The sequence below is a fragment of the Ohtaekwangia kribbensis genome, from assembly GCF_042676245.1.
In the GTDB taxonomy this organism is placed as follows: domain Bacteria; phylum Bacteroidota; class Bacteroidia; order Cytophagales; family Cyclobacteriaceae; genus Ohtaekwangia; species Ohtaekwangia kribbensis.
This window is the reverse complement of the sequence record NZ_JBHTKA010000008.1, coordinates 804,918-862,588: the sequence shown is the minus strand read 5'-3', so window position 1 is coordinate 862,588 and position 57,671 is coordinate 804,918. Positions and strand designations below refer to the sequence as shown.

Here is a 57,671-nt window from a genome sequence, read left to right as displayed (position 1 = left end):
CAGCGGGAAGCAAAACAGATACAGGAAAATATAACTGCATTCGAAACGTACCAGGTATATTTCGTTTCGTCTGCAACCGGTGAGGAATTGAAAAAATTTGCCAGCGAGTATAAATTGGACAGTTATAGCCACATACATTTTGGCAGCACTACCGTGGAAGAGATCATCAGCAGTTTAGGGCAGATCGATGCGCCTTCAGTATATATCTACGACAACGGGAAACTCAAACAGAAGTTTAACGGAGAAACGGATATCGCGGAGATAACGAAGCATCTGTAACCATGGCGCGTGTATTTTTAACTGCAGAGTGGCGCAAGCTGGCAATGGCAAACTATATTGTCGATCCTGCGCTTCTTCAACGTTATCTTCCCTATAAAACAGAACTCGACCAGTGGAACAATGCCTGTTATGTCAGTCTTGTTGGCTTCATGTTTATCAATACTCGTTTGCTCGGATTCCGCATCCCCTTTCATTCTACCTTTGAAGAAGTAAACCTGCGATTCTATGTGCGCTATAGAGACGCAGCAGGCTGGAAGCGCGGTGTTGTATTTATAAAAGAGATCGTTCCGAAACGCGCACTTACTTTTGTTGCCAACAGCATCTATAAAGAAAATTACGAGACCATGCCGATGATGCACCGCTGGGAAACCAACGATCATAATCTTACCGTTGAGTATCGCTGGAAACTAAAAGAATGGAACTCGCTTGAAGTACAGTGCGACAGGGAAGCTATAACGATAGCGGAAGGAAGCGAGGAAGAATTTATCACGGAGCACTATTGGGGCTATACCAGCGTGGGCGAGCAGCGAACATCCGAATATGGCGTGGAGCACCCGCGTTGGAAAGTATATCCCGTTCAGGACTATGCTATACATGTAGGCTTTGGAAATGTATACGGAAGCCAATTCGAATTTCTGAAGAATGAGACACCCGCTTCCGTTTTTCTGGCGGAAGGATCTGAAATTATTGTACGGCAAGGTTCTAAGATTTGATGCTGATTTTGCTTACGAGGTAAGCGAGAACCAGATTACAGTGGCGACTAAGGAGATGAGCCAGATAATGAGGAGTGTGCGCAGTCTTTTGAGTCTGCGGTGTGCGGTTTCTTTGTCGTGGTTCGACTGCATGGTATAGGTTGAGGAATAGATTTCCATTACGATCGTTACGGCAGCAGGGTTAGCTTAGTTTACCTTTTGATGGGTGATTTTTAAAAAAAGTTCAGACTATATATTAAAATGCCGCAAGACGGGTTACCGTTACTTAACCCTAACGAACGTATAGGAGATAACTTTTCCATTGCCTTCGATCGAAGCTTCATTTATATCCTCACCTCCTTGTTGTATAAATTTATAGCGTATGATCTTCGGGAAATCATGTGCAGGGTTTTCAGCTGTAAATGTAACGGCAGTATACTGGGTGATCTTGAACGGAACGGGGCCTTGCACTCCGGCAACATCCGGTATATAGTAAAATGAATTGTCCTGAAATTTCAGCGTTATCTCTTCGGTCACTACCGTATCTGCGGTGTTTTTAATTCGGTACGAGATACCATATAGCACATTCTCTTTTTCACGATATACCCAATGCTCAAAAGCGTTTTTGTCTTTTAGTTTCCAGGTGCCCACTAACCATCCGAATTCTTTCTGCTGTGCAAAGAGTTGATTTGCCGACAGCGCTATACCGATCGCGAGCGTAAGAATGATTTTCATAAGGTTGATGTTGTTCTACAAAATAACCAGAAAAGAAACCTGTATCACAGCACAAACCATCTTCTTTTCCACTGACCATTTATAGTCTGCCACATTTCGTTCAAAAAATACCTTTCAGCAAAAACAGAATCGGAATGTCGGAAGTGAGTCGAACCAAAATCCGAAACTTTTCGTACTTATCGTACATACAAGTTAAATCTGGCAGAAGGCGGGGGAAGTGAAGTATATATTAACTGACAAAATTTCTTGACGAAAGCATTCTGCCTGGTTTTTGATTAGTTAAAACCAGCTTAATAAAATTGTGATTTATGAAAAGATTTGCATCGCTTTTTCTGGCAGCAGTGCTCGGAAGTGCCAGCACGATTGCCACGTATCAATGGTTAGAAAAAGATAACAACGTTAAGTTAGATTACCTGGGTGGTGTGCCCACATCCAAAGTTGCCTACAAGGTAAATGAAAATGGAGAAGTAGTTCCGCTTGATTTCACCAAGACGGCAGAACTCGTTACACCCGCTGTTGTATTTATACGCTCTACCCAGGAGGGGAGTCCGCGCAACGAATCATCGCCAGAAACGTTTGATCCGTTCCGTGAATTCTTCGGACCTCGCATGATGCCGCAGGGACCAAGTCAAAGCTCGGGCTCCGGTGTTATTGTAAATGAAAACGGATATATAGTTACCAACAATCACGTAGTGCAGGATGCTGATGTGGTAGAAGTAACGCTATATGATAACCGCACTTACAAAGCTGAAGTGATCGGCACAGACCCCGACACAGATATAGCATTGATCAAAATAAATGAGAAAACTCTTCCACATCTTTCGTTTGTAGATTCTGATAAATCGAAAGTTGGGGAGTGGGTTCTGGCTGTAGGTAATCCGTTTAATCTTAACTCAACTGTAACAGCGGGTATCATCAGTGCGAAAGGAAGAAGTATTAATATTCTTCAACGCAATTCACAGGAAGGAAACACCGCTATCGAGTCTTTTATACAGACAGACGCAGCAATCAACCCCGGAAACAGCGGTGGCGCACTCGTAGATCTGAATGGCGGCCTGCTCGGTATAAATACAGCTATAGCAAGTCCTACCGGTTCATATTCCGGGTATGGTTTTGCAGTACCATCGAATATAGTAAGCAAGATTGTTGAAGACCTGATTCAGTTTGGTATCGTTCAGCGCGGATGGCTTGGCGTATCAATCGGCAGCGTTAACAGCGAGCTGGTAAGGCAGCATGAACTGCAGGTTAACGCGGGTGCTTATGTATCCGGGTTTGCTGCGAGCAGCTCTGCGAAAGAAGCAGGATTAAGAGAAGGTGATGTTGTTGTTAAGATTGATGAGACACCTATTCTTTCAAGTTCAGCACTTATAGAATATATAGGACGCCATCGTCCGGGAGACAGAGTAAATGTAACGGTTAACCGCAAGGGAAAAGAAGTTACGTTACCGGTTGTTCTGAAAAATCGTGACGGAAAAACCGGAACGATCAAGGCGGAAGACCGCAGTGGCTTTGCATCGCTCGGATTAGAAGTTGAAGAAGTAGATGGAAATGTTCTGAAAAAATTAGATATTAACAACGGGGTTCGGGTAACGGAACTCGGGAGCGGGAAGCTGGCCAAGTACACAGACATTCGTGAAGGCTTTATTATCACAAAGGTCAACGAGGTTACAGTGAAATCCGTTAAAGAGTTCAACGAACTATTGAAGAAAAAGAAATCTGGTGAATTGGTAATTCTCTCCGGCACATACGAAGACGTCCCAAGAGAATTCAATTATGCCTTTAGAATGTAAACTTTATTTCGACATATGAGGAGACTGTTTAAGAAAGGCGAACGTGTTCGCAGTAAGATTGATGGTAAAGTGATGGAAGTTCTCAAGTACATCAAAAATAATTTTGTAGAAGTAAAATGGTTTGATCTTGAGAGTAAAGAAATCCGCACCAACAAGATTAAGGAAGATAAACTCTCCAAGGCAGCATAAATCGTTACAACGTTATCCGCTACCAGCGAAACAGAAAAATTTTGAAACTGTTAGCGGATAACTATTAACGTTTAAGGCAACTTCCTCTACCTTTGCGAGTAGAGTAAACTTATAATTGCCATCAAAAAGTTTGATATTCCGGCCTATTACCGGTCGTCTGTTACCGGTATGATTAAAGAAGCGCGCAGAAAAAAAGATTTGCGCAAACAAGACTTCTCTCCTTCTGTACTGGACTTTGGGCCCGTTCAGTTCTATATAGCACGTCATTTTGGTTTTTGTTATGGCGTAGAAAATGCCATTGAGATCAGTTACCGCGCTCTTGAAGAGAATGCAGGTAAACGTGTGTTTCTGCTAAGCCAGATGATACACAACCAGGAAGTAAACAACGATCTGCAGAGTCGCGGTATTCAATTCATCATGGATACCGATGGCAAACAATTTATACCCTGGGATGCGCTGCAAAAAGATGATATAGTAATTATACCCGCATTCGGCACAACGGTAGAAATAGAGCATCTGCTGTTAGACAAAGGTATAGAAGTACAAAAGTATAACACCACCTGCCCGTTTGTTGAGAAGGTATGGAACCGCTCTGAGAAACTTGGCAGCGAAGAATACACCATCATCATTCATGGTAAGCCTAAGCACGAAGAGACCCGTGCTACATTTTCGCATAGTGCCCGGAGTGGCCACTCGATCATTGTTCGCGATATGGACGATGCCATTGCGTTGGGTAAATATATACTGGAAGAAAAATCGGTTGATGATTTTCGAAATGAGTTTGCTGGTAAACATTCTGAGGGATTCGATCCGCTGCGCGATTTAACAAGCGTTGGCGTAGTAAATCAAACTACCATGTTGGCTACGGAAACGCAAGCTATAGCAGACTACTTCCGGCAGTTAATGCTCCAGAAGTACGGAGCGGAAAATCTGAAAGAGCACTTTGCCGACACACGCGATACGCTGTGCTACGCTACAAACGATAACCAGGATGCAACGTACCAGCTATTGGAAACGGACGCTGATCTGGCTATAGTTGTAGGCGGCTACAATAGTTCAAACACATCTCATATTGTTGAGCTGTGTGAACGTAAATTTCCTACCTATTTCATTAATTCAGAGAGAGAGATAAAATCAGCTCAGGAGATTCATCACTTCAACTATCACCAAAAACAAAATGTTGTGACACACTCCTTCCTGCCTGATAAAAATATAGTCAAGATTATATTAACGAGCGGAGCCTCATGTCCTGATACGCTGGTGGACAGAGTTATGCTCCGGCTTCTTGAATTCTTTAAACCAGTTAAATCGGTAGACGAAATTCTGACAAAATTTACCTCGTAGTCGGCAGCAATAAACTTCCGGCTACGATTGCACTCTTATTCAGCCTCCGCAGTACTTTTTCTTTTGCGAGAGGATTCTTCTACTTTTTTGCCGTTACGATGCTCACCCAAGATGATCACATCTTTCGTGATTTCATATTGTCTGGCAGCTTGCATCATTGCCTCATACGTGTCGCGGATAAGAATTGTACCACCTGATTTTGCACCCTTATTGCGTATTTCAAGCCAAAACCCGTCTTTTTTCTTCTTCGGTAATACTGGAGGTCTTCCCATGATTTGATTGTTGTAGTTTGATATTATAACCCAATAAAGAACCTTTTGGTTCTAATTTCTTTGATGAGTGGAGTATTCTGTTATATTTCAGCCTTAGCTCTCATTTGCAATGATACGAGGTTTAATTCTTATTATCGGTATAGCATCTGCTTTTTCCGCTGTGGCTCAACAGGAAAGTCGGTTAGCAGACTCAACCAAAGTACTGTCTGAAGTTGTTATAGAAGCCTACCAATACGACCGCACACTGTCTGAAATACCAGCTTCAATTGGCCTGGTTAACGAAAAAGATATACAGCGATTCAATGCTACATCCATACTTCCTGCCATTAATACCGTACCTGGTGTGCGTATGGAAGAACGCTCGCCCGGAAGTTACCGGCTCGCTATACGCGGAAGTTCACTTCGTTCACCATTCGGTGTACGCAATGTAAAAGTATACTGGAATGGCCTACCCTTTACCGATGCAGGCGGCAATACCTATATTAACCTGTTTGATCAAACTTCATTTCAGCAAGCTGAAATAGTAAAGGGCCCGGGCACAAGCTTATATGGAGCCGGTACAGGAGGTGTATTGTTGCTAAAAAATACACCTGCGAAAAGTGGTGCATCTATAGGCGCAACAGTCGGCAGTTATGGCTTGCTGCAATACAATGCACAGGCAAACCTTCAAGACGAAAACACAAGCATACGGATAGGCTATGCGCACCAGGAATCAGACGGATATCGTCAGCAGACAAAGATGGCGCGTGATGTTATACAGGCGCAAGGCAACTTTGCTGTAAATGAAAAAGGTACGTTATCAACAAGCATACTATACTCTGATCTATACTACCAGACACCGGGTGCTCTTACACGTCAACTGTTTGATGCTGATCCCAAACAGGCAAGACCTTCTGGTGCAGCAGGCCCCGGAGCGGTAGAGCAACATGCCACTATCTATAACAAAACATTTTACTCAGGCCTGAGCTATAATTATCGTTGGAACAACAAGTGGTCTAACCGCACGGGAGTATATGGAACCGTAACCAAATTTGACAACCCAACCATCCGGAATTATGAACGCAGAGCAGAACAGGGATTCGGAGGGAGAACCAATACGCAATATGATTTTACAAAAGGTAAGGTAAATTTCGGTGGCGAATATCAACATAGCTTCTCACCTGTAAAAGTATATTTCAACGAGGCAGGGCAGATCGGTGCACTCCAAACAGATGATGAGATCTCAATCAGTACCTACTTTGCTTTTGCACAGGCGGAACTCTTTCTGCCGCATAATTTCTTTGTAACGCTTGGTGCTAGTCTCAACAAATTGAATGTAGATTTCATACGCCTCTCTGATACACCAGCCTTTGAAGCAGATCGAAACTTTGATCTCGTATTTTCTCCCCGCATCGCGTTGCTTAAAAAAGTAAACTCCGATCTATCTATACATGCAAGCTATAGCCAGGGATACTCGCCACCTACTGTACAGGAGCTATATCCTTCAGCGGGATACTTTGATCAAAGTCTCAAGCCTGAGCGCGGTAACAACATCGAGTTGGGTGTGCGCGGCACTGCATTAAATAAAACATTATCGTTTGATGTTGTGGTGTATAACTTCAACCTCGATGAGACAATCGTAGTGCGCAGGCTCGAAGATTCAGGAGAGTATTTTGTGAATAGCGGAGAGACCAATCAACGTGGCGCAGAGGTTCAACTCGGATGGTCGCCCACGCTAGCGCCTCAATCATTACTGGCTGATTTCAGAATCTGGACAAGCTATACTTTTAATGACTATACATTCGACAACTATGAGAAGGACGGTGTCAGCTTCGATGGAAATGATCTTACCGGGGTGGCCCGTAACATTGGTGTAGCCGGTATAGATGCTTTGATAGCGTTGGGACTTTATGTAAACGTTAATTATACCTATACCGATCGTATACCGCTGAACGATGCCAACACCGAGTATGCCGATAGCTATTCATTACTCACAGGCCGCGCTGGTTTCCGCAAAGCTTGGAAGAATTTATCACTCGATATATTTGGCGGTGTTGATAATGCCCTCGATGAAAAATATAGTCTCGGTAATGATCTCAATGCCATTGGCGGCCGCTACTACAATGCAGCTCCGGGCATCAACTACTTTGGCGGTGTGAAAACGGGCTGGACGTTAGAGTAAACTTACCATGCACATTCCGGAAGCTATACAACAAGGTGTAGTATCGCTGCTGAAACAGAAGGTTGGCGATACGCTCGTACTAAAAGACTTTTCCTTTACAGGAGGTGGTTGTATAAATAACGGAGGTAAACTCACTACATCACACGGCACCTACTTTCTGAAATGGAACGATGCTGTAAAATTTCCGGACATGTTTCAAACCGAAGCAAAAGGTTTAAAATTACTGGCTGAAAGTAAGAGCATGTATATACCGAAAGTGATTGATGCCGGTGAAGCCGGCTCGTTTCAGTTTCTCATACTTGAATTCGTTGCAGCATCGAATCGCACACAGCACTATTGGCGCGACTTTGGTGTTCAACTTGCTATGCTGCATCAGCATACATCAACTTCCTTCGGACTTGATTACAACAATTATATCGGCTCGCTTCCACAGCAAAACACATTGCATACTTCGTGGATCGATTTCTTCATTCACAATCGCCTGGATGCGCAGCTTCGCTTGGCAGAACGCTCGTCACTGGTTGACAAATCGCTTCGCCGGAATTTTGAGACACTATATGCCAAACTTCCTGATCTGCTAGTCATGGAAAAACCTGCATTGCTGCACGGTGATCTCTGGAGCGGTAACGTTATGGTAAATCAACACGGAGCACCAAGCCTTATCGACCCTGCGGTATATTTCGGCCATCGCGAAATGGACATTGCCATGACGCAATTATTTGGCGGGTTCAATCCGGAATTTCTACAGGTTTACCACGAGTCATTTCCGTTAGCGCCCGGTGTAGAAGAACGTCTTCAGCTTTATAACTTATATCCGCTGCTCGTGCACGTTAATCTTTTTGGTGGCGATTACCTCGCGCAGGTAAATTCTATTCTCAGAAGATTCATTTAGTGATTTCTGTATTGTATTTTCGCTATTCGGATATTGCTTATTTCTGTGAGAAAAGACCTGACCCACTGCATCATCTTGTTCCTGTTGCTTGCGCAGCAGGTGCATGCGCAGACTTCACCCTTTCGTTTTGATCATTATACTATCAAAGACGGCTTATCTCAATCACAAGCCTATAGCATTTTTCAGGACAGCTTCGGATATATCTGGATCGGCACACAGGATGGACTGAATCGTTTCGATGGAAATGAATTCAGAGTTTTCAAGAATGATCCGTTCGATAGCACTACACTAACCCACAACTGGGTGTGGACCGTGCAGGAAGACAACGAAGGAAACATCTGGGCCGGTACATTTCAAGGTCTTTGTAAATATATACGCAAAGAGAACCGGTTTATTCAATACTACCACAAGCTGCATGATTCCACTTCGATCAGCGGTAACCGGCCCAACTATATATTAAAAGATAAAAAGGGACGACTGTGGATATCATCGTGGGGCAGTGGTCTTAATTTATACCATCCCGAGACGAACACGTTTACCAGTTTCAAAAATGATCCCGACAATCTGCAATCGATCAGTGACAATGCAGTGCGCACGTTGTTCTGCGATAGTCGCGGCACCATTTGGATAGGTACCTGGAATGGCGGTCTCAACCGTGTTATTGAAGATGAAAAGGGTATACGTTTTCAACGCTTTAATGCTCAACGCGAGTATGGTTTTGAGGGCGGCAATCGCATTACATCTATAGCGGAAGACAAGCATGGCAATCTATGGATTGGCAGCTACGAAGCAGGCGTAGTTATATACGACCGAACGCAAAATCGATTCACCACCGTTCCGGATTTTGCCCAAAATGATGTAAACAAAATCATCTGCGATAACAAAGGGAACATGTGGATCGGCACCAACAGCGGTTTATATTTTTTCGATAGTCAATCCAAAAGATTTCAGCAATATCAGCACAACCCCGCCAACCCTTTCGGCATTAGCAGTAACGCTATATATGCCTTGATGGAAGACAGAACCGGCATTGTCTGGGCATCCGGAAGCGGACTTGATCTTTACGATCCACATAAAAACGTTTTTCAGCTTTTCCAAAATAAACAAGGCGACCCGAAAAGTCTTTCTCAAGATATGACCTGGTCGTTTTGTGAAGATGACGAAAAGAATATATGGATCGGCTCCGAGAGCGGTCCCATCAATGTGTATAATCCACAAACAAAAACTTTCCGACAGGTTACAGTTAGTGATAATAGTGGAAATATAGCTTCGAACATCTACAAGATGGTATACCACGATGGTATATTCTGGATTGCATCGTTCAACGCAGGTCTGGTTCGCTATGAAAAGTATACAGGCAAAAGCAAATTTTACCGTGGCGCACACAACTCGGCACTGGGTAAAATTACCATGATAAACGAGCTGATGCTGGACGATGATAAAACGTTGTGGATCGGTACAAATGAAAATGGACTTTTACACTACGATCCACAAACCGATAAAGTAATTCAATACCAGTCAGATCCTAATAATGAGCATAGTCTGGGCGCCAATTTTATCAACAGTATTTATAAAGACAACAAGGGCAATATATGGATCGGATTCTGGGGAGGCGGCATGGGGATGTTCGACAAACGCAGCCAGAAGTTTACCAACTATCGTTACGATCGCAAAAATGAAAACGGACTAAGCGACCAGGTGGTGATCAGCATCACGCAGCAAAATGATAGTATATATTGGATCTGTACGCACAGCGGTCTCAACAAACTCAACATCAACACCGGGAAATTCACACACTTCTTTGAGAAAGACGGACTTGCAAACAATGTGGTATACGAAATGCTTCCCGATGCTCAGGGAAACTACTGGATCAGTTCCAACGGTGGCATCAGCCGATTTAATCCTGAGACCTATATCTTTAAAAATTATACAGAAGAAGATGGCCTCCAGAGCAATGAGTTTAACTCCAACGCGGCACTGAAAAGTTCTTCCGGAGAATTATACTTTGGCGGTGTAAATGGATTTAATGCATTCAGACCCGACAACATACAAGAGAATACCGCACCACCGCCACTCATCTTGCAGGGATATACTATATTCGACAAATTCTATCAGCCGCAGCAAAGCATTGAGCTGGATCACTCGAATAACTACATCACATTTTCGTTTACTGCACTTGAGTTTTCGGCACCCGACAAAGTGAAGTACAGTTATATGCTTGAGGGGTTTGACGATGCATGGATTGAAGCGGGTAGTAAACGCGAAGCACACTATACCAACCTAGACCCGGGCCATTATACCTTTCGGGTGAAGGCCAGCAATGCCGATGGTTATTGGACGGACCCTGGTATTGCTACAACACTCACCATTCACCCTCCCTTCTGGAAAACGTGGTGGTTTACAGCGTTGGTTATTATCATTTCCGTTGCCATCATGTATGCTATACATCGCTATCGCCTGGAGCAGTCTTTGAAAGTGGAACGACTCCGAAACAAAATAGCCAGCGATCTTCACGATGAAGTTGGTTCAAGTCTCACGCGCATTTCTATATACTCAGACCTCGTGCGTAACGGAGCAGAAGAAACCGAAAACAAAAATTATCTGAAGGGCATCAGCGATCTGAGTCGCGAAGTGGTAACTACCATGAGTGATATAGTATGGTCTATCGACAATCGATACGATACGATGGATGCACTCATTTTACGAATGAAAGATTTTGCTACCGAATTACTGCAGGCTCGAAATATAGCGTTCGATTTTCAGGCCTCCGGAGTTGACAGCAAGAAAGTTCTTGACCCGGTGTGGAAGCAAAATCTGTATCTCATTTTCAAAGAAGCTATCAACAACATTGTGAAGCATGCACAGGCTACTGAAGTAAAAGTGGTTCTCTCATTTGACCGTGGCGTGTTCAGCTTGTCCATCAGCGACAACGGTAAAGGAATTCCGTTAAATGGCTCACCTAAAGGTCACGGCTTACGCAACATGAAACGGAGAGCAGAAGCACTTGAAGGAGAGTTTACGCTGGAGAATACGAGCGGAACTACCATTCTGATCATGGCTCCGAAACGATAGCCTCTATACTTTGGCGAGGTGAATGAAAGATGCTTATATTCAAATTTATAGTTATACATGCATCCGTTACTACTGAAACGATTTAACGCGCTGGAGGCCGATCGGCAAAAACTATTGCTCACGTTAACAGCACTTCCACAGGATATATTGTTTCATGCACCACCCGGTAAATGGTCTGTCAACCAGATACTCACACATCTGCTCACTTCCGAAAAGCTTTCCTTACTATACATGCGAAAGAAATCGTTAGGCATCCAGACTATCAGCAATTCAGGTACACGCGAAGCGCTCAAGCTGATTGTATTGAAAGTATCACAACGCCTTCCGCTGAAGTTTAAAGCTCCGGGTATATTGATAGAACATACTCCAGAGGCACTGCCCCTTCCACAGGCTATTGAACAATGGAATGCTGTACGAAGCGACCTGCGAAAATTCCTGGAAGGAATTACCGATCAGAACATCCGAAAGATGATCTATAAACATCCGGTTGTCGGTATGCTGGATGTTATGCAAGCGATGGCATTTTTTCATGAACATATACATCACCACTGGCCACAAGTGAAAAACCTTTTAAAAAAATAGCATCCTCCACCATGGATATTTGATATACCTTACCATCGAACTTAACCCAGCTGTATGAATAAGTATTTTCTACTCTTTATTGTCACCATTGTCTCTCTCAACCTGCAGGCGCAAAAACTGCTCAGTCCAAAGGAATTTTTAGGATATGAACTGGGCGATCGGTTTACCCGCCACCACCGCGTGGTGGAATATTATAAACACGTAGCCGATGCGTTGCCGAACGTTGAATTCTATCAATATGGAGAAACCTATGAACACCGTCCGTTGATATATGTTGTAATAACCTCTCCGGAAAATTTTCAGAACCTGGAGCAGATTCGTCTGAACAATCTTCGTAAAGCAGGTATGACAGAAGGTTCACCTTCTGCCGATAAAAAGGCAATTGTATGGTTAAGCTATAACGTGCATGGTAACGAAGCCAACAGCACTGAAGCATCGATGCAAACACTATACGAGTTGAGCAATCCGCAGAATAAAAAAACACAGGAGTGGCTGAAGAATACAGTCGTTATCCTGGATCCATGTCTCAACCCGGATGGTCGCGACCGGTATACCAACTTCTATAATCAATATGGAAATGTACCGCCTAACGGTGATGAAGATTCACACGAGCACAACGAGCCGTGGCCAAGAGGACGTTCAAACCACTATATGTTTGACCTGAACCGCGACTGGGCATGGGGCACGCAAACCGAAACACAGGCACGTCTTAAAGTATATAATCAATGGATGCCGCATGTACACGTAGACTTCCACGAGCAAGGGCATAACCATCCGTACTTCTTTGCTCCTGCAGCAGAACCTTTTCACGAGATCATATCAAAATGGCAGCGTGAGTTCCAGGTAATGATCGGAAAGAACAACGCTAAATATTTCGATGAGCAGGGCTGGCTATATTTCACCAAAGAGGTTTTTGATCTATACTATCCAAGCTACGGTGATACATACCCTACGTATAGCGGTGCTATTGGCATGACATACGAGCAAGGCGGTCAGACCGGCATTACAGTAACAACACGCGAAGGCGATCCGTTGACCCTGAAAGACCGACTGACACACCACCACACCACCGGTTTATCTACCGTTGAGATTACAGCACTGAATTATACCCGCGTGGTAGATGAGTTCGAAAAATATTTTCGTGATAACCTGAACAACCCTGTCGCTCCCTATAAAACATACGTGATCAAAGCATCCAATCATCCTGATAAACTTGAGCAGATCACCAAGTGGATGGACACACATTCTATCAAATACGGTCATCCGGCAGCGGGTAAAGCATCGCGTGGTTTCGATTACCAGACGCAAAGCACAGGCAATGTGTCTGTATCTACAGACGATATCATCTTCAATATATACCAGCCTAAATCACGTTTCATCACGGCTGTATTTGAACCTCAATCAAAATTACCGGATTCACTTACCTATGATATAACGGCATGGAACCTGATATACGCTAACAATCTGAAAGCGTATGCACTGCCCGAACGCATCAACATTGGTAAAGCATACGAACTCAAACCGGCAGATAATACTACCATCGCTTCAAAACCATATGCCTATATATTCAACTATCAGGGTGTAAAAGACGTAGCGTTCCTGTCGACATTGATTCAGCGTGGTATAAAAGTTCGTTCAGCGTTGTTACCATTCAAGTCTAACGGACAGAACTTCGATCGTGGTGCACTGATCATCACCCGCAGAAACAACGAAAAAATAAACGACTTCGATAACACCGTGCAGTCTCTTGCCAAAGAGATGGGTCGTAAAATATATACTTCACCAACCGGCTTTGTAGAAAGCGGTAAAGATTTTGGGTCGAGCTCTGTTAATTATGTAAAGGCACCTAACGTTGCATTGTTGTTCGGTGAAGAAACCTCTTCTTTATCAGTTGGTGAGATCTGGTATTTCTTCGAGCAGCAGTTACATTACCCGATCACTACGTTGGGTACAGACTATATCAAGTATGTTCCGCTAAGTAAATATGATGTACTCATTGTGCCAGAAGGATACTATTCATCGATCGATGAAAAATTCCTGGAGAAGATTTCAGGCTGGGTAGCGGCCGGAGGTAAATTGATTGTAGTAGGCAGCGGGTTAAATTCTTTCTCTGATAAAAAAGGATTCTCGCTGAAACCTTATACCAACGATGATGAAAAAGAGAAAGCTGAGAAAAAACAAAAAGAACTCAGTCAGCAACAGGCACTTGTTCGCTACGAAGATGCAGAGCGTAAAGAGATCTCCAACTTCATTGGTGGTGCTATTTACCGCGTAACGCTGGACAACTCACATCCATTGGCATTCGGATTATCAAGTACATACTACTCACTGAAAACAAATGAGCTTCGCTTTGGATACATCGATGGATGGAATGTAGGTGTATTAAAAGGCAACCAAAAACCAGTGCAGGGTTTTGCCGGTAAAAATGCCAATGAAAAACTTGCCAACAGTCTTGTGTTTGGTGTGGAAAGAAAAGGCCGGGGGAACATTGTTTACCTGGTTGACAACCCGATGTTCCGTTGTTTCTGGGAAGACGGAAAAATGCTTTTATCCAATGCGGTATTTCTTGTAGGACAGTAAATCTGTCTCGTTATTTTTGCTGCATGAATGAAATTTTTGATTCGATCGTAGATGGTCTGGCTGAAAAAGGATATGCTGTAGCAGATTCCTTTTTGAGTCAGGCCGAGGTCGATGCTATACTGGCGACAGCAGAATTTAAGCACGGGATTGATCAATTCAAAAAAGCAGGCATTGGCAAGAACCAAGGTCTGCAAATTAATGAGGCCATTCGCGGAGACTATATTCACTGGCTCGACAAAAATACAGCCTCGGCTCCGGCTAAAGTATACTTGGACAGACTTCAGGAGCTGATTCTGTATATAAATCGAACGCTCTTTCTGAGTCTCAAAGACTATGAAGTTCACATGACCATCTACCCGATCGGGTCATTCTATAAGCGTCATCTTGATCAGTTTAAAAAAGATGATCACCGTAAATTATCGGTGATCTGTTATCTGAACAACGACTGGACAGCGATCCATGGCGGTAATCTAAGGATGTATTTAACCGGTGAAACGCTGGACTTCCTTCCTATAGCGGGCAGACTTGTGTGCTTCCGAAGCGACCAGATTGAACACGAAGTATTACCGGCAACGCGCGAACGCCTGAGCCTCACCGGGTGGATCCTGGACCAGGTAGCTGACTTACGCCATTTATAGAATCTGTTGTCTCGTACAAAAAAATCAGTTCTACTTATAGTAAAATAGAACTATATTCATCTTTACATGTTCTGAGACTAATAATTACCTATACAAATCATGAGAAATATATACTTTTTTATGCTGCTGTTCTGCTCGGCTGCAGCATACGCACAAACTGACATCACTGTTTGTCACACTCCGGCAACGGAGAAATTCGCGATGTTCGCATCCAACAAAGATTTCAATGCCAAACATCCCGTGCCTGGTAACTATATACATGTTAGCGAAGAGGGCGGCAAGATGATCAAGATCAAATGCGCAGATGGAAAGGATGCCAACGGCTACCTGCTGAAAGCAAAAACACCTACCGATAACTGGATCCTTGTTTTCCAGGAGTGGTGGGGTTTGAATGACTATATCAAGCGTCAGTCTGAAAACCTGTATAAAGACCTTGGCAACGTAAATATACTTGCGCTTGATATGTATGATGGCAAGCTTGCCACGGATCGCGAAACTGCTTCACGCTATATGCAGGAATTCAAACAAGAGCGGGGTGATATCATTGTAAAAGGTGCGTTGGCCTATGCCGGTAAAAATGCAAAGATTGGCACCATCGGCTGGTGTTTCGGTGGCGGACAATCTCTCCAAGCCGCACTCACAGCAGGCGGCCAGGCACGCGCGTGTGTTATATACTATGGTATGCCGGTAGAAGATGTTGACAAGCTGAAAAAACTTAATACCGAAGTGCTTGGTATATTTGCCATAGAAGATAAATATATCACCCCGGAAGTCGTTGCCAAGTTTGAAGAAAACATGAAACTTGCCGGAAAAAAAGCAATTATAAAAAATTATAACGCTGACCACGGTTTTGCAAACCCGAGCAACGCGGCCGGCTATAAAGAAGAGGCAACGAAGGATGCCTACGAGAACACGCTGGACTTTCTCAAATCAAAAATCAAATAAAAGTATATATATAGCTTTATGAAATAACAAAAAAGGCCACAATGATTGTGGCCTTTTTCTATTCATGCCATATAATTGTTTCATCGTAAGTATACCAGGTGCGATAGCGTGAAGCGTACAGGGCCTCGATAGCGTGTCGTTTTACTTTTAGGGAAGGTGTTATCAGCCCGTTTTCAACAGTCCAGTGTTCGTTCAGAATCACAATCCTTGCAACACGTTCGTAGTCTTCCAGCGTTGTATTTACACGGGCGAGTGTTTCTTCCAAACCTGATATAATATCATTCCGCGATTTAGTCGCGGCCAGGTCTGACAGCACAACCAATGCTATAGGCTGTGGTATACCCATTCCGACAATGCATATCGTTTCAATATCTTTGTTGGATGCGAACTTCAATTCAATGGGTGCAGGAGCAATGAATTTTGCTTTATCGGTTTTGAATTGGTCTTTTACTCTTCCCGTTATCGTCAGGTATCCTTCATTATCCTTTACACCTTTATCGCCTGTTTTTAAATATCCGTCTGTTGTAAATGTTAAGCGCGTAGTCTCTTCATCTTTATAGTAACCCTTCATTAGTCCGGGATGTTTTATCAGTATCTCACCTTCGTCTGTAAATCGTATATCTATACCGGGCCACGGTTTGCCAACGGTACCTATATGAGCACGTTTACCATGATTGCCGTGCGAGTAACCACAATTTTCAGTCATCCCATATAGCTCGCGAATTTCAATACCCAGGTGCGCAAACCAGGCAAGCAACGGAACGGGTATGGGCGCAGCACCGCCCACAATTAAATGTGTATGTTTAAAACCAAGTCGCTTGCGAATTACTTTTTTTATGATTTGTGCTACCAGCGGTATAGACAACAATGTGTCCAGTTTTCGTTGCGGCATACGCGCGAGAATACCATCCTGAAATTTAGCAAAGATGCGCGGCACACCTCCGAAAAGTGTAGGTTGTACTTCACGAAGGTTATCGGAAAACTTATCGATTGATTCTGTAAAAGATATAGCGCTGCCGGAATATAGTACACCCATCTGTATATACGATCGCTCCGCTATATGGCTGAGCGGTAAATATGAAAAGAAGCGTTCGGGTTTGGTAATACCAAAATGCGTTGTCAGACTATTCCCCACAAAATCAAATGCACCAAACGTAAGCATTGCTCCTTTTGGAGTGCCTGTGGTACCGGAAGAATATATAATGGAAGTAACATGATCATGTGATGGGAACGTAAAATCAGTAAGCGGTTCACCTTTTAGCAAATCATCCCAGATTATACCTTCATTCGGACCGTAGAATGGAAAACTTATTTTGCGTACCAATGCCGGTATAGCAACGCGTTGTTTTTCATAATTGTCAAGTTTACCTATAAAAACAGCCTTTGTGTCACTATGTTCAAGTATATATTTAACGCCATCCGCTGAGAGTGTCGGGTAAATAGGAACTGAAATATAGCCTGCCATCCAGATAGCAATATCAGCCATGATCCAATGCGCACAATTCTTTGACAAAATGGCGATGTTGCTTTGCGGAGCTAAATTCAATGCTTTTAATGCGTTCGCAATTTTGCGAATCTCTATACCAGCCTGCTGGTAAGTATAAATTTTCCACTCTCCATTAAGTGGCTGGCGTAAAAAAGGTTGATGCGGTGAATTTTTTTCCCAGTAACAAAAACGCTCCAAAGGGCTGCTGGCAATCATTTCAGATAATTTATTCCTTTAATTTATCATTCATAATCGATTGCGCATCATTTCTCGCAAACTTTTTCAGCAAGCTTCCGTGCAGGGTTAGGTCAAATTGACTGAATCTAAAATGTGGTGGTACACGTTTTTAGTATATGTCTTAGGCTTTAAACTATTCTTATATGAAAATGTATTCTATACACAGTATAAGAACATTAGCACTCCTGTTAGTCGCAGTTTTTACATTGTCAGCCCGCGTTGATAACCATCCCGATGATGATGTAGAAGCACAATTGAAAAATTTTACAGGAACGTATAATGTTTCTGACAAGCGCCAGGTGGGTAGTGAATCCAGGAATTATTCAATCACCATCACAAAATCTGTAGCCGGCATTGCCGCTGTTGATGTGGCAAATTTTGGTAACGTTATGTATGCACCGGTGCGTGCAGTGATACGCGGTAATAACTTTTATATTGAACCGCAGCAATTTAAAGGAAAAAAAATGTCGATTACAGTTTCAGGTTCCGGTACGTTCAATACTACAGGACTTCATTTTGATTATGTAATTGATACGGGCAAATCGCACCTGATCTACCAGTGCGATGCCACAAAAAGATAGCTCTTATTACTAATTCAGTTTTTAAAGGCATGGCAATTCGTTGTCGTGCCTTTTGCTTTTTTATCCCCGGCTATACCTGTCTCCAAACTATTATTACTGCTTTTTATTTTGATTTGCCCGTGGATATTCGAGCATCTTTTACAATTTTGCGACTATGAGTAAACCTGATAAAAAACTTTTTCTGCTGGATGCTTACGCGCTTATTTACCGCGCACACTTTGCATTTACAAAAACTCCCCGCATCAACTCAAAAGGTATTAACACATCAGTACCGTTTGGTTTTACCAACACGCTGCTGGAAGTGCTGCAAAAACAAAAACCTACTCATATCGGTATAGCTTTCGATACGGCTACCAAAACATTTCGTGACGAAATTTTTGCCGAGTATAAAGCGAACCGCCAGGAAACACCGGAAGATATTCGTTACGGCATACCCAAGGTAAAAGAAATTATACAGGGCTTTAATATTCCTATTCTCGAAATGGATGGATATGAAGCCGATGATATTATCGGAACATTGTCACGACAGGCCTGCACGCAGGGCTTTGAAGTATATATGATGACACCTGATAAAGACTTCGGCCAACTTGTTAATGAATGTGTATTTCTATACAAGCCTGCCTACATGGGCAACGCAGTAGATGTGTGGGGTATAAAAGAAGTTTGTGAGAAGTGGGACATTGAAAATGTATCGCAGGTAATTGATATGCTCGGCTTGCAAGGTGATACTTCTGATAACATTCCGGGTATTCCCGGGTTCGGTCCGAAGACTGCCGCGACACTCATCAAACAGTATGGCTCTATCGAAAATATTATAGCGCATGCTGATGATTTGAAAGGCAAACAGAAAGAACTCGTAAAACAATTTGGCGAACAAGCACTGTTGTCTAAAAAGCTTGCTACTATAATTACCGATGTTCCGATCGAGTTCAGCGAAGAAACGCTCGCCTATAAAGGACCGGATGCTGAAAAGCTGAAACCAATTTTCAACGAGTTGGAATTCAAAACTATTTCTGCGCGTGTGTTCGGTGAAGGCGTTGCAGGTGCAATTGCTCCCGCAAAAGCCGCACAAAGTTCACAGCTCTCGATGTTCGGAGGTTCTACTGAAGAAGCAGGAGCCATTGCGCAAGATGAAGGCGGAGAGCGAAGAAGCTTTGATGGCAGCAAAGTACAATACCAGGTAATCGAAGAAACACAGTACAAATCCTTTGCTGAAAAACTTCGCGAGCAAACCAGCTTCGCTATAGACTCAGTAATTGATGACGCTGTTAATTTTGATTACGTCATTAAAGGTCTTTCATTCTGCTATCGCGAAAGTGAAGCATACTTCCTTCCCCTGGGTAATGCTGAGCTGGCTGGTAATGCGCTTCGCCATTTTGCAGATGTATTTGAAAATGAAAAGATCCTGAAGATTGGTCACAACATCAAAGGAACTATACTTGCGCTAAAGAAAGCCGGTGTCGAATTACGCGGAAAGTTTTTCGATACGATGCTGGCACATTACCTGATCGAACCGGAAGCAGCACATGATCTGCACACATTGTGCACGCAATATTTACAGTACGATTTACTTCCGGCCAGTCATGCAGACATACGCGAACAAGTATGCGAGCGTGCTGATCAATTGATACAACTTCATACAAAACTGAAGCGGGATCTCGAAACCAGAAAACAGGCGCTGTTGATGTATAACACTGAGATGCCACTAGTAGGTGTATTGGCTGCGATGGAATTTGAAGGTGTAAAAGTAGATACTACTGCGCTGTCAAAAATGTCTGATGAATTGCGGCAGGAGTTGGAGAAAGTACAACGGGAGGTCTATGGCCTGGCTGGTTCTGAATTCAACATTGGATCGCCAAAACAATTGGGCGAAGTGCTCTTCGAAAAAATGAAACTCATCGACAAGCCGAAGAAAACAAAATCAGGACAGTACGCCACGGGTGAAGATATACTTTTGAGCCTCGCGCCCAAACATGATATAGCCCGTAAAATTCTCGATTATCGTGAATACGACAAACTGCGCTCTACCTATGTAGATGCGTTACCGAAAATGATCAGCAAGTTTGATAATCGCATCCATACCGATTATCGGCAGGCGGTAGCTGCTACGGGACGATTGAGTTCAAACAATCCTAACCTGCAAAATATACCGATACGCACTGCGAAGGGAAAACAGATTCGCAGAGCATTTGTATCGAGAGGCGATGAGTATCTTTTTATGTCGGCCGACTACTCGCAGATTGAATTGCGTATAGCCGCATCGTTTGCCAAAGACGAAGTGATGATCGAAGCTTTCCGTAACAAGCGCGACATTCACACCACTACCGCAGCCAAAGTTTTTAAAGTACCACAGGAGCAGGTAACGGCCGACATGAGGCGCAAAGCCAAAGAAGTTAACTTCGGAATTCTCTATGGCAGTACAGCTTTTGGATTGGCACAGAACCTCGGCATATCACGCACGGAAGCATCGGAGATTATAGACTCTTACTTCACCGAATTCCCTGCCATTAAGCGCTATATGGATGACTCCATCAACATGGCGCGTGAGAAAGAGTATGTAGAAACTATCCTCGGCAGAAGACGCTATCTGCGCGATATCAATTCACGCAACATCACTACACGCGGCTTTGCTGAACGCAACGCCATCAACGCTCCTATACAGGGAAGTGCTGCTGATATTATCAAAATCGCGATGGTAAATATTCATCAGTGGCTTGAAAAGAAAAAACTCAAAACAAAAATGATCATGCAGGTTCACGATGAACTTGTTTTCGATCTTCACAAAGATGAAGCAGACATTGTAAAAGAAAATGTTACTGCGCTAATGAAACACGCTGTGCATCTTGCCGTGCCAATGGAAGTTGAAGTTGGTATTGCTACCAATTGGCTCGAAGCACATTAATGTTTGCATCAACATCTGCAAAGCGTAACACTATCAAAGTGTTGCGTATCATTTATAAATCATGGATATAATTACATGAAAGTATAGATGTACATGCTGCATAAAAAGCAACGCAGTATGTCATCATACTTTTATTTGTAAAGAGTTTGATGAACACAAAAAGCCTTTATATTTGTGCCCTTCAAAAAATTCATTTATTAATTACTATGACAAAAGCTGAATTAATTGCCAAGATCGCAGAAGACACAGGTATTACAAAAGTAGCTGCTAACACTGCATTGGAATCATTCATTGGAGCAGTTGAAAAAACATTGAAGAAAGGTGACAAGCTTACGCTTACTGGCTTTGGTACATTCTCTGTAGCAAAGAGAGCTGCGCGTAAAGGCCGCAACCCTTTCACTGGTGAAACCATCAAGATCAAAGCAAAGAAGGTTGCCAAATTCAAAGCTAGCAAAGAGCTTTCTGGCAAACTGTAATCAACATTGATTCACAAAAAGAAAAACCCTGGTTATTAACAGCCAGGGTTTCTTTTTATAGGAAACTTTCAAAAACTATTGAAAGTTTAGAAACAATTGTTACTTTTATATCGTATGAAGTATGTAGAGGCAAAAGAAGAACTGATACAGGCGTGGGGAAACCTGGGCTATAGCTGGGGACTGAATAAAACCATGGCACAGATACATGCCCTTCTGATGATATCTCCCAAACCTCTTTCTACAGAAGAGATTATGCTGGAGCTCTCCATATCAAGAGGAAATGCGAACATGAACATTCGCGCACTGCTTGACTGGGGAATTATATCGAGAATACTGATACCGGGAGAGCGCAAAGAGTTTTTCAAATCAGAGAAAGACATCTGGGCGCTGGCCAGGCAAGTAGCAAAGGAAAGAAGAAAGCGCGAGCTCGAACCTATACTAAAAGTATTGCGCGAAGTGAACGATGTGCAGAGTGATGGATCAGAAGACACCAAGGAACTGAAACGTGTGGTGAAAGATCTGAAGAACTTTGCCGAGAAATCAGACGGCCTCCTCGAGACTTTTATTAAGTCGGAAGAGAGTTGGTTCTGGAACGTTCTCTTAAAAATCATGAAGTGAAAACTTCATTTTTTTTAAACCTATCTTTCAATATTTTCTGAAAATACTAAATATATGAAATATATAGATTTTACAATTCAGTCGCTAATCATGCTGGGAGGATTGATTTTCGTGACAGGAGCCATTTTTAGCAAGTCTGACGTGTTTATCGCTATACTCATGATACAATTGTACCTCGGTCCCTGGCAATTTACGAGCTCCCTTATTTCTGTAATTGCACGCACTCCTCATTTTCCGGCAAAGCTCACACACCTGATGGTGTCTGTATTTTATCTGCTGAGCCTCTTAGCCACACTTAACATTGGCAACGGTGGTGCTCCACATCTTGCATTGAAACTCTATTGGACTATTCCGGCATGGATACTGGGTATATACTACTATATAACAACCTGGCAGTGGACGCTTGCGAAAAAGACCGGTGGTGGTAAGTTTCTAACGCACATCAACTTTTAATTCTCTTTACTAAACTATATATTTTATGAACTACACCGTAATAACCTACAGCATCTATCTGCCCATTACAATTTTTCTAACCATGTGGGTAGCCCGAACACTCTTTAAAAACGGTCGCGTGTTTCTGGTTGAAATATTTCACCAGGACAATACACTGGCGGATAGCGTTAATAAATTATTGTTGGTTGGATTCTACCTGGTAAACATTGGCTACGCAGTATATACACTTAAGATATGGGACAGCATAGATGATATTCAGTCAATGATAGAAGTGCTTAGTGAAAAAATCGGCTGGATCATCCTCGTATTGGGAGGCATGCACTTCTTTAACCTGTTCATTCTCTTTAGTCTGAGAAGAAAGGCACATGCGGAGAAGGTCATAGCTTAAAATTCAGGCCCACCAGAAGGTGCAGATCGCAGAAGCTGTCCGGTATATCTTATCTGCGTTAATCTGCACTCTCTGTGGGAAATAAATTTATACTAAAATGAAAATTGTCATAGCGGGTGGTTCCGGCTTTTTGGGAAAAGCGTTAACCGGTTACTTCACCAATAAAAATATAGAGGTAACTATACTTTCACGGAAGCCACAGAAAAGCAGCAGGCTTGTTAAGGAAGTTTACTGGGATGGCAGAACGTTGCAAGACTGGAGGCACGAACTCGAAGGTACTGAGGCGCTGATCAACCTGAGTGGCAAGTCTGTTGATTGCCGGTATACCGAAGCAAATAAGCAACAAATCTATGCTTCAAGACTTGCTTCTACGCGCGTGTTGGGAGAGGCCGTTCGCCAATGTATACATCCGCCCAAAGCCTGGCTTAACTCGAGCTCAGCTACTATATATAAAGGTTCGTACGATAAATTCATGGATGAACAACATGGTGAGATCGGTCACGATTTCTCGATGGATGTATGCCGAAAATGGGAAGCTGTTTTCAATGAATGTATCACTCCACAAACTCGCCAAGTAGCACTGCGAACATCCATTGTGCTGGATGTAACGGGCGGAGCACTCGTTCCACTCATAAAACTTGTCAAAGCAGGGCTAGGTGGTGCGATGGGCAGTGGCAAACAATTTTTCAGCTGGATACATGTACATGACTTCTGCAGCGTGATAGAATGGCTTATACAAAAACCCGTGACAGGTGTTTATAACGTTTGCTCGCCACAACCAGTATGCAATAGTGACTTTATGAAAAGCCTGCGACATAGCTTACACGTCCGCATCGCATTGTCATTACCCACACCATTGCTCGAATGTGGCGCTGCGCTGATCCGTACGGAAACGGAACTTGTCCTAAAAAGCAGAAAAGTTTATCCGCAAAGATTATTAGATGAAGAATTTGTTTTCGAATTTCCAGACCTGAAAACTGCCCTCGAAGATTTATGCCAGGTCGAAGCGAAGAGAAGTTAAAGCAATATTTCATCGCCCTTATTCCGCCTCCTCCGGTTTCGGATGATGCCTTACGACTTAAAAATTATTTTCGCGATCAGTATAATAGCAAAGCTTCACTCAATTCTCCACCTCACATTACACTGCACATGCCTTTTAAATGGAAGGAGGAAAAAGAATGTGAACTGATCGATGCATTCGAAAAATTTTCAGTAGGTCGCCCTTCGTTTAAAATAGAGTTACACAACTTCAACGCCTTTGTACCCCGTGTAATTTTTATAGATGTAGTTTCGAATGATGCGCTGAGCTTGCTCAACAAAGAGCTTCATCGTTTTTGTAAGCGGGAGCTCAATTTGTTCAACGCATCGTATAAAGATCAGCCCTTCCATCCTCACCTCACCTTAGCGTTTCGCGATCTGAAAAAGCCGATGTTCGAAAAAGCATGGGCCGAATTTCAGGAGCGAAAATTCTCAGCCCGCTTTGATGTTGAGAGTATTGTATTGCTGAAACACAACGGAAAAATATGGGAAGTATTTAAAGAGTTTCTGTTCGATCCGTCATCTCAACCTAAAGACGAAGAAGAAGGCTCTTTCAAACTGCATCACTAATCAGGTTGGTTGTCACTTCTCGCAGAAAGATCCTTTCGCGATCCACAGTGTTTTATATGTTATTTCCAGGAGTCCTTCCTGCAAACCTGGGTCGGCCTCAATTACTTCTTTTTGCAGTTCACCACGCATAATGAGAATACCTCCGTCATGATCACCAAAGATGCCTTCTGTAACAACGTTGCCTGTATCTACCAACTTCTTTATAAATGCATTATGCTTCTCAATGATCTGTGGGTAATTGGATGCGGTAAATTTACTTACCACAGCATCGAAGCGAATAAATGAATAGGACACCATCTCATACGGTTCCGGTGCTTTGCAAGGTTTGCTCACGCGCGAAGTATAGGGGAGCATCTCAATATTCCAACGGTTAGCCTGTACGCCCGGGTCGGTACTTAGCCATTGCTTTGCTTCGTCTACCGATTGCGTGTTGAGTATAAATATACCACCGCCACCTTCAAATGGTCCTGCCGAAACCAGTTTACCTTCTTTGGCAAGCCGGTTAATATTAGCCATGTGTCCTTCCATCAACTTATCCAGTTGCTCTTTGGGCATGGAGGGCGCGTCTGTTCGTTTGTGTAGAAATACGAAAGTATATTTCTGACCAAGCGCGACAAAGTTTATAAACAGCAGGGTGACAAGCAATATCTTCTTCATAGCGGAAACTTAAAAAGAATCGCGGGAGTTTCCGCACGCAGGAGATTTTTAAAAACCGAAGCGCCAGGAAACTATATTGAAATATACAACTTCCCTTGCTGAAAGCCGCGCGACTACTTCCCTTTCTTACCGATCAATAATATACCGGCCAGTATCAGAATTGTTCCTACAATCTGTAGCACAAACACGGGCTCATGCAATAAGATATAGGCCTGCAATATGGTAGACATTGGTCCGATGCTCCCGACAATCGCGGCATTATCAGAACCTATACGTTTTATCCCTTCCGTTACGAGATACGATGGAATAACCGTACTCACCAGTGCCATCATCACGCTATAAAAATACACCCTGGGCGAAAGGTTGAACAACGAAGTATCGCTGGCAATGGCGTAATGAAGCAACACGCCTACCGATGCAAATGTCATGGCATAACTGTTGAACTTGGCAGCACCTACCTGTGGTATAATCTGACCGCTGCCTACGATGTATAGCGCATAGGTAATGGCGCATGAAAATATCAATACAGCACCGAGGTAAAAATCATTGTTTTGCTCTGCAGTCCAATCTACCTCGCTATAAAATGCCAGGGCAAGACCAACATATGTTATGATGAGCGCCAGCCATTGATACTTATTAATTTTCTGTTTGAAGAAAATAGCCGACATGAGCAATACCAGCGTAGGGTATATAAATAAAATAAGTCGCTCCATACCGGCTGATATATACTGCAATCCCAAAAAGTCGAGCAGGCTGCTGATATAGTATCCTAGCAAGCCCACCACAGCAACAATAACCCATTGCTTTGAAGTAAACTTTACGTTGCCCTCCTTACGCGAAGCAAATGCGGCAGAGACAACAAAGAAAGGAAGCGAAAAAAGCATGCGCAGTGCCAGCAAGGTTATAGCATCAATACCCGTGTCGCGGTACGCCAGCTTAACGAATATTGCTTTTGTAGAGAAGCAAATGGCACCAGCCAGTGCGATCAACACACCGCCTATAAAATAGCCCGAAGAAGAAGGTTTACTCATTGAGAAAAAACTTTGCTAACAACACTTCGTTTGCTTTACTCACGAGTGATGCAGCGATCAAATGTATATCTTTTTAATCGCAAGTCACCAACATTTAGTTACACCTTCATAAATGTTTTAAGCTGCCAGCTTCAAGCTATCTATAGTATTTACCAGCAGGAAGCTGGCAGCCATTATTACTAACGGTTCAACCGCCAATGAATCAAATCCTGATCGCGGCTATATTCCTCAAATTTATTTTTGACGAGGACTCGGTGTGAAGGTATATTTTCAACGGGTGTATCGGCTATAATTGTTTTCAAGTTATCGTGTGCAAAGCCCCAGGCTGCGAGTGCCTGTAGAGCCTCCGTTGCATAGCCTTTGCTGTGATAACGAACATCAAGTCCGTAACCCACCATGGATTTACCTTCATCATCCGGAAGTCCTGCAAAGCCAACTCCACCAATCGCTACGCGTTCATGTTTGAGCAGAATTTCCCAGTTGGTATACCACTCAAAAGCATGCGCATAGACTTGAGTTTTGTCGAGCCAGAATTCAATGGCTTCTTCCAGGTCTTTTACTACGCGCGGATCGTTTTGTCTCACTTCATACTTTACTCCCAGGTTTACGGCCAATGCCGGTGGATCATTTTTATATAGTACTAACTGCGCGTGCGTAAGTGGCACGAGCTTCAGTCGTGTTGTTTCTAACATTTGATTTCGAATTTTAAATACAAAAGATTACCTCCTCTCAAAGAGGACTTGAGATAACGTGCGGTCTGCACGATCGTATCATACTGCTAACCGATAGCAGCACGCGACATTCCTTGACGGAACATCGATGATCAGGCCCTTCCAGGCGTAGAAATAAATATGCGTGTTTTCAGAGGCGTTTAACTCCGTAACAAAAATAATAAAGCTTGCGATGGAAAAAAACTGCCGTGCGCAGAGTCCGACTGTTAACTGTTTTTCTTTCTTTGCACCGTGAAAGTCCTGATTCTCCATCAACATTTTAATACACCCCAAAGTGGTGGAGCTCTTCGCTCCTATTATCTCGCAAAAGCATTGACAGACCACGGCATCGAGACAGTTGTTATTACAGGACACAATGAGAAGGACGAACGGACGGAATATATCGAAGGAATAGAAATACACTACCTGCCGATTGCTTACGAAAACAGGTTTGGATTTTATAAACGCAGCCGCTCCTTTATCAACTATATAATTCAATCGGTTCGCGTGGCCGGAACCTTAAAAGGTGTGGATGTATGCTACGCCATGTCTGTTCCGCTCACCATCGGCCTGGCCGCTATATGGCTGAAGAAGCAGCATAAGATTCCCTATATTTTTGAAGTAGGCGACCTATGGCCGGATGCGCCTATACAAATTGGTGTTATTAAAAATTACTTCTTCAAGCAGGCATTGTATAGCCTTGAGAAGACTATATATCAACAAGCACAGTCGGTGGTAGCGCTGTCGCCTATGATCAAAGATGCTATTGTAAAAAAGGCACCGGGAACAAACGTGCATCTGATACCGAACATGGCTGACACGGCGTTCTATATTCCTGAGTCTAAAAACCCGATTCTTGAAAACAAATTTGGTGTGAGCAATAAATTTGTAGTGTCATATATAGGCGCGATCGGTTATGCCAATGGACTGGATTATTTCCTGGAGTGCGCACGCAATTGTCAGAAAGCTTCATTGCCGGTTCACTTCTTCCTGTGTGGCGATGGCGGTATGGCCACGCGTTTGCAACAGAGCTCTAAAACGCTGCGACTAAATAATCTCACGTTTATACCGTTTACAAACCGCGATGGTGTAAAAGAATTGCTGAACGTTACCGATGCAAGCTTTATATGTTATAAACCTTTACCTGTTCTTGAAACCGGATCGCCCAATAAATATTTTGACGGACTCGCTGCCGGCAAACTGATCGTTATCAATTTCGGTGGATGGATCAAAGATGAGATCGAGAAATATAGCTGCGGATTTTACAGTGATTCAAAGCAGCCGACAGACTTTACGCAGAAGATACAGGTATATATCAACAGCCCAGCCCTGTTAAAACAAAGCCAACTCGCGAGTCGCAAGCTGGCCGAAGAAAAATATTCAAGAGTAAAATTGAGCGAAGCGTTCAGCGCTATATTCCGACACCTTCGCTGAGTTACTTCGATATGGCATTCCAGATATCAACATCCAGCAGGTACGTTCCATCGGGCTGGCGTTTCCATACATTGGCAAATTTCACTTCGGTAACAAATACGGAATCCTGGTACTTAACCTTCGTCTTGGTTCTGCCGGTTTCATATATATACTCTCCGTTGCCATCAACTGTAAGCGTTTGAGTGTCCATATCGAGTAACTGCGAATCCTTCATCGCTCTACTCCAGAAATTCTTAATGGTTTGTTTGCCTACGAAGATCTCGTATGTGCCGTTCGGGCAGAGCTTCGCGCTATCCGTATACATCGATGCAAGCTTTTCGGCATCACCTTCCTTGAAGAAAGCACCAAGTTTCTCATTTCGTTCGTGAAGGATTTCGCGCATTTTGGCTGCCGATGGTTTCTCTTCCTTACAACTGCAGCAACCGATAGCTACTGCGATAGTTAATATTAAGAATCTCATGAAGTATATATCTGTAGTTTTAAACGTTACGTTATTGAAGTATCAACCGGCAATCTTCCGTATCCAGATTTGTTCTTCTGTCGAAAGTGAAATCGTAAAAGCCAGCATCATCCTTTTTTGCTTTAATGATTACACGACTTCTTCCGGTTTCAAGTTTCTGGTTGTCGTACGCCTTCAGTAAAACAGTGTCTGCAAAATCCTGGTTAAATATACAGTATACACTTACCAAGTTGTCGACTCCGAGCGTGTCATTGGCAATAATTACTTTGCCAAGCTCAAGTCCTTTCTGTTTCAGCTCAGGACTCAGCTCTACTTCAACTTTAAAAGAATTCTGCACACCGCTGGAAGCACCTTTAATAAATTCGCCTACAGCTTCGCCAGTCTTTTCACCGGTGCGTTTCAGGGAGCATGCTGATACAGCAACGATCAGCATGAACATGTATATGGTTTTCATAGGGTATATATCCGGTAACAAATTATTCGAGTATACGCTCGGATATCTTTCCGGTTTTCTTGTTCTTCAGAATAACTTTCTTGGCACCGTAGTGTGTCACTTCTTCTTTCACCAGGTGGTGGTCTGCATCGTACTCAATCAAGTGACTGTCTTTTGTAACTCCGGTCTTACCTCGCCAAATGTCGAGCTTTACAGGTTCCCACTGTTTGGTCTTCGCTGATTTATAGGCAGCATCCAATATCGCATTTACAACATAGCCATCGTAGAATGTTTCCTTCGGAGCTATACCCTTTTCCATCGCGTTGAACATGTCCATGAACATGTGATTATAGCCAAGCTCATTCAGCTCATCGCCTACCGGGAATAACCAGCCTGTGTTACTTTCTGCTTTCTCGGCAACATAGTCGGCACCCTTACCAGTGGTGAACATATCAAAGCCTGTACGAAGGAAACTGTTGATCCATATAGTACCCTCCGTTCCCATTACTTCATCACGCAAGTCAAGTCCTCCGCGGAATGTCCAGCTTACTTCGAATTGTCCTATCGCACCGTTCTCATATTTCACCAGACCTATAGCGTGATCTTCCGCATCAATCGGTTTTACTTGTGTATCAGCCCAGCACATCACCTCCACCGGCTTAATATCTTTACCGATATAGCTTCGTGTTATCTCTACGCAGTGACATCCCAGGTCGAGTATACATCCGCCACCGGCCTGCTCTATATCCCAGAACCAATCGCTGTGCGGACCAGGGTGTGTTTCGCGTGATTTAGCCCAGAGTATTCTTCCCAGTGCTCCGTTCTTCACACTCTCCATCGCCTTTATAAATTTAGGTGTATATACCAGGTCTTCCAGGTAGCCATTAAATACACCAGCCTTCTCTACCGCTTCCAGCATACGCTTGGCTTCTTCTGCGTTGCGCCCCAGAGGCTTGGTAGTGATCACTCCCTTTTTATGCTTGCAGCAAAGTAATACCGCTTCTTCATGCAGGTTGTTCGGTAACGATATACATACTACATCTACATCCGGGCGGTTGATTGCTTCTTCCATGGTAGTAGTGGCAAACGCTACTTTGTAGTCTTGTGCAAATTTCTTGGCACTTTCCTCTCTGCGCGAATAGATGCTCACAATTTTATCCTTGCTTCTATAGCCTTGCAGTGAATCAGCATAAAATCGTCCGATGAAACCGGAACCAAGCATGGCAATGTTCATAGTGGTGTAGTTTTTTAGTGGTGAATATTTTGAATACGTTGCTATATATCAGCAGCACTAATTTGTTGCCTGTTTTATCTCGTCTTTTTCCTTAAAGAAGAACACGAAGTATAGCACGACAGCAACTGCTATATAGGCTGGCACAAACCAGATTTCCTTCCATTGGTGAACGCCATCAACGGTATAATGATCGGTTGTAAAACCCGAGAACCATGTACCAATAAACATACCCACGCCATACGTTGCAAAGGTAAAGAGACCTTGTGCAGCATTCTTGATCTTCTCTCCGGCCTTCTTTTCGGTATACATATAGCCTGTTACAAAGAAGAAGTCATAACAAATGCCGTGCAGTACAATGCCTGCATATAGCATCCACAGGTTTGAATCAACATTACCGTAGGCAAAGCACACATAGCGCAAAATCCATGCAGCCATACCCAGCAATAACATTTTCTTTACACCAATGCTGTTAAACAAGAATGGTATAGCGAGTATAAATATAGCTTCTGATACTTGTCCTAATATCATTTTACCGGCAGCATTGTTAAGACCAACCTCGTTCATGAATAAGTTTGCAAATCCATAATAGAATGATAGTGGTATACATACCAGTATGGCCGCTATGAAAAATATAAGATAGGGTTTATCCTTGAAAAGCACGACAGCCTCTGTACCCAGCGCACTGGATGCACCTGCCGATTTACCTTTCGGTGGTGTGTTGGGAAGTATAAAGCTGATGAGTCCAAGCACTGCTGAAGCCGCTGCCGCCATGTAGAAAGTTTCTTTTGTTTTTTCGATCGACAGGAATCCGATCATCAGTCCCGCGAGTATCCACCCTACCGTTCCAAATACTCGTATCCACGGAAACTGTTTTCCGGGGTCAGTCATTTGTTGAAAGGCTATGCTATTGGACAACGCGATGGTAGGCATGTAAAGCAGTGAATAGAAAAGTATAATCCAGTAGAAAGCTGTGTTATTGGTAATAGCAGTTGCCAGGTATAATAATACGGCACCGAGTAAATGCAGCACACCCATAATGCGTTGTGCGGCAAAGTACCGATCGGCCACCATGCCTACAAAGAAAGGCGAGATCATGGTAGCAATCGCCAATGCACTATAGGCTGCTCCGATCTGAATCCCCGAAGAGTTCAGAAATACAGACATATACGTACCCATCGTAACATACCATGCACCCCAGATAAAATATTCCAGGAGCATCATGGCGGAGAGCTTAACAAAAACAAGTGGTTTCATAGTAACTCAGTGAAAGAGTGAAGAAAGATACAGGGATGACCTGTATGGATAAAACCACCCGTAAAAAATTTTTGAATTAAATGATTCGTGTGTTCAGTACACACCTGATTTTATACATCACACAGAACAATTGCTTATATAAACTTCACCCATGCAAACAACTTTCGCCTGCGGATGTAGTGAAGGTTATGTTCAAAAGTATAGGCCTCTTTCTCGAATGGAATGTTGTAATAGGCAGTATCGTGATTTTTACCCTTGAGACGGGCGATCAGATAAAATAACAGGTATAACAACCAATGAAAGACAAACAGCATTTCAAGCTGCTGGTAGAAATGAATGAGTTCGTGATTGATGATGATCTCCTTTTCACGAACTCCTTTCCAATAGAAAATGAAAATAAAAAATGAGAAGCCGGTATAATACCGGAAGAGTTTCTTATCTGTTTGTATGCGGATCGGTATCACGACTGGCGCTCAATCAACGCCTCGGCATAGCCTCTTAACAGTGCTCGTGTTTCCGGCTTAACGCTTACTTTCTCCAGACTGTCAAACCCCTTGCGGAAGAACTGATCGATTTTCTTTTCGGTCAGAGCCGGTACACCAAGGTCATCATATATAGCCCTTACACCGGCAACTTTTTTGTTCTTGTTGAACTTCCGGAGCGAAAGCCATTCATCCAGTTGCTTTTTAGTTTTGCCTTGTGCTTTCTCGCGAGCCTTTATCAACAGAAACGTCTTTTTGTTAGCGATGATATCTCCTCCTACCTGCTTACCAAACTTTTCCGGATCAGCATAGGCATCCAGTAAATCATCTTTCAGCTGAAAGCCTATACCTATATTTGTTCCGAACTCGCGGAGCGCTTTACGATCTTCTTCAGGAGCATCGGCCAATATAGCGCCTAACTCAAGACTAAAGCCCAGCAACACAGCAGTCTTTAACCGGATCATGTTAATATACTGTTCTTCAGTTACTTTGTCGGTTGTCTCAAACTCCATGTCCCATTGCTGTCCTTCACATACTTCGGCTGCACATTGATTGAATGCTTTCAGTACAACTTTCAGCTTCTCAGGCTCTATACCGAGAAACATATCATATACTTTCACCAGCATTACATCGCCTGAAAGTATAGCGGTATTTACATTCCACTTCTCGTGCACAGTTTGTTTACCTCTGCGCAACGGGGCTTTATCCATGATATCATCGTGCATCAGGGTAAAGTTGTGAAAAGCCTCTACGGCCACTGCATAGGGTACTATAGTTTTCGCATCATTTTTATACAATGAATAGGAAAGCAACGCCAGCATCGGACGCAGACGCTTGCCTCCCAGACTCATCAGATAACGAATGGGTTCATAAAGTGATGCGGGCTGCTTACCGTACTTCTGTTTTGAGATTTCTTTCTCGAGTAACGATAGGTATAACTTCAGTTGCTGCATAAACGAAAATCCGTAGACTGTATTAAACCGCGAAGGTGCGATTTTGATTTAATCTTCGAAAGATTTTTTTGCTACCTGATCAGCAAATACAAGGTCGATCAATCGTTTATCGATATCGGTTTTCTTTACACGAACTTTTACACGGTCGCCCAGTGTATAGATCTTTTTGCGCTTGCGGCCTACGATACGATATTTCTTCTCATCGAACTCATAGAAATCATCCGTCAGGTCTGCGAGGCGAATCATGCCTTCGCATTTTGTTTCAATGATCTCTACATATAGGCCCCACTCGGTTACACCGGAGATCAACCCTTCGTACACCTTGTTCTCGGCAGACGCCATGAACTCTACCTGCTTGTATTTGATGGAAGCACGCTCGGCATCGGCCGCACGTTTTTCGCGCTCGGAAGAGTGCAAACTTTTTTGTTCAAAGTCTTCCTTGCTCACAGGTTTACCATCGTCCAAGTAATGTTGCAATAACCGATGCACCATCATATCCGGATACCGGCGGATTGGTGAAGTAAAGTGTGCATAATGCTCGAATGCCAAACCAAAATGTCCTTTTGTTTCGGTTGAATACTTCGCTTTAGCCATGGTGCGTATCGCGAGCTGCTCGAGTATATTTTGCTCGGGCTTACCTTCTATCTTTTCCATCAAGTCATTTAATGAACGGCTGATAGATTGCTCCTCCACATTCATTTTGTGACCAAACTGCTTGGCAAACACCGAGAAGTCTTTCACTTTATCGGGATCCGGGAAGTCGTGTATACGGTATACAAATGTATTCTTCTCTTTGCCTCTCTTGTAGTTATATACGAAGGTTGCCACCTGCTTATTGGCAAGCAACATAAACTCTTCAATAAGCTTATGCGCATCTTTTCTAACCTTGGGTATAACTGCGAGCGGTTTACCTTTTTCGTCAAGCTTGAACTTTACTTCGGTGGTCTCAAAGTTAACGGCACCTTTATTGAAGCGTTCTTTACGGAGTTTCTTGGCAAGTGTATTCAGTGTGATCAGCTCGTGTGCATAATCACCTTTACCACTCTCCAGTATTTCCTGCGCTTCTTCATAGGTAAAGCGTCTGTCGGAATGGATAATCGTTCTGCCGAACCACTCACTCTTGATCTTTGCTTTATCATCCATCTCGAACACTGCAGCGAAAGTAAGTTTATCTTCCTTCGGACGAAGCGAACACAGTCCGTTCGATAATCTCTCCGGAAGCATTGGTATAGTACGGTCTACGAGATATACCGAAGTAGCACGATCGTATGCTTCTTTCTCAAGTTCTGATTTAAGATCTACATAGTGCGTTACATCGGCAATGTGCACACCAATCTCATAATTACCATTGTCTAATTTTCTGAATGACAAGGCATCATCAAAGTCTTTGGCATCAAGCGGGTCGATGGTAAACGTAGTGATCTCACGAAAGTCTTTACGTTTCTTGATCTCTTTCTTGGTTATACCTTCGTCAATGGCTTCTGACTCACGTTCAACATGTTCAGGAAACTTGAACGGTAATCCGAACTCTGCCATGATCGAGTGTATCTCGGCTTCATTCTCACCGGCTTTACCCAGTACATCTACAACTTTCGCTTCGGGTTTACGATCATGCTCTGCCCACGATGTAACTTCAATAATTACCTTATCACCATTGCGTGCGTTGTTGATGTTCTCAGGGTATATAAAAAAGTCCTGGTGCATTTTGCGATAATCCGCCACTACAAAAGCAAAGTTCTTCGACAGTTCTATTTTGCCTACATAGCGCGTACGATTACGCTTGATCACTTCGGTAATTTTTCCTTCCGGATGATCACCATGCCGCGTTGGTAATATCTCCAGTTTTACAGTATCTCCGTCAACGGCAGAAGCCATATCCCGCGACTTTACAAATATATCTTCCTTGTCTGCGCCTAAACGAACATAGGCAAAGCGCGAGCTTACATGATCTACAATACCGGTTAACTCTTCGCGTTCACGATTGGTTATATAGCTTCCGTTGCTTAATTCCTTGATACGTTCATCATCTACCAACTGGTAGACCAGGTGCGTTGCCTGCTTTATATCTTCACGTTTTTTTAGGCCTAACTTTTTGAGTAACTGCTTCATGCTATAGGCTCTGCCGGGGGCACTGTCGAGCAGCTCTAAAATGGCATCTTGCCAAATATTCTTTAACGATTTGCCTTTAAGCGACTTGCTTTTGGTCTTTTGGGGTTTCGATTCTTTTTTCTTCTTGCTCATGCGAGCGGGTTTTTAATTAACTAAACTAAATATGATTCGCTTCTAAATATCAGCAATTCATATCATTCTACATTCATACGATGCTGCTAATCAAAATAAAATTATGCCATTACCAGAACATAATTAATTTTGAGCGCAGGCATTTTAGCCTGGTATCCTAAATTTTAACATTTAAGTATTACTCATGGCACAAACAAAACTTGGCGAAGCTGTTGTTAACACGACTGGAAATTTACCGGCTGTAGGTTCTGCTGCTCCGGATTTCTCACTGGCAGGTATCGACCTGAAGGAACATTCTTTGAAAGAATATGAAGGTAAAAATATAGTGCTGAATATTTTTCCCAGCATAGACACGGGCGTATGCGCTACATCCGTGCGTACATTCAACAAACGTGCTGCCGAAAAGTCGGACACGGTAATTCTCTGCATCTCGAAAGACTTACCCTTTGCCTTTAAACGCTTTTGCGCTGCTGAAGGTATAGACCAAGTTGTAAGTCTCTCAGACTTTCGTAACAAAGGCTTCTCCAAAAATTACGGGGTTGAAATGACTGATGGCGGACTGGCCGGACTTCACGCCCGGTGTGTAGTGGTTATCGACAAACAAGGTAAAGTTAAGTATACCGAGGTTGTTCCAACGATTGGTCAGGAACCCAATTATGACGCTGCCTTAAACGCTATTGGCTAAACCTATCCGTTATCTGTTAAATGTGGCACAAACTATGTTTAACAGATAACTCTAAACGAGCCGCACCTTTCATTCTGTGCGTAAAAAAATATTATAACATCTTCTTAACATGAAACAAAACACACTTGCGTCTTCAATAGTTCGGCTAAGCATAATTTTTTCTTTTGTTGCCACACTGTACGGATGCAATACCGATTATGAAGAAGTAAAACTTCGCCAGATAAGAGATGTTGTAGTGGATGCCAACACCGAACCCCGGCTTCGTGCTACCGCTATCTTTTTTAACCCGAATAACAAGCAGGGTAAATTGAGAAAGATCGATGTAGATATATATGTAAATGGCAAGAAGGCGGGCAAGATCGATCAGAAATTAAGAACGGTTATACCTGCCAACGGAGAATTTACGGTACCGCTGGAAGTACAACTCGCCATGAAGGAGCTCGGATTTTTTGATACGCTGCTGGGTGTATTGGGAGGAAAAAAGTTTGAAGTGCGCTATGAGGGTTCCCTCAAACTTACTTATCACGGTATACCCTTCCGTGTACCTGTAAAGTATAAAGATGAAGTAAGGGTTCGCTTTTAAAATGTACCCTTCAAAGAATTACTTTACAATTTTATCATACGAAGCACCAATACCTTTTATCAGCGATGAGCTGAATCCCTGGTGTTCCATCTCGTTCAATCCTACGATGGTGCAACCTTTTGGCGTTGTTACTTTGTCAATCTCTGCTTCCGGGTGGCGACCGAGTTTTAGTAAAAGTTCGGCTGCACCTTTTACGGTCTGGGCAGCAATGAGGTTGGCCGTCTTGGCGTCAAAACCAATTTCAATACCACCTTGTGTTGATGCGCGTATAAAACGCAACGCATAGGCTATACCACAAGCACCCAGCACTGTAGCCGCGTCCATCAGTTTTTCATCTATAGCGATGGAGATGCCGAGCTGATCGAAAAGATCCGTAACATATTTTACCTGAGCATCGCTTGCTCCCTGGTAACAGAGGCACGTAACCGATTCCTGAATGGCGATGGCTGTATTGGGCATGGCGCGAAATATAGGCACACCGTGATCAACAATCGCGGCCAGGTCTTTCAGAAATATACCCGTTACTACGCTGATGATGATATGACGCTTGGGATCAAAGTTCTGTCGGAGACCTTCCAACACCTCTTTTACATTATAGGGCTTAAGTGCCACTATAATTACTTCGCTGCTTTGTATAGCTTTCTGATTATCGCTTGTAACATTAACACCTAATGTTTCGAGCGGCTGGAGTGCTGCTACATTTCTGCGTGTAACAGTAATCTGCTGCGGAGCTACAAACTGACTCTTGATCAATCCTTCTGCTATAGCGGCTCCTAAATTTCCTCCGCCAATAATGGCAATCTTTGCGTTCTTCATAATACATCTGATTAGACGGTGCGGTGTGAAAATAAAAACACTTTCAACCACTTCCGCTCACAAGCCAGAAGAATTGCAAAATATTTAAATGGCTTACTTTTGTTCGGTAGTATATATGCCGAAGAGCATAGAGGTTTTAAGATATTTATAGCGGCACGCTATACCTTTAGTAGGAGGAGCTGAATACAACGCTCACGTTAGTATAGTAAATTACGGTTGTGCCTTTATAGCCGGAGTCGGTTCCAACCAGTAGCCACAACTCTCCTTTATCATTGCTGCGCACAACAAACGGAACATAACTGTCGGCATTCGTTCGAGTTACTAATGTAAAGTCAGTAATGTTTGTACCGCCTGCTATATTTCCCAACACAATTGTATTCTCTCCACGATCAAGTTGTTTTCCTTTATCAACATTGAGTACGTAAGAATTTTCCAGCACAACTTTTTGCGGCTCAACATCAGAAGCTCCGGCTTTTAAAAATACACTCTCGCCCGGAGAACCTTCATCAGTAGTGGAAGCACCCGAGGGGGCATTTGTGGCAAACTGTATCTGGAAAACAAGATTGTAGTCTGTATTAGGATTAAGCCCGGTAACTTTCTTTTTAATGAACATGAAAAGATCGTTGCTCAGGTTGGTGCCCGATAGCATGATCGCTTTTTTAGAACCGAGGTTAGCCGGCAATTCGGTATAGCTGTATTGCAGATCAAACTTCAGAGAGTCTTCACGCGTGGCGGGATAATCAGAAAAATCTGCTTTCCAATCATGCATTGATTTACTGAAGTCTGAAACATCCGAAAAAACGTAAAGATCACTTTGTGCAGTATCGTTATCGAGACTGCATCCTGCACAAATACTCCACACTAACGCGCTGAGAATAACCCGGCACTTCATTTTGATTTCCATTTTTCGGTTAGACACGTCAACCATAAAGGCGGTTGTAATCGCCGATAAAAATTAAACCAGGAAAACGTTGCCCGCATGTAAAGGTGGTTCACCCAGATAATTTAGGGTTTTACACTAAAAAATCCACATTTCCGTCTAATTTTAGTGAACCTGGATCGTAATACCCCGTATTTTATCACAAGCCACCATCTATGCAAAATACTACTACTATATTTCCCTTTACATCATTTCTCAACTTCCGCCTGTTGGTGGAACACTGGGAGCAACGCATACGCGAAGGGCATCTGCCTGCGTTTGCTTCGTACATTCAGAATTATATTGATGGTGCACCGGAGTTGAAACAACCAATGGAAGATGGAGCGGTGTTTGCCAAACATAAACCCTTTCTTGATTTTCTGATGTCGGCCGTCATACCCACAGCCAGTGGCGATACAGAACTTACCGTTGCTTTACAACCGTTCCGATTCAAGTCATTATATAGCACAGAAGCCTTCGACCGAAATATATCTTTTGACACATTCGAAAAACAGGCACACGCCAATGTGCCGGGTGGAAAAATTACGCTCGGCAAAACGATTCGCGCGTGCATGATGATTCTGGAAAAGTATCAGAGCTTTGGTTTGATTGCCAAGAACCCCAGACCGGTGCTGGTAACTCTGCGCGATCCGGTTAGCGGGCTTGACAAAGTATATCGTATCGAGATCAACCACAAGTTTTGCGATGTAATTGCCAAGACAGAATATAAACCCATCGAGAAAAATGTCATCAAGTTTTTAATGGAGAAGTTGTATGATGTTGACTTGTGGCTTCAATATATACACCCGGAAGATTTCGAGTTTCACGGTTTGTTCATTATGCGACTGATTGATGTTACGGAGCAGGAAATGCTTTCGTCTATCAAATACGATCTGCTGGAACGCAACGCTGTTACCCGTACCGAAAGTTTTGTACAGATACAACACAAGCTTCGGTCGCTCTTTGGCATTCCGGATATGCGTCTGGGTATAGCCTATCTTGATCCCAACAATAATTTAGTAACCAACAGCCAGGCATCCGAATGCTGGAACAGTGTTACCTGTGGTGATAATGTACCCTGCCATGATTTTACCGGCTCGGTATACGAGCGCAGCTGGATGGAGAAACGCTATGTTACGATCGAGAACCTGGAAGACTATCCATTCAAATCGGTTATTGAAGATTCGTTGCTCAAAAATGGTATCAGGAATATTTTACTCGCACCCCTGATAGACGGTGAGGAAATTATAGGCATGCTTGAGCTGGCTACACCTACACCAGCCAAACTAAATCCTGTAAGTGCGCATAAGGTAGAGAACGTATTGCCGATGTTTACCGCAGCGGTGAAGCGTGTTAAAGAAGAGATGTCTACCGAGGTGCGTGCGATTATCCAGGAAGAGTGCACTGCCATTCACCCGGCAGTTCAATGGAAGTTTTTTGAAGCCGGACTAAACCTGCTGAACCGAAGACGCACCGATGAGAAAGCAACGCTGGAAGAGATTGCATTCAAAGATGTATACCCGCTATACGGACTTGCCGATGTGCGCAACTCTTCGATTGAGCGTAACATGGCGATACAACGCGACTTGCAGCAGAACCTAAAGCTTGCCAAGGATCTTCTTACCAAAATATATACTGCCAGCAAACTGCCGCTGCTGGAAGAAGCTATCTTTAAAACAGATGAACAACTTCGAAAGATAAACCTCGGCCTGGCCTCTGGTGATGAGAGCAATGTACTTGACTTTCTGAAATCAGAGATCAACCCGATGATCGCTCACTTTGAAGAAGATGAGAATCTGCAGAGGCCGATCGCGCGTTATCGTGCAAACCTCGACCCTACATTTGGTGTAGTATACAAGCGCAGAAAAGCTTTCGAAGAAAGTCTCGGGCTTATCAACCAGGCCATCAGCGATTACCTGGATGATGCAGAGACCGAAGCACAAAAAATGTTTCCGCATTATTTTGAGAAGTATAAAACCGATGGTGTCGAGTTCACCATATACCTGGGCAGTTCGTTGGTAAAGAACCGCACGTTTGATCTGTTCAACCTTCGTAACTTCCGGTTGTGGCAATTGCTGGTAATGATTGAAGTAAACCGCAAGATCGAAGCACTGAAATTAAAAATGAAAACCGTTCTGGAGATAACGCAGTTAATATTGGTTCACGATCAACCTATCTCCATTCGCTTTCGTCCGGATGAAAAGCAGTTTGATGTGGATGGTGCGTACGACATCCGTTATGAGATCGTAAAGAAACGTATTGACAAAGCGCATATAAAAAATACAGGCGAACGACTTACACAACCCGGTAAACTTGCTATTGTATATAACCAGGCAAAAGTAGAAGACGAGTATAAACGTTACTTCCATTACCTGAAAGCAAAGGGTATGATTACCGGTGAGGTAGAAGAGCTTGAGCTGGAAGAATTACCGGGAGCAACCGGACTGCGTGCGTTGCGCATACAAATAACAAGTGAACCGCTTTCGCTACCTGCGGTTGATAACGACAACCTGCTGAAAGATATAGAAGAAGGATTACGGGTGCACTAACCTTTTGCTTTTTCATTGTTCTTTGTACCTTCATTTCCATGAAGCGATTCCTGGTATATCTTATACTTGTAGCAGTAATCAGTTGCAAGGAAGTAACGTACAAAGAACCACAACCCAAAGGTGTTGAACGCCTCCATAGCATACCCCATACGTTGCAAGGTAAGTATGTGCTGCCGGAAGACAATCGTGCTACGCGTGATACGTTAGTTGTACTGTCGGGCCGATACTATGCATCGAGTGATCCGCTCGGTGGAAGTGTGTTGAGCGATAGCCTGATGATTAAGCACTACCAGGGTTTTTACTTCATTAACATCAACGATAAACCGGAGTGGCTGCTGCGCGTTATTCAACAGGAGAAGAACGGTGATATAACCTGTTATATGTTGCAGGAGAAAGACAGCCTGTTTAACGGCATGCTCCAGCATCTCTCCAAAGAAATAAAGATCGATTCGGTGAAGCTGAAAAATGAAACGCTGTACCAGATTGATCCATCACCCAAGAAGCTGATAACCCTGCTCAAGAACGGCTACTTCAAGAAAACCGCTACGCTGAAAAAGATAGAGTAATACATACCAAAGAGTATATATACTTAATGCTTATTCTTTTACTGGTTGCTCATCGTTACCCGCAAGATGATGATTAATAAACGGTGATGCCTGCTGATGTAGTCTGATAGCCTTACGCGACAATACAAAGCCAATAAGCAATGACACGATGGCAGCCAGCCATATACCCGGTACATACGATATGAACCAGAAGTAGTCGTACGCACCATGAAAGAGTGTTGCTGCGGCCAAGGCAACAACGCTTAACAATATACCTTGCCGATGTGTGAATTTGGCTTTGCCTAGGTAAAAGCCCATCATTACCCCAAACGTTGCGTGTGCCGGCACAGCCGTAAACAGTCGCAACACGCCCGTCATAAAACCTGATTGAAATACATATAGCACATTTTCCAATGTCGCAAAGCCGAGGCTCACCATCACGGCATAGACTATACCATCAAAAGGTTCATTAAAATTTTTATTGTTGAACAGGATAAATCGCACGAATAAAAATTTGCAGCTCTCTTCGATCAACGCCACTTTAAAAAAAGCATTGACGAACTGGTGTATAGCGTCATGTTCTTTGGTGATGATGAGGAGGTTAACCGGTAAACTCACTACCAGTGTGATAACGGCACTTAATGCTCCGTACAAAAAACTGATGCATAGTAACACCAACGGTTCGCGTTCGTGTTTGTCTTTCAGATAAATATATAAAGCAATAGCGACACCGGGAGCAAGTGCCAGGGCTAACAAACTAAAGAAGTCCATGCAACTAAATTGAAAGGGACGAAGTTACGCATAAAAAAATCCCTCTCCCGTGATGGAAGAGGGATCTTTCCCACATGTTTGTGTCTGATTTCTTACTCAATCACTTCCTCCACTTTATCCATTTTATCGGGAGTATACTTGCCTGATGTAGCGTATACAATTTTTCCGGTAGCATCAAGCACAAAGAAATATGGAATATCTTTCTTCTCGAAATCAAGCGCTTCTTTGTAAGACTTCAACTCACCACGATAAAACAAAATATAGGGTAATAATTGTGGATCTATGTTCTTAATTGCTTTACGTTTTGCAGTACCCGTAGCCGCTGCGTTGACTCCCGTAAACATGGGCACAAAATAAACGTTCACATCGTACGAAAAACCTGCTAACACACCTGACGTCTTTTGAATAAATTTTTCAAACACCGGTTGGAACCAGGAGTTCAGTTCATCTTCCGATTTTTTTGAGTAGGCAAGGCCGAGCAATGTGTATTTACCTTTAACATCGTCTGGTAATTTTACTTTCTTGTCTTCCACGCTCTCAGCTTCCATAGCCGGAAACTGCTTGCCAATTACCTGTGCTTTTGCAAGCATGCTGGTAAACACTATCAATAACAGTATAGAATATCTCATACAATTTAATTTTCCTTCAATTTACCGAATAAGCCTTTAGTAACCGTTGCGTTTGATAAAAGTAACCTTACAAGTCGATAAGATGACGTAAATAACCACACAGCACGACTCATATTTACCGGCCATTGTTCACTTCACTATAGATGAGCTACTTTCATGCCAATCCTTGTTTTAACGTGCGCATACGGAACGTTGCGATTCCAAAACACATTACCTTTCGCGATAAGTGCTATTTACCTTACAAGGCATTCTATGTTTAGCGTACCCATACAGCTTTGTCTTCAATAGGTTTGCGTTTGCTATCGGGCACTTGTGTTTTCGGAATACCTATATGCAAAAAGCCTAGCAGCTTGTCATCCTTATCAAGACCAAACAATTCTTTTGCTTCTTCAAAATAGGTTACACCACCGCTGCTTAAATAACAACCTATACCATAGGCAGCAGCGGTGAGATACATATTCTGCACTGCACAAAACACAGCCCCGAGTTCTTCGAGTTCAGGTACAGATTTTTTTTCATCGCGTTTCATACCAACCGCTATAATATGCGATGACAATACCGTTTTTGTAAGAAGGTTTTGATAGCGCTCTTCTTTAAATGAACCGTTAGCTTCTGTTACTCGTTTATACACGGCAGCCTGCTGTTCGCCAAGTTTGCGTAAACCATCACCGGTAAAAACAATAAACTGCCAGGGTTCTGTTAATTTATGTGTTGGTGCCCACCGTGCGTTTTCAAGCATTTGTGCTACAATCGCATCGTCTACACGCTCTCCACTATACTGCTGTTGAAAAACCGATCTGCGAGTCCGGATCAGGTTGTTTACTAATTCTGTTTTAGAAGCATCTATGTCCATCCTAATAAAGTTTATTATCTTAGTATTTACTAAATTTTCAAAGATGAGAAAATTTTTACTCCCAACCCTCTTCATCCTCTTACTTGCATCGTGCGCTCCGGTTTATGTTCCAAATCTGCGCAACTCTCCGATGTTTACCAAAGGAGGAGAATTTCAAGGCTCTATACAAGTACTCAACGGACTGGATATACAAACAGCAGTGTCTGTATCTGATCACATTGGTATTATGGGTAATTATGCTTTTGAAGAACGTGGCAAGGTTGAAGATGACGATACCGATAATTATCACCGTCATACACTGTTGGAAGGAGGCGTTGGTTATTACGAAAATGATGGCATCTGGTGTTACGAAATTTTTGCAGGCTATGGTCGTGGTGAAGGATCAAGTTATGATGAATATGATTTCTTCAATACTCCGGATGATGTATGGGCTACTGGAAAATTTGAACGCTTCTTTGTACAACCTGCATTCGGCATCAATAAAAAAGTAATGGGTGTTTCGTTCGTACCAAGATTTTCAATTGTTGATTTCTATGAATTCAAGGATGAACTTACCGGTGCTACAATTACGAATGTAAGCATGTCGCCAAAAGTATTTGTAGAGCCTGCTGTGATTGGTCGGGTAAATCTTCCAAGCAATCGTATCTTCTTTACATTCCAGGCAGGTGCTACACTCGTAGCGAGTCCTGATGTAGAGTTTGAGTACAGATCATTTCAGTTTGGTTCGGGTGTAGGTTTCCGTTTTGGCGGAAGTGCTTCAAGCAAAAATCAGACGACTGAATAATTTCTTTCCCGTTATTTGCCATTATAGTCTGCGTATATCTGCGCCTTCTGCGGGAAAACAATATATACTATACATGCAGTCAGCACGAAAATTGCTGACTGCATTTTGTTTTAGTAAGGCCTATATATCTATTTCGGAAACTGACTGGCGTCAATGTTCGGAACTATCTTGAGTGCGTTCTTATAGTATATTTTTTTCAACACATCATCAGGCAGGTCTAATCCATACATTCTCCAGAAAGCATGGTAGCGTTTGTGGTAAGGAAAATACTCGTCAGCTGTTTCCAATACTCTGAAATAGGTTTCATATTCTTCAGGCACCCATGAATCTTTTCCGAACAGAACGCGATCCTGATACTTCGTTAAAAAAGCTTTCGCAGCACGCGGCTGTCGGCCAAGCTCGGCTATAACAGCACCGATCTCGGTATACATATTCGGAAATTTATCCAGCAGTTCACCTAATTTTTTAAGATCACTTCCATACCAGCCCAGGTGTGCGTTGATAAATTTAGTCTTGGGATGCTTCTTGAAAATATTATGCTGCTCGGCAATGATGGTCTCCCACGACACCGGGTCGGTATCATGTCTTCTGCCGGGATGTAGCTTCAGCTCCAGCCAGCGTTCGTTGTTCTTGTCGATTGGTTGCCAGAATTGTTTTGGATCGGCTGCGTGTATTAACACCGGTATACCAAGTTCACCACACTTGTCCCAGATGGGATCGATGCGCGGATCATCAATATGTACCCGGTTGCCTTTACTATCTTGCGTAAACATACCGAGGCTCTTATAGATCTTCAATCCGTTGGCACCTTTCTTCACATCATCTTCCAACTGCTTTAACATACGCCCTTGCCACTCCGGATCATCTATAGCAGCAAAGTCCATGTTGGTAAATACTATAAATCGTTTTGGATTTGTCTTCTTTACATTCTCAAGCGATCGGTCGAGATGTTCCGTACTTCCTCTGCCACGACCACTCAGGTTTACCATCACGGCCATGTTCAGTTTATCCATCTCTTTGGTTAGCGCCTGCAGATCCTGCGTAGGCATGTTGAACTGGTGATTGTGCACATCGATGAACGGAAATTTAGCGCGTGTTAAATGATGCTCCGGCACAACAAGTGTTGATGGCGGATCATAGTCTTCAAAATCCATTTTATCATCCAATGGTTTTTCCTGCGCACAGGCAACAATGATATTCCAGGCGAGCAGCGTAAAAACAAAACACCTCTTCATGACAGAAATTTTTGCTGGTGAAAATAATGGAAAGTCCCGAACTCTCTCATAAAACGGGATAGAAGGTCGAAATCAGCAATAAAACCTTGGGAAGTGTCACTTGATTTATGTTTAAATTGGCAGCTATTTATAACAGGCATGAAAAAACTTGCATTCATTTTCGCGATACTCATTGTTTCAATAGCGCAGGCCCAGGATGCGCAACTGGAAAACGCCCGGAAGAAATTTCAGGCGAACGATCTGAAAGGTGCTAAAACCGATCTCACCAAAATCATCGACAGCAATCCTAAAAACAAACAAGCCCTTAACCTTCGCGGACAAGTACGTGTAGCGTTAGAAGATTTTTACGGAGCTATAGGCGACTATAACACTGCGCTTGAGGTGGACTCCACATTTGCTGATGCACTTAACAACCGCGGTGAAGCCAAGATGGCGTTGGGCGATGACGAAAATGCTATACCTGATTTTGACAAGGCTATAAAATTCAACACCAAGTTTGCCGATGCCTATAGCAATCGCGGACTGGCCAAGTATAATATTGAAGATCTGCAAGGTGCATACTTCGACTTTTCAAAGGCCCTCGAAATCGGACCAATTGACTCTGATAAATATTTTAATCGTGGTGTGGTAAAGTCTGAGCTCGGAGAATTTATCAGTGCGATTGACGACTATACCAAAGCAATTGAACTTGATAAGACCGATGCAGCTCTGTATAACTATCGTGGTGTAGCTTACTATAACACCGGCAATCTCGATCAGGCTATTGCAGATTATGACCAGGCTATAAAACTCGACCCAAAGGATGCTTTGAAATTTGAAAACCGTGCGCTTGCTAAAAATGCCAAACAGGATTTTAAAGGTGCCTTGGAAGACTATAACAAAGCTGTGGAGTTAAACGCGACTGAACCGGAAACCTATAACCTGCGTGGTGTTGTAAAGTATAACCTCGAAGATCACGATGGCGCTATAGCAGACTATAGCAAAGCTATCGAACTCGATGATACCAACCCGGTATACTATGATAACCGCGCGTTGAGCCGCACAGAGAAAGAAGATTATGCCGGGGCGGTTGAAGACTATTCATCTTCTATTGAACTATATCCCAGCGATCCGGAAACGTATTTACAACGCGGTCTTGTAAAAGTTTCTATGAACAACAAGTACGATGCATGTCTTGATTTTAAACGCGCTGAAGAACTTGGTTCAACGGAAGCCAAAGGGCTTATCAAAAAGAATTGTAAGTAAAGCGATCGTCAACGTTGCGCATAGCGGTTATACTCAATGGCATTTCACTGGAGCGGCGATACTTCTATCGTAAAGTAGTGCCTATGCTTCGGCTGGTATACGAAACGGAGGTGTTTGAAACACTTTCGCGCAACGATGCTTTTTCCCTGGCATCAAAAGCCGTTGATAGTCATTATGACGTTATTATCGCTGCCGGTGGCGATGGTACACTGCACCAGGTTGTCAATGGTATACTGAAAGGAAGAGAAGGCTATAAAAATCTGCCGGCACTCGTTGTGTTTCCGGTAGGCACGGGTAATGATTTTGCCCGCACACTGAACATTCCATCCGATCCGGTCAAGCTCATGCAGTTGCTTCAGAAATCCGAGCCTCAATACCTGGATGTAGGTGAAGTGCTATATACTACCGATGCCGGTGCGAAAGATCATCGTTACTTCGTCAACGTAGCAGATATAGGTATGGGGCCGCAAGTGGTGAAAAAAGTATTGAACAGCGATCGTGCATTTGGTTCTGCCTTTACGTACTATATTTCCATCATTACAACCTTCTTTACATATAGGCCTATGGTTGTAACTGCGCGCACATCATCGTGGAACTGGCAAGGTAAATTACGCACACTCGCCATTGGCAACGGAGGTTATTATGGTCACGGATTGTGTATAGCCCCCGAAGCTAAACCCAACGATGGTATTCTGGATGCCTTTATCTGCGGCAATGTTTCGGTGCTGGATTTTATACGTTACTCTGTACCACTCAAGAAAGGTAAATATATTCATCATCGCGAAGTGTTTTACAAGAACACCGATGCGATCGACCTGGATTCCGAAAAAGAATGCCTGATAGAAGCCGATGGCGAATTGCTCGGAAAGCTACCGGCCCGCATCCAGATCACGCCCCTGAAATTGAAAATGCTCCTTCCGTAAAGAAGCCTTCATTCCCCCATCTTTATGTGAACAAAGTATATTTTATGAATACCGGGCTCTTCATTATTTTGCAGTATGATCGTAGTAGGTATTATAGAAGATGACGAACAGATCCGTAAAGGTGTTCAGACATTTTTGAATCGCCAGGAGAACTTCTCATGCGAAATGGCTTTTGGCTCGGTTGAAGAATTTTTGAAGAGCATTGCCACCACCGCCATGCCCAATGTGTTAATCATGGACCTGGGCTTACCGGGCATGTCGGGTATAGAAGGTATCAAACTGATCAAAGAGAAACATACCGATGTTGATATCATTGTCTTCTCGGTATACAATGACCCAAAACGAATATTCGATTCGCTCTGTGCCGGTGCCACCGGCTACCTGCTGAAAAATACTCCGCTGGATGAGATCAAGGAAGGCATAGAACTTCTTTCAAAAGGAGGCTCGCCCATGTCGCCACAGATAGCCCGCAAGGTTATTGAATTGTTTGCGCAGAATGGTGCCCGCAAGAAGGAAGTAGAATCACCGCTCTCGGCAAAGGAAAAAGAGATTGTAATCGGCCTGGTAGACGGCCTCAGCTATAAACTGATTGCCGACCGCATGAGCATCAGCATTGAAACCGTGCGCTTTCACATCAAAAATATATACCGAAAGCTGCACGTCCACGGCAAAGCCGAGGTTATATCCAAATCGCTGCGCGGAGAAATCTAGCAAACATTTTTCGTAGAGGTTTCTCAGGCAACCCCATGTTCGTGGAGTTGTTATGCGTTGCTACGCACTATACCTTTGTTACACCTCCTCTATGAAAACTCTGTTACCTTGTGGTTTATTCCGCTGGCTACATTCCGTAGGTTTTCATTGCTTCCTGTATTATTATTTCAACGTACGGCTTGTATATATAGCCAAACAGAAAAACACTGTTTGATTTTTCTCTATAGTTGGTCAGGTTAAACAAAAAGTGCCTCTTCTGTCGGAGGCACTTATTTTTTCTCCCGCTGCAAATGTTCTACGATCATCGTTGCGTGTACGCGCGAGTTCTCGATAAACCATTTGTTGGTTTTCAATCCACCGCATACTACACCGGCAAGGTATATACCAGGCACGTTAGTCTCCATCGTTTCTTCATTATATACCGGTGTGTGAAACGCATCATCATGAAACTGAATGCCGCTCGCCTTCATAAACTCAAACGGTGGTTGATAGCCCGTCATGGCGAGTACAAAATCATTTTCCAATACCTTATCTCCTTCCGGTGTTTTTATCTCGACTGTATTGGGTGTAATTCTTTTTACTTCAGAACGAAAGTATGCCTTGATCGACCCTTCCTGGATTCGATTTTCTATATCGGGTTTAACCCAATACTTCACACTATCGCGAATACCGTCTTCGCGAATTACCATCGTTACATCGGCACCTTTACGCCACGTTTCAAGCGCTACATCCACAGCAGAGTTGGCGGCACCTATAACAACAATCCGTTGTCCGAAGTATGGATGAGGTTCATCGTAGTAATGCTTTACTTTCGGCAGATCTTCTCCGGGTACGTGGAGCAGATACGGCAGATCGTAAAAGCCAAGCGCGAGTATAACAGATTTACTTTTGTACTGTCCTTTCATCGTGGTAACAACATGCTTGTTGTTGGCAGATGTTATCATGGTAACTTTCTCATATAGCCTGAGACTGAGTTGCCAGCTCATACTTACTCTCCTATAGTATTCAAGTGCTTCAAACCGGTTGGGCTTCGGTTGATGTGATATAAAAGGAACCTCCCCTATTTCGAGTCGTTCGGAAGTAGAGAAGAACGTCATGTTGAGTGGGTAGTTGAAAAGAGAATTTACCAGACAACCCTTCTCAATGATAACATACCGCAGTCCGGCTTTCTTTGCTTCAATACCACATGCCAGGCCGATAGGTCCTGCGCCAATAATAACAACGTCAAACTCCTCCATTCCAGTAATTCAATTTTGATTATTCAACAATATTCATAAAAATTCGCACCGATTAACCTATACAACATGAATAAACTCTTAACCGCTGTCTTTTTTGCACTCTGCATTACAGGATATGCCCAGAAACAAATTACGGTTGAAGATTTCACCACCAAAAATACATTTCCTCAGAAAACTGTCCGGGGCATCAACTGGATGAAAGACGGAAAGTTTTACTCTACGCTGGAAAATAATAAGGTGGTAAAATATAACATTACTACAGGGCAGCCGGTAGAAACACTGGTGGATGGATCAACCTTGAATCCAAAGATCGAGATTCAGGATTATTCCTTTAGTGGCGATGAAAAAAAACTTTTACTGACAACCGACTTTCAAAGTATTTATCGCAGATCGTTTACAGCAAACTATTTTATATACGACCTCACGGGTAAATCTGTTAAGCCGCTATCGGCCAACGGCAAGCAATCGTACGCTGCCTTTTCAGCCGATGGCAGCAAGGTTGCCTTTGTACGCGAAAACAACCTGTTCTATGTGACACTGAACGACATGAAAGAAGTTCAGGTAACAGACGATGGAAAATTCAACCACATCATCAACGGTACAACAGACTGGGTGTATGAAGAAGAGTTCAGCTTTGTAGATGGTTTCTACTGGTCGCCTGACGGCAAGAAGCTGGCGTATTATCGTTTTGATGAATCAGCTGTGCGGGAGTATAACCTGCAGCGCTGGGGAAAAACGTTATACCCTACCGACTATCGTTTCAAATATCCAAAGGCCGGTGAAGTGAATTCTGCCGTTGAGATCTGGATCTACAACCTGGACAGCAAACAAAAAGTAAAGGCTGACATTGGTACTGAAAAAGATATATATATACCTCGCGTAAAATGGACTGCAGATGCAAGTATACTTTCCATTCGTAAATTGAACAGACTGCAGAACAACCTCGATATTTTTCATACCAATGTATCGACCGGTACGTCAACGGTTGTTTTAAACGAGAAGAGCGAAACATTCATTGATCTTGAGTTTACCGATGACCTGATTTACCTCGCAGACGGCAAACAATTTATATATACTACCGAACGCGATGGGTACAAACATTTATACCTGTATGGCATGGACGGAAAGCTTGTGAAGCAAATCACACAAGGCTCGTTTGAAGTAAGTCAGTTGATCGGTCTCGATGAAAAGACTAACACACTTTACTATACCTCTACTGAAGTATCGCCTCTTGAAAGACATATCTATTCGATTACATTAAGCGGCAAGAAAACAAAACTCTCTCAGGCTGCCGGTATACACACCATCAACATGAGCGGAGATTTTCAGTTCTATATTGACTATCATACGTCTGCTGCACACCCTACTGTTGTAAGTCTCTTTAAAACGAAAGGAAATGCTTTGCAAAAAGTGCTGGAAGACAACGCTACACTTGCCAAAGTATTAGATGACTATGGCTTTGCAGCGAAAGAATTCTTCTCGTTCAAAACGATTGATGGCACATCGCTTAACGGCTACATGCTGAAGCCAAAGAATTTTGATGCATCCAAACAATACCCGGTGTTGGTATACCAGTATAGCGGCCCCGGTTCACAAAACGTAAACAATCTTTGGGGTGGCAGTCACTTCTTCTTTCACCAGATGTTAACCCAGAAGGGATATATAGTGGCCGTAATTGATTCGCGCGGTACAGGCGGACGTGGTGAGCAATTCAAAAAACTTACTTATAAACAACTGGGTAAATATGAACTGGAAGACCATATAGCCGGCGCTAAATTCCTTTCTACATTAGAGTACGTAGACGACAGTCGCATTGGTATATGGGGATGGAGCTATGGTGGTTATATGTCATCGCTGGCTATGACAAAAGGTGCGGGTACTTTCAAAATGGGTATAGCAGTAGCACCTGTTACTAACTGGAGATTTTATGACACTATTTATACCGAACGCTACCTGCAAACACCACAGCTCAATGCCAGCGGTTATGATGACAACTCGCCATCAACGTATGCGAATAAACTCCAGGGTAACTTTCTGTTGATACACGGTACCGGAGATGACAACGTACACTTCCAGAATTCAGTAGTATTGCAAGATGCACTGATCAATGCCGGCAAGCAGTTCACGTCATTCTACTACCCGGATAAACACCACGGTATACAAGGCGCACAGACCAAATACCACCTGTATACCATGATGCTGAACTACGTTCAGGAAAACTTATAGTATATACTGACGTTTATTCAGCTATGATTACACAAGAAGCCATTGAAGCCGCACACGAGCGCATTAAAGTATATATCAATCATACTCCAGTGTTGACATCGGAGGCGATAGACAATCTTGCCGGGGCAAGTATATTTTTCAAATGCGAAAATCTGCAGAAGATCGGTGCCTTCAAGGCGCGCGGTGCCATGAATGCAGTGCTCACGCTGACCCCGGAAGCAAGAGCAAAAGGTGTAGCTACTCATTCATCGGGTAATCATGCACAGGCTATAGCGCGGTCTGCGAAGATCATGGGTATAAAATCCTATATCGTAATGCCGCGCACGGCTCCTGAAATAAAGAAGCAGGGTGTACTAAGTTTTGGAGGCGAGATTTTCGAATGCGAACCAACACTCGAGTCGCGCGAGACTACCCTGCAAGAGGTTGTTGGTAAAACCGGTGCGAGTGTAATCCATCCGTTCAACAATTACGAAGTAATTACCGGGCAGGCTACGGCAGCCAAAGAATTTTTTGAAGATATACCAGCAATGGATGTTATTATACCTCCTGTAGGTGGTGGCGGATTATTAAGTGGAACAGCATTGTCGGCAAAATATTTTTCTCCATCAACTCTGGTATATGCCGGTGAACCGGAAGGAGCCGATGATGCGTATCGTTCGTTAAAGAGTGGTTCGATTCAACCATCACAATCCAATTCTATTGCTGACGGATTGCTCACTACGCTGGGCGATAAAACATTTCCCATTGTACGCGACCATGTGAAGGAAGTGATCACCGTAAGCGACCAGGAGATCACAAACGCCATGCGTATACTTTGGGACAATCTCAAAGTTATTGTAGAACCTTCAGGCGCTGTTCCTTTTGCAGCTGTGTTAAAAGCAAAAGAAAAGCTCAAGGGTAAACGTATCGGTGTAATTATATCCGGAGGAAATGTAGACCTGGCGCGGGCCGCCAAACTCTTCGGCTTATAAAAAATGTACAAATAAAAAACCGTTCTGTCTATATACTATATATGCACAGAACGGTTTTTGTTTTAGGGTAGCTATATCTATTAGCTGAACTCTTCCGTGTTTAGTGTTATTTCAGGAGCGCCTTCCTGTTTAGAGATCCAGAAGTTATTGAATCCTTCACCAACCTGTATTGTGAGAACTTGTAATGCTAGCAGTTCCAGTATGGCAAGGAAGTTAAAAATCAATCCGATGCGTGAAGGGAAAGACTCCAGCAATTCAACAAAAGAGAGCTTCGATGTTTTACTCAACTCATCGATCAGGTATTTCTTCTGTCCTACTACGGTATACGGATACTGCACTACCTGGTGAACAGGTTTATTTTTTTCAGCAGCAGCTTTCTTCAATACCTTTTCAAATACCTGCATTAACTTAAATATAGTGATGTCCTGAAGTTCGGCTTCCACGTTGGTGCTTTCAGCGAGGGTCTTCAATTCCTTCACCAGGTTGCCGCGCTTCTCTTTGGTGAGCTCAGTTTCTTCCATTTTATGGAAAGTATCCACCACCGATTTATACTTCTTGTATTCGAGCAGGTGTCGAACGAGTTCTTCACGTGGGTCAATTTCATTTCCTTGTTCATCCAACTGTGGTCGCGGCAACAGCATTTTAGATTTGATGCGCATAAGCGTTGCTGCTACCAATATAAACTCACTTGCTACCTCAATGTTGAGTTGCTCCATCTGCTGGATATAGGCCAGGAAGTCGTTGGTGATCTTCGAAATCGGAATATCGTAGATATCGAGTTCATCGCGTTCAATGAAGAACAGCAGAAGATCGAAAGGACCTTCGAACAGCGGGAGTTTAACCTCAAAATTTTCCTGTGTCATAGTCGGAGTGAGGGGCAAATTTATTTATAATCCGGCAAAAAGCCCGATTGAAAAGAAATACTAATTTTGTGGCTTTATTTTTTCTCCCAAACCTTCCTTTTCGGTCAATTGGTACGTTAAAACGCAGGTTAGGAGCGATAGTTTAAAACTCTTACCTTCAATTATTGTTTATAAGAGGCATATAATCCACAAAAACCCATGCTGATAACTCCGGGAAAACTTTTGGCAGAGATCAACTCGCCTGACGATCTTAAAAAGCTCGATCAAGCTCAACTCGTTCAGCTCTGCGATGAGCTCCGCCATTTCATTATTGATAATGTCTCGGTTTATGGAGGCCACTTCGGTGCAAGCCTCGGGGTTGTAGAACTCACCGTTGCTTTACATTATGTTTTTAAAACGCCTCACGACAACCTGGTTTGGGACGTAGGACACCAGGCATACGGTCATAAAATTTTAACAGGTCGCAGAGATACATTTTATACCAACCGTGTATATAACGGCCTTTCAGGTTTCCCCAAAAGAAAAGAAAGTGAATACGATGCGTTTGGCGTTGGTCACTCTTCTACTTCCGTATCGGCAGCGTTAGGTATGGCTGTTGCCGCCAAGTACCTCGGCCAGGACGAACGCCAGCATATAGCCGTTATTGGCGATGGTGCCTTAACTGGTGGAATGGCCTTTGAAGGATTGAATCATGCCGGTGTATCGGACTCTAACATTCTGATCATTCTCAACGACAACTGTATGTCGATCGATCCGAATGTAGGAGCACTCAAAGATTACCTTACCGATATAACTACCTCACGTACCTATAACAAACTGAAAGATGAAGTATGGAATTTACTCGGTAAACTTTCCAACTTCGGCAAGAGTGCGCAGGAGATTGTCTCAAAAGTTGAGAACGGTATAAAATCAACATTACTGAGTCAGAGTAATTTATTCGAATCACTCAACCTCCGCTACTTCGGTCCGGTAGATGGTCATGATGTAAATCATCTTGTTACCATCCTCAACGATCTTAAAAATATAAAAGGTCCAAAGATACTTCACTGTGTTACCGTGAAAGGTAAAGGCTATGGCCCGGCCGAAAAAGGTAATGCTACCACATGGCATGCTCCCGGTACATTTGATAAGATTACCGGTGAGATCTTCAAGAAAGTTTACGAGAAGCCGCAGGCACCTAAGTACCAGGATGTATTTGGACATACCTTGGTAGAGCTTGCAAAAGCCAACGATAAAATTGTAGGTATAACTCCGGCCATGCCTTCGGGTTCGTCCATGAACATCATGATGAAAGAGATGCCTGATCGCGCATTTGATGTAGGTATAGCCGAGCAACATGCTGTTACGTTTTCGGCTGGTCTTGCAACGCAGGGGCTGGTGCCTTTCTGCAATATTTATAGTTCGTTCATGCAGCGTGCTTACGACCAGGTGGTGCACGATGTATGCATTCAGAATTTACCGGTTAATTTTTGTCTCGATCGCGCAGGCTTTGCCGGTGCAGACGGACCAACACATCACGGTGCGTATGATATAGCATACTTCCGCTGCTTACCGAATATAGTTGTAGCAGCCCCTATGAACGAAGCTGAACTTCGTAACCTGATGTATACGGCACAACTTCCTCGCACGGAACTTGCGTTCTCGATTCGTTACCCGCGTGGCCAGGGTGTAATGCCGGAGTGGAGAACACCGATGGAAGCTATAGCGATTGGAACGGGTCGTAAATTGAAAGAAGGAAACGAACTCGCTATTTTAACACTTGGCCATATAGGTAATTATGCTGTGGAAGTTTGCGAGCGACTCGCCCGTCAGAATATTTCCATTGGTCATTATGATATGCGTTTTGCAAAACCATTGGATGAAAAACTGCTGCATGAAATATTCAGTCAGTATAAAAAAATAATCACGGTAGAAGATGGCTGTTTACAGGGAGGATTCGGAAGTGCTATTCTTGAATTCATGGCCGACAACAACCTGCATGCAGAAGTAAGACGCCTGGGAATTCCGGATAGAATAGTGGAGCATGGTGAGCAACATGAACTTCACCACGAATGTGGTTTTGATGCTGAAGGAATTGAACGCACCGTTGTAGAAATGTTGGAATTAGTACCGAGGTAATGTTAAAGATTTTTTCGGCTGTAAGAGGAAGTGGCAGACCTGTGATTCTCATTCACGGGTTCCCGATGAATAGTAATGTGTGGGACAATTTCGCCACACCGTTATCGAAGCACTATAAAGTTTACACACCTGATCTGCCCGGGTTCGGGAAAAGTAAACTGCTTGATTTACCTTTTACTATAGAAGCAGTAGCCACTCAGTTGCTTGACTGGATGGATGAACAAAAAATTGAAAACCCCGTGGTGATCGGGCACTCGCTGGGTGGATATGTAGCACTCGCGATGGCTGCAAAAAATCCCGAGCGACTGGCTGGTATAGGACTCTTTCATTCTACCGCTGCAGAAGACTCTGTGGAAAAAAAAGAGTCGCGTACAAAAACCATTGAGTTCGTTAAAAAAAACGGAGTACTCGCTTTCACATCTAATTTTATCCAGCAACTTTTTGCCAACCCGGAGCATCCGGCTATAGCAACGGTTCGTGAAATTGCCATTCAATCGCAGGAAGATGCTGTGGTTGGGTATACGCAGGCCATGCGCGATCGCCCATCACGCATACACGTTCTTCAGGATTTTGATAAACCCGTATTGTTGATTGCCGGTGAAAAAGACCAGGGCATTTCAGCGGCAAGTATACAGCAACAGGCTTCGTTGTGTAAACAATCACATCTTCATGTTATACCAAATGTAGCGCACATGGGGATGTTTGAAAAACCTGATGAAACTGTTAACCTTGCTAAACTTTTTATTGACCACTGTAAGTGAACCGCATGGTTTGTTACATTACCGTTAGTAATTTGACTAAAACAATATTAAATTGTATATGTTTTCGGTGCACTCGCGCCCGCGTGTTAGGTTTAATAAAAACAGGATTCTATATTTGCTAATAGGAATATTAATAACCAACCTGTAACCATGGAAGAGATAGTAGATCCACACCAGTATGACGCTTGGAATTCGATGGCAAAGAACATAGCGTTTGCTGCCTGGGCAATTGCCATTCTGATTGCTTTGTATCATGTAGTGAGACTAGCAACGATGAATGATGCCAAAACCAAATATGATTACATTAACCGGAGCGAGATTAAAACATTATGGATTGCTTCTGTTATTCTGGTAATCGGTTGCTGCTTTTACGCAAATGCAAACATCGTAGAACTTAATGCACTTTGGATTTTCGTGCGCGTGTTTACAACATTTGC

General features: G+C 43.2%; 56 protein-coding genes (2 of these 56 cut by a window edge). 34 read left to right on the top strand and 22 right to left on the bottom strand.

The window, feature by feature from the left end; genetic code table 11:
- Window positions 1-279 carry the 3' portion of a peroxiredoxin family protein gene (locus tag ACFQ21_RS24680; protein ID WP_377583790.1) on the top strand. It extends 225 nt beyond the left edge of the window, so 279 of the gene's 504 nt are visible here — the last part of the coding sequence; its start codon lies off the left edge, out of view; its stop codon occupies window positions 277-279.
- A 2-nt stretch (window positions 280-281) separates the two neighbouring features.
- On the top strand, window positions 282-992 hold the full coding sequence (locus ACFQ21_RS24675; protein ID WP_377583787.1) for a YqjF family protein: 711 nt from the start codon (window positions 282-284) through the stop codon (window positions 990-992).
- Between the two features lie 12 nt (window positions 993-1,004).
- Here the strand turns inward: ACFQ21_RS24675 and ACFQ21_RS24670 are convergent, their stop codons facing one another.
- A complete protein-coding gene (locus tag ACFQ21_RS24670) occupies window positions 1,005-1,151 on the bottom strand; it encodes a hypothetical protein (RefSeq protein WP_377583784.1) in 147 nt (48 codons plus the stop codon).
- A gap of 102 nt (window positions 1,152-1,253) precedes the next feature.
- A complete protein-coding gene (locus ACFQ21_RS24665; protein WP_377583782.1) occupies window positions 1,254-1,706 on the bottom strand; it encodes a hypothetical protein in 453 nt (150 codons plus the stop codon).
- Window positions 1,707-2,014: 308 nt separating this feature from the next.
- On the opposite strand from ACFQ21_RS24665, the gene ACFQ21_RS24660 reads away from it, so the two are divergent.
- The 3 genes from ACFQ21_RS24660 (at window position 2,015) to ACFQ21_RS24650 (ending at window position 5,029) form a co-directional block, all read left to right on the top strand.
- Window positions 2,015-3,496, top strand: coding sequence for a Do family serine endopeptidase (locus ACFQ21_RS24660; RefSeq protein ID WP_377583779.1), 1,482 nt, complete (start codon window positions 2,015-2,017; stop codon window positions 3,494-3,496).
- Window positions 3,497-3,511: 15 nt separating this feature from the next.
- Window positions 3,512-3,685 carry a hypothetical protein gene (locus ACFQ21_RS24655; RefSeq protein WP_159453720.1) on the top strand — a complete coding sequence of 58 codons (174 nt, stop codon included), beginning with the start codon at window positions 3,512-3,514 and terminating at the stop codon, window positions 3,683-3,685.
- Between the two features lie 120 nt (window positions 3,686-3,805).
- Entirely contained in the window at window positions 3,806-5,029 is a 1,224-nt protein-coding gene (locus ACFQ21_RS24650; protein WP_377584068.1) for a 4-hydroxy-3-methylbut-2-enyl diphosphate reductase, read from the top strand.
- Between the two features lie 35 nt (window positions 5,030-5,064).
- Here ACFQ21_RS24650 and ACFQ21_RS24645 read toward each other — a convergent pair whose 3' ends face one another.
- Window positions 5,065-5,301, bottom strand: a complete 237-nt coding sequence (locus ACFQ21_RS24645; protein ID WP_377583776.1) for a hypothetical protein — start codon at window positions 5,299-5,301, stop codon at window positions 5,065-5,067.
- Window positions 5,302-5,410: 109 nt separating this feature from the next.
- Here ACFQ21_RS24645 and ACFQ21_RS24640 point away from each other — a divergent pair, with 109 nt between their 5' ends.
- From ACFQ21_RS24640 to ACFQ21_RS24610, 7 genes are all read left to right on the top strand, one after another.
- Entirely contained in the window at window positions 5,411-7,462 is a 2,052-nt protein-coding gene (locus tag ACFQ21_RS24640; protein WP_377583774.1) for a TonB-dependent receptor, read from the top strand.
- Window positions 7,463-7,469: 7 nt separating this feature from the next.
- On the top strand, window positions 7,470-8,354 hold the full coding sequence (locus ACFQ21_RS24635; protein WP_377583772.1) for a fructosamine kinase family protein: 885 nt from the start codon (window positions 7,470-7,472) through the stop codon (window positions 8,352-8,354).
- A 45-nt stretch (window positions 8,355-8,399) separates the two neighbouring features.
- Window positions 8,400-11,426 carry a ligand-binding sensor domain-containing protein gene (locus ACFQ21_RS24630; RefSeq protein ID WP_377583770.1) on the top strand — a complete coding sequence of 1,009 codons (3,027 nt, stop codon included), beginning with the start codon at window positions 8,400-8,402 and terminating at the stop codon, window positions 11,424-11,426.
- A 57-nt stretch (window positions 11,427-11,483) separates the two neighbouring features.
- Window positions 11,484-12,008, top strand: a complete 525-nt coding sequence (locus tag ACFQ21_RS24625) for a DinB family protein (RefSeq protein WP_377583767.1) — start codon at window positions 11,484-11,486, stop codon at window positions 12,006-12,008.
- A gap of 54 nt (window positions 12,009-12,062) precedes the next feature.
- Complete coding sequence (locus tag ACFQ21_RS24620; RefSeq protein WP_377583764.1) at window positions 12,063-14,588, top strand: M14 family metallopeptidase; 2,526 nt, start codon at window positions 12,063-12,065, stop codon at window positions 14,586-14,588.
- A 23-nt stretch (window positions 14,589-14,611) separates the two neighbouring features.
- Window positions 14,612-15,226 (top strand): 2OG-Fe(II) oxygenase, encoded by a 615-nt coding sequence (locus ACFQ21_RS24615; RefSeq protein WP_377583762.1) that lies wholly within the window; start codon window positions 14,612-14,614, stop codon window positions 15,224-15,226.
- 99 nt (window positions 15,227-15,325) lie between these two features.
- Complete coding sequence (locus ACFQ21_RS24610) at window positions 15,326-16,171, top strand: dienelactone hydrolase family protein (protein ID WP_377583759.1); 846 nt, start codon at window positions 15,326-15,328, stop codon at window positions 16,169-16,171.
- Window positions 16,172-16,229: 58 nt separating this feature from the next.
- Here ACFQ21_RS24610 and ACFQ21_RS24605 read toward each other — a convergent pair whose 3' ends face one another.
- A complete protein-coding gene (locus ACFQ21_RS24605) occupies window positions 16,230-17,873 on the bottom strand; it encodes an AMP-binding protein (protein WP_377583756.1) in 1,644 nt (547 codons plus the stop codon).
- 164 nt (window positions 17,874-18,037) lie between these two features.
- Between ACFQ21_RS24605 and ACFQ21_RS24600 the strand changes: the two genes are divergently transcribed.
- The 8 genes from ACFQ21_RS24600 to ACFQ21_RS24565 all read left to right on the top strand — a co-directional run bounded on the left by ACFQ21_RS24600 (window position 18,038) and on the right by ACFQ21_RS24565 (window position 24,920).
- Window positions 18,038-18,475: a hypothetical protein gene (locus ACFQ21_RS24600; protein WP_377583753.1), complete on the top strand. Its 438-nt coding sequence runs from the start codon at window positions 18,038-18,040 to the stop codon at window positions 18,473-18,475.
- 154 nt (window positions 18,476-18,629) lie between these two features.
- Window positions 18,630-21,377 carry a DNA polymerase I gene (gene polA, locus ACFQ21_RS24595; protein ID WP_377583750.1) on the top strand — a complete coding sequence of 916 codons (2,748 nt, stop codon included), beginning with the start codon at window positions 18,630-18,632 and terminating at the stop codon, window positions 21,375-21,377.
- Window positions 21,378-21,526: 149 nt separating this feature from the next.
- Complete coding sequence (locus tag ACFQ21_RS24590) at window positions 21,527-21,853, top strand: HU family DNA-binding protein (protein ID WP_377583747.1); 327 nt, start codon at window positions 21,527-21,529, stop codon at window positions 21,851-21,853.
- Window positions 21,854-21,967: 114 nt separating this feature from the next.
- Complete coding sequence (locus ACFQ21_RS24585) at window positions 21,968-22,471, top strand: GbsR/MarR family transcriptional regulator (protein WP_377583744.1); 504 nt, start codon at window positions 21,968-21,970, stop codon at window positions 22,469-22,471.
- Window positions 22,472-22,525: 54 nt separating this feature from the next.
- A complete protein-coding gene (locus tag ACFQ21_RS24580; protein WP_377583741.1) occupies window positions 22,526-22,924 on the top strand; it encodes a hypothetical protein in 399 nt (132 codons plus the stop codon).
- Between the two features lie 25 nt (window positions 22,925-22,949).
- Window positions 22,950-23,312 (top strand): hypothetical protein, encoded by a 363-nt coding sequence (locus ACFQ21_RS24575; protein ID WP_377583739.1) that lies wholly within the window; start codon window positions 22,950-22,952, stop codon window positions 23,310-23,312.
- A gap of 97 nt (window positions 23,313-23,409) precedes the next feature.
- Window positions 23,410-24,333: a TIGR01777 family oxidoreductase gene (locus tag ACFQ21_RS24570; RefSeq protein WP_377583736.1), complete on the top strand. Its 924-nt coding sequence runs from the start codon at window positions 23,410-23,412 to the stop codon at window positions 24,331-24,333.
- Entirely contained in the window at window positions 24,306-24,920 is a 615-nt protein-coding gene (locus ACFQ21_RS24565) for a 2'-5' RNA ligase family protein (RefSeq protein WP_377583733.1), read from the top strand. Before ACFQ21_RS24570 ends, ACFQ21_RS24565 begins: the two co-directional genes overlap by 28 nt.
- 12 nt (window positions 24,921-24,932) lie before the next feature.
- On the opposite strand, the gene ACFQ21_RS24560 is transcribed toward ACFQ21_RS24565, so the two are convergent.
- The 3 genes from ACFQ21_RS24560 to ACFQ21_RS24550 all read right to left on the bottom strand — a co-directional run bounded on the left by ACFQ21_RS24560 (window position 24,933) and on the right by ACFQ21_RS24550 (window position 27,300).
- A complete protein-coding gene (locus ACFQ21_RS24560; protein ID WP_377583730.1) occupies window positions 24,933-25,577 on the bottom strand; it encodes a YciI family protein in 645 nt (214 codons plus the stop codon).
- A 113-nt stretch (window positions 25,578-25,690) separates the two neighbouring features.
- Complete coding sequence (locus tag ACFQ21_RS24555; protein ID WP_377583728.1) at window positions 25,691-26,608, bottom strand: DMT family transporter; 918 nt, start codon at window positions 26,606-26,608, stop codon at window positions 25,691-25,693.
- Between the two features lie 179 nt (window positions 26,609-26,787).
- Window positions 26,788-27,300 carry a GNAT family N-acetyltransferase gene (locus ACFQ21_RS24550; protein WP_377583725.1) on the bottom strand — a complete coding sequence of 171 codons (513 nt, stop codon included), beginning with the start codon at window positions 27,298-27,300 and terminating at the stop codon, window positions 26,788-26,790.
- 270 nt (window positions 27,301-27,570) lie between these two features.
- Here ACFQ21_RS24550 and ACFQ21_RS24545 point away from each other — a divergent pair, with 270 nt between their 5' ends.
- Window positions 27,571-28,752, top strand: a complete 1,182-nt coding sequence (locus tag ACFQ21_RS24545; protein ID WP_377583722.1) for a glycosyltransferase family 4 protein — start codon at window positions 27,571-27,573, stop codon at window positions 28,750-28,752.
- Between the two features lies 1 nt (window position 28,753).
- Here the strand turns inward: ACFQ21_RS24545 and ACFQ21_RS24540 are convergent, their stop codons facing one another.
- From ACFQ21_RS24540 to rnr, 7 genes are all read right to left on the bottom strand, one after another.
- Window positions 28,754-29,212, bottom strand: a complete 459-nt coding sequence (locus ACFQ21_RS24540) for a YybH family protein (RefSeq protein WP_377583719.1) — start codon at window positions 29,210-29,212, stop codon at window positions 28,754-28,756.
- A gap of 31 nt (window positions 29,213-29,243) precedes the next feature.
- On the bottom strand, window positions 29,244-29,666 hold the full coding sequence (locus ACFQ21_RS24535; protein WP_377583716.1) for a hypothetical protein: 423 nt from the start codon (window positions 29,664-29,666) through the stop codon (window positions 29,244-29,246).
- 22 nt (window positions 29,667-29,688) lie between these two features.
- On the bottom strand, window positions 29,689-30,879 hold the full coding sequence (locus ACFQ21_RS24530; protein ID WP_377583713.1) for a Gfo/Idh/MocA family protein: 1,191 nt from the start codon (window positions 30,877-30,879) through the stop codon (window positions 29,689-29,691).
- A 57-nt stretch (window positions 30,880-30,936) separates the two neighbouring features.
- Complete coding sequence (locus ACFQ21_RS24525) at window positions 30,937-32,133, bottom strand: nucleoside permease (RefSeq protein ID WP_377583710.1); 1,197 nt, start codon at window positions 32,131-32,133, stop codon at window positions 30,937-30,939.
- Between the two features lie 134 nt (window positions 32,134-32,267).
- Window positions 32,268-32,597, bottom strand: coding sequence for a hypothetical protein (locus ACFQ21_RS24520; RefSeq protein WP_377583707.1), 330 nt, complete (start codon window positions 32,595-32,597; stop codon window positions 32,268-32,270).
- Window positions 32,594-33,568 (bottom strand): polyprenyl synthetase family protein, encoded by a 975-nt coding sequence (locus ACFQ21_RS24515; protein ID WP_377583704.1) that lies wholly within the window; start codon window positions 33,566-33,568, stop codon window positions 32,594-32,596. Before ACFQ21_RS24515 ends, ACFQ21_RS24520 begins: the two co-directional genes overlap by 4 nt.
- 48 nt (window positions 33,569-33,616) lie before the next feature.
- Window positions 33,617-35,809 (bottom strand): ribonuclease R, encoded by a 2,193-nt coding sequence (rnr, locus tag ACFQ21_RS24510; RefSeq protein ID WP_377583701.1) that lies wholly within the window; start codon window positions 35,807-35,809, stop codon window positions 33,617-33,619.
- A gap of 184 nt (window positions 35,810-35,993) precedes the next feature.
- Between rnr and tpx the strand changes: the two genes are divergently transcribed.
- Window positions 35,994-36,494, top strand: coding sequence for a thiol peroxidase (gene tpx / locus ACFQ21_RS24505; protein WP_377583698.1), 501 nt, complete (start codon window positions 35,994-35,996; stop codon window positions 36,492-36,494).
- Window positions 36,495-36,603: 109 nt separating this feature from the next.
- The gene (locus tag ACFQ21_RS24500) at window positions 36,604-37,077 is read left to right on the top strand and encodes an LEA type 2 family protein (protein ID WP_377583695.1); all 474 of its coding nucleotides are present in this window, start codon (window positions 36,604-36,606) and stop codon (window positions 37,075-37,077) included.
- A gap of 18 nt (window positions 37,078-37,095) precedes the next feature.
- On the opposite strand, the gene proC is transcribed toward ACFQ21_RS24500, so the two are convergent.
- Together proC and ACFQ21_RS24490 are read right to left on the bottom strand one after the other, a co-directional pair.
- Window positions 37,096-37,893 (bottom strand): pyrroline-5-carboxylate reductase, encoded by a 798-nt coding sequence (gene proC, locus ACFQ21_RS24495; protein WP_377583692.1) that lies wholly within the window; start codon window positions 37,891-37,893, stop codon window positions 37,096-37,098.
- 166 nt (window positions 37,894-38,059) lie between these two features.
- A complete protein-coding gene (locus ACFQ21_RS24490) occupies window positions 38,060-38,797 on the bottom strand; it encodes a hypothetical protein (protein WP_377583689.1) in 738 nt (245 codons plus the stop codon).
- Between the two features lie 191 nt (window positions 38,798-38,988).
- Here ACFQ21_RS24490 and ACFQ21_RS24485 point away from each other — a divergent pair, with 191 nt between their 5' ends.
- Both ACFQ21_RS24485 and ACFQ21_RS24480 read left to right on the top strand, forming a co-directional pair.
- Window positions 38,989-41,361 (top strand): GAF domain-containing protein, encoded by a 2,373-nt coding sequence (locus ACFQ21_RS24485; protein ID WP_377583687.1) that lies wholly within the window; start codon window positions 38,989-38,991, stop codon window positions 41,359-41,361.
- 38 nt (window positions 41,362-41,399) lie between these two features.
- Entirely contained in the window at window positions 41,400-41,927 is a 528-nt protein-coding gene (locus ACFQ21_RS24480; RefSeq protein ID WP_377583684.1) for a hypothetical protein, read from the top strand.
- Window positions 41,928-41,957: 30 nt separating this feature from the next.
- On the opposite strand, the gene ACFQ21_RS24475 is transcribed toward ACFQ21_RS24480, so the two are convergent.
- The 3 genes from ACFQ21_RS24475 to ACFQ21_RS24465 form a co-directional block, all read right to left on the bottom strand.
- A complete protein-coding gene (locus ACFQ21_RS24475) occupies window positions 41,958-42,677 on the bottom strand; it encodes a PrsW family glutamic-type intramembrane protease (RefSeq protein WP_377583681.1) in 720 nt (239 codons plus the stop codon).
- A gap of 92 nt (window positions 42,678-42,769) precedes the next feature.
- On the bottom strand, window positions 42,770-43,306 hold the full coding sequence (locus ACFQ21_RS24470) for a TlpA family protein disulfide reductase (RefSeq protein ID WP_377583678.1): 537 nt from the start codon (window positions 43,304-43,306) through the stop codon (window positions 42,770-42,772).
- Between the two features lie 256 nt (window positions 43,307-43,562).
- The gene (locus ACFQ21_RS24465) at window positions 43,563-44,159 is read right to left on the bottom strand and encodes a nitroreductase family protein (protein WP_377583676.1); all 597 of its coding nucleotides are present in this window, start codon (window positions 44,157-44,159) and stop codon (window positions 43,563-43,565) included.
- Between the two features lie 43 nt (window positions 44,160-44,202).
- On the opposite strand from ACFQ21_RS24465, the gene ACFQ21_RS24460 reads away from it, so the two are divergent.
- Entirely contained in the window at window positions 44,203-44,943 is a 741-nt protein-coding gene (locus tag ACFQ21_RS24460; protein ID WP_377583674.1) for a hypothetical protein, read from the top strand.
- Between the two features lie 128 nt (window positions 44,944-45,071).
- Here the strand turns inward: ACFQ21_RS24460 and ACFQ21_RS24455 are convergent, their stop codons facing one another.
- On the bottom strand, window positions 45,072-46,178 hold the full coding sequence (locus ACFQ21_RS24455) for an amidohydrolase family protein (protein ID WP_377583671.1): 1,107 nt from the start codon (window positions 46,176-46,178) through the stop codon (window positions 45,072-45,074).
- Window positions 46,179-46,316: 138 nt separating this feature from the next.
- Between ACFQ21_RS24455 and ACFQ21_RS24450 the strand changes: the two genes are divergently transcribed.
- The 3 genes from ACFQ21_RS24450 (at window position 46,317) to ACFQ21_RS24440 (ending at window position 49,057) form a co-directional block, all read left to right on the top strand.
- Window positions 46,317-47,423 (top strand): tetratricopeptide repeat protein, encoded by a 1,107-nt coding sequence (locus ACFQ21_RS24450; protein WP_377583669.1) that lies wholly within the window; start codon window positions 46,317-46,319, stop codon window positions 47,421-47,423.
- A gap of 14 nt (window positions 47,424-47,437) precedes the next feature.
- Window positions 47,438-48,346, top strand: a complete 909-nt coding sequence (locus ACFQ21_RS24445; protein WP_377583667.1) for a diacylglycerol/lipid kinase family protein — start codon at window positions 47,438-47,440, stop codon at window positions 48,344-48,346.
- A gap of 75 nt (window positions 48,347-48,421) precedes the next feature.
- A complete protein-coding gene (locus ACFQ21_RS24440) occupies window positions 48,422-49,057 on the top strand; it encodes a response regulator (protein ID WP_377583664.1) in 636 nt (211 codons plus the stop codon).
- A gap of 269 nt (window positions 49,058-49,326) precedes the next feature.
- On the opposite strand, the gene ACFQ21_RS24435 is transcribed toward ACFQ21_RS24440, so the two are convergent.
- A complete protein-coding gene (locus ACFQ21_RS24435) occupies window positions 49,327-50,295 on the bottom strand; it encodes a YpdA family putative bacillithiol disulfide reductase (RefSeq protein WP_377583662.1) in 969 nt (322 codons plus the stop codon).
- Between the two features lie 66 nt (window positions 50,296-50,361).
- Between ACFQ21_RS24435 and ACFQ21_RS24430 the strand changes: the two genes are divergently transcribed.
- Window positions 50,362-52,521 (top strand): S9 family peptidase, encoded by a 2,160-nt coding sequence (locus ACFQ21_RS24430; RefSeq protein WP_377583659.1) that lies wholly within the window; start codon window positions 50,362-50,364, stop codon window positions 52,519-52,521.
- Between the two features lie 23 nt (window positions 52,522-52,544).
- Complete coding sequence (locus ACFQ21_RS24425) at window positions 52,545-53,492, top strand: pyridoxal-phosphate dependent enzyme (RefSeq protein ID WP_377583657.1); 948 nt, start codon at window positions 52,545-52,547, stop codon at window positions 53,490-53,492.
- Between the two features lie 80 nt (window positions 53,493-53,572).
- Here the strand turns inward: ACFQ21_RS24425 and ACFQ21_RS24420 are convergent, their stop codons facing one another.
- On the bottom strand, window positions 53,573-54,355 hold the full coding sequence (locus ACFQ21_RS24420; protein WP_377583655.1) for a segregation and condensation protein A: 783 nt from the start codon (window positions 54,353-54,355) through the stop codon (window positions 53,573-53,575).
- A 198-nt stretch (window positions 54,356-54,553) separates the two neighbouring features.
- Between ACFQ21_RS24420 and dxs the strand changes: the two genes are divergently transcribed.
- From dxs to ACFQ21_RS24405, 3 genes are all read left to right on the top strand, one after another.
- A complete protein-coding gene (gene dxs / locus ACFQ21_RS24415) occupies window positions 54,554-56,473 on the top strand; it encodes a 1-deoxy-D-xylulose-5-phosphate synthase (protein WP_377583652.1) in 1,920 nt (639 codons plus the stop codon).
- Entirely contained in the window at window positions 56,473-57,234 is a 762-nt protein-coding gene (locus ACFQ21_RS24410; protein ID WP_377583650.1) for an alpha/beta fold hydrolase, read from the top strand. The genes dxs and ACFQ21_RS24410 overlap by 1 nt, the downstream gene beginning before the upstream one ends.
- A 150-nt stretch (window positions 57,235-57,384) precedes the next feature.
- On the top strand, window positions 57,385-57,671 hold the beginning of the coding sequence (locus tag ACFQ21_RS24405; protein ID WP_377583647.1) for a hypothetical protein. 466 nt of this gene lie beyond the right edge of the window; 287 of the gene's 753 nt are visible here — the first part of the coding sequence; the start codon lies at window positions 57,385-57,387; its stop codon lies off the right edge, out of view.

Bases quoted from the DNA above. Each gene is read 5' to 3' on its own strand.
- ACFQ21_RS24425 (WP_377583657.1), top strand. From the start codon at position 52,545: ATGATTACACAAGAAGCCATTGAAGCCGCACACGAGCGCATTAAAGTA.
- ACFQ21_RS24575 (WP_377583739.1), top strand. From the start codon at position 22,950: ATGAACTACACCGTAATAACCTACAGCATCTATCTGCCCATTACAATT.
- ACFQ21_RS24620 (WP_377583764.1), top strand. From the start codon at position 12,063: ATGAATAAGTATTTTCTACTCTTTATTGTCACCATTGTCTCTCTCAAC.
- ACFQ21_RS24615 (WP_377583762.1), top strand. From the start codon at position 14,612: ATGAATGAAATTTTTGATTCGATCGTAGATGGTCTGGCTGAAAAAGGA.
- ACFQ21_RS24570 (WP_377583736.1), top strand. From the start codon at position 23,410: ATGAAAATTGTCATAGCGGGTGGTTCCGGCTTTTTGGGAAAAGCGTTA.
- ACFQ21_RS24565 (WP_377583733.1), top strand. From the start codon at position 24,306: ATGCCAGGTCGAAGCGAAGAGAAGTTAAAGCAATATTTCATCGCCCTT.
- ACFQ21_RS24535 (WP_377583716.1), bottom strand. From the start codon at position 29,666: ATGAAAACCATATACATGTTCATGCTGATCGTTGCTGTATCAGCATGC.
- ACFQ21_RS24635 (WP_377583772.1), top strand. From the start codon at position 7,470: ATGCACATTCCGGAAGCTATACAACAAGGTGTAGTATCGCTGCTGAAA.
- ACFQ21_RS24470 (WP_377583678.1), bottom strand. From the start codon at position 43,306: ATGAGATATTCTATACTGTTATTGATAGTGTTTACCAGCATGCTTGCA.
- ACFQ21_RS24540 (WP_377583719.1), bottom strand. From the start codon at position 29,212: ATGAGATTCTTAATATTAACTATCGCAGTAGCTATCGGTTGCTGCAGT.
- ACFQ21_RS24500 (WP_377583695.1), top strand. From the start codon at position 36,604: ATGAAACAAAACACACTTGCGTCTTCAATAGTTCGGCTAAGCATAATT.
- ACFQ21_RS24435 (WP_377583662.1), bottom strand. From the start codon at position 50,295: ATGGAGGAGTTTGACGTTGTTATTATTGGCGCAGGACCTATCGGCCTG.
- ACFQ21_RS24670 (WP_377583784.1), bottom strand. From the start codon at position 1,151: ATGGAAATCTATTCCTCAACCTATACCATGCAGTCGAACCACGACAAA.
- proC (WP_377583692.1), bottom strand. From the start codon at position 37,893: ATGAAGAACGCAAAGATTGCCATTATTGGCGGAGGAAATTTAGGAGCC.
- ACFQ21_RS24440 (WP_377583664.1), top strand. From the start codon at position 48,422: ATGATCGTAGTAGGTATTATAGAAGATGACGAACAGATCCGTAAAGGT.
- ACFQ21_RS24550 (WP_377583725.1), bottom strand. From the start codon at position 27,300: ATGTTAGAAACAACACGACTGAAGCTCGTGCCACTTACGCACGCGCAG.
- ACFQ21_RS24645 (WP_377583776.1), bottom strand. From the start codon at position 5,301: ATGGGAAGACCTCCAGTATTACCGAAGAAGAAAAAAGACGGGTTTTGG.
- ACFQ21_RS24555 (WP_377583728.1), bottom strand. From the start codon at position 26,608: ATGAGTAAACCTTCTTCTTCGGGCTATTTTATAGGCGGTGTGTTGATC.
- ACFQ21_RS24485 (WP_377583687.1), top strand. From the start codon at position 38,989: ATGCAAAATACTACTACTATATTTCCCTTTACATCATTTCTCAACTTC.
- ACFQ21_RS24605 (WP_377583756.1), bottom strand. From the start codon at position 17,873: ATGATTGCCAGCAGCCCTTTGGAGCGTTTTTGTTACTGGGAAAAAAAT.
- ACFQ21_RS24600 (WP_377583753.1), top strand. From the start codon at position 18,038: ATGAAAATGTATTCTATACACAGTATAAGAACATTAGCACTCCTGTTA.
- ACFQ21_RS24475 (WP_377583681.1), bottom strand. From the start codon at position 42,677: ATGGACTTCTTTAGTTTGTTAGCCCTGGCACTTGCTCCCGGTGTCGCT.
- rnr (WP_377583701.1), bottom strand. From the start codon at position 35,809: ATGAGCAAGAAGAAAAAAGAATCGAAACCCCAAAAGACCAAAAGCAAG.
- ACFQ21_RS24675 (WP_377583787.1), top strand. From the start codon at position 282: ATGGCGCGTGTATTTTTAACTGCAGAGTGGCGCAAGCTGGCAATGGCA.
- ACFQ21_RS24560 (WP_377583730.1), bottom strand. From the start codon at position 25,577: ATGAAGAAGATATTGCTTGTCACCCTGCTGTTTATAAACTTTGTCGCG.
- polA (WP_377583750.1), top strand. From the start codon at position 18,630: ATGAGTAAACCTGATAAAAAACTTTTTCTGCTGGATGCTTACGCGCTT.
- ACFQ21_RS24460 (WP_377583674.1), top strand. From the start codon at position 44,203: ATGAGAAAATTTTTACTCCCAACCCTCTTCATCCTCTTACTTGCATCG.
- ACFQ21_RS24530 (WP_377583713.1), bottom strand. From the start codon at position 30,879: ATGAACATTGCCATGCTTGGTTCCGGTTTCATCGGACGATTTTATGCT.
- ACFQ21_RS24465 (WP_377583676.1), bottom strand. From the start codon at position 44,159: ATGGACATAGATGCTTCTAAAACAGAATTAGTAAACAACCTGATCCGG.
- ACFQ21_RS24640 (WP_377583774.1), top strand. From the start codon at position 5,411: ATGATACGAGGTTTAATTCTTATTATCGGTATAGCATCTGCTTTTTCC.
- ACFQ21_RS24525 (WP_377583710.1), bottom strand. From the start codon at position 32,133: ATGAAACCACTTGTTTTTGTTAAGCTCTCCGCCATGATGCTCCTGGAA.
- ACFQ21_RS24410 (WP_377583650.1), top strand. From the start codon at position 56,473: ATGTTAAAGATTTTTTCGGCTGTAAGAGGAAGTGGCAGACCTGTGATT.
- ACFQ21_RS24480 (WP_377583684.1), top strand. From the start codon at position 41,400: ATGAAGCGATTCCTGGTATATCTTATACTTGTAGCAGTAATCAGTTGC.
- ACFQ21_RS24585 (WP_377583744.1), top strand. From the start codon at position 21,968: ATGAAGTATGTAGAGGCAAAAGAAGAACTGATACAGGCGTGGGGAAAC.
- ACFQ21_RS24450 (WP_377583669.1), top strand. From the start codon at position 46,317: ATGAAAAAACTTGCATTCATTTTCGCGATACTCATTGTTTCAATAGCG.
- ACFQ21_RS24420 (WP_377583655.1), bottom strand. From the start codon at position 54,355: ATGACACAGGAAAATTTTGAGGTTAAACTCCCGCTGTTCGAAGGTCCT.
- ACFQ21_RS24625 (WP_377583767.1), top strand. From the start codon at position 11,484: ATGCATCCGTTACTACTGAAACGATTTAACGCGCTGGAGGCCGATCGG.
- tpx (WP_377583698.1), top strand. From the start codon at position 35,994: ATGGCACAAACAAAACTTGGCGAAGCTGTTGTTAACACGACTGGAAAT.
- ACFQ21_RS24455 (WP_377583671.1), bottom strand. From the start codon at position 46,178: ATGAAGAGGTGTTTTGTTTTTACGCTGCTCGCCTGGAATATCATTGTT.
- ACFQ21_RS24580 (WP_377583741.1), top strand. From the start codon at position 22,526: ATGAAATATATAGATTTTACAATTCAGTCGCTAATCATGCTGGGAGGA.
- ACFQ21_RS24590 (WP_377583747.1), top strand. From the start codon at position 21,527: ATGAACACAAAAAGCCTTTATATTTGTGCCCTTCAAAAAATTCATTTA.
- ACFQ21_RS24665 (WP_377583782.1), bottom strand. From the start codon at position 1,706: ATGAAAATCATTCTTACGCTCGCGATCGGTATAGCGCTGTCGGCAAAT.
- dxs (WP_377583652.1), top strand. From the start codon at position 54,554: ATGCTGATAACTCCGGGAAAACTTTTGGCAGAGATCAACTCGCCTGAC.
- ACFQ21_RS24660 (WP_377583779.1), top strand. From the start codon at position 2,015: ATGAAAAGATTTGCATCGCTTTTTCTGGCAGCAGTGCTCGGAAGTGCC.
- ACFQ21_RS24610 (WP_377583759.1), top strand. From the start codon at position 15,326: ATGAGAAATATATACTTTTTTATGCTGCTGTTCTGCTCGGCTGCAGCA.
- ACFQ21_RS24490 (WP_377583689.1), bottom strand. From the start codon at position 38,797: ATGGAAATCAAAATGAAGTGCCGGGTTATTCTCAGCGCGTTAGTGTGG.
- ACFQ21_RS24430 (WP_377583659.1), top strand. From the start codon at position 50,362: ATGAATAAACTCTTAACCGCTGTCTTTTTTGCACTCTGCATTACAGGA.
- ACFQ21_RS24655 (WP_159453720.1), top strand. From the start codon at position 3,512: ATGAGGAGACTGTTTAAGAAAGGCGAACGTGTTCGCAGTAAGATTGAT.
- ACFQ21_RS24515 (WP_377583704.1), bottom strand. From the start codon at position 33,568: ATGCAGCAACTGAAGTTATACCTATCGTTACTCGAGAAAGAAATCTCA.